This window comes from Mesorhizobium sp. P2_D1, from assembly GCF_056404455.1.
In genome coordinates this window covers 57,672-114,499 of the sequence record NZ_JBFUDZ010000016.1, presented here as the reverse complement: position 1 = coordinate 114,499, position 56,828 = coordinate 57,672, and the positions used below count along the sequence as shown (strand labels likewise).

Sequence of the window (56,828 nt, the reverse complement as noted above, 5' to 3'; positions counted from 1 at the left end):
GAAGGGATTGTCGTTGCGGCGCGCCTCGCCGGGCGTCTCGGCATCCGCATCGTCATCGTCGGACAGGTCGTCGGCGGTGGCGTCGGAGGCTTCGGTCTCGGCGGATTGCTCGTCATCGGCGGACGCCTCGGCATCCTCGGACTGCGACTGTTCGGAGCCGAAATCCTCTTCGCCGCCCTCCTCGCTCTGTTCCTCGCCTTGCGGCTGGTTGTCGTCATTGTCCTCGGAGTCTTCGGTCTCTTGGTCGTCGCCGAGTTCCTCGGCCATTTCCATGGAGGCAAGCATCTCGCGCACGACGCGGGCGAATGCCTGCTGGTCGTCGAGCTTGGCCGAGAGACCGTCGAGATCGGCGCTGGCCTTTTCCTCGACCCAAGGCCGCCACAGCTCGACCAGGCGCTCGCCGCTCTTCGGGATCGGACGGCCGGTCAGCTTCTCGCGCACCATCAGCGCCAGTGCTTCCTCGATCGGCGCGTCGACCTTGTCCTTGACGTCGACGAGGTTGGCCTTGGCGTATTTGTCCTCCAGCATCGAGCCGATATTGTCGGCGACGCCTTGCATGGCGCGGCTGCCGATCGCCTCGACGCGGGCCTGCTCGACCGCGTCGTAGACGGCGCGGGCCTGTTTGCCCTCTGGCGCTAGCTTGGTGTGGATGCGCACGTCATGGCAGGCGCGCTTCAGCGCCATGGAATCGCCGAGGCCTCGGGTGATGGCGATGTCGGCCTTGGACGCCTTCTTCGGCAGTTCGGGCAGCCGGGCGCGGCTGCCCGCAAGTGCCGGCCTATCCTTGGCAAAGCCGACTTCAAGCTCCTTGTCGCCGGCGATGGCGCGCATGCAGACGGTGACGGCACGCTTGAAGCTGTCGGCTTCAGACCCCGTCTTCGACTTGTTGCGCGTATTGTCGCCCGGACCCGCCATTATCTATTCTCTATTTCACCGCTGGCTGTTGGCCAAGCTGGGTGCGTAGGATGCCGACAATCTCTTCCACCGAGATTGTAAAGTAGCCGCCCTTTCCGCTGTCATATGCCTGTCGCCACAGCCTGTATCCGTGATCAAAGCCAGCAGGAATTGGACCAGTCCCCTCAAGTTCAACCACACTCTCTTTCAGGACGTTGGCGGCCATAGGGAGGTGAGGAACGGTTTGTAGCTGCTTTCCATCATTGGGTATCGGCGCATCAGTGACTGAAATCGAAACGATCAGCTGGCTTTCGCCCTCCAAATTATCGACCGCGCCTATGATCAAGCGCGATGATACCGGAGTCGCTCCATGGTAAGTCCAAATCTGCCCAGGTTTGAATGGTTCGTTCTGGGCCATGGCTGCCTGACAGATACCAATACTCAGGATTGAAAAACTCCACAGGAACGTCCGGCGGGCTGTTCCCATAAGGTGGTTTCACCCCAGCACCACATTGGCAGCTGATTCCGGCAAATCCTCGCCAAAGGCGCGCTGGTAGAACTCGGCAACCACCGAACGCTCCAACTCGTCGCACTTGTTGAGGAAGGTCAGCCGGAACGCCATGCCGATATTGCCGAATATCTCGGCATTCTCGGCCCAGGTGATGACCGTACGCGGGCTCATCACGGTCGACAGATCGCCATTGATGAAGGCCGACCGCGTCATGTCGGCGACGCGCACCATCTTGTTGACGATGTCCTTGCCCTTGCCGTCGCGATAGTGCTTGGCCTTGGCCAGCACGATGTTCACTTCATTGTCGTGCGGCAAATAGTTCAGCGTGGTGACGATCGACCAGCGGTCCATCTGCGCCTGGTTGATCTGCTGGGTGCCGTGATAGAGGCCGGTTGTATCGCCCAGGCCCACCGTGTTGGCGGTCGAGAACAGCCGGAAGGCTGGATGCGGACGGATGACCCGGCTCTGGTCGAGCAGCGTCAGCCGGCCCGACGATTCCAGCACGCGCTGGATGACGAACATCACATCCGGACGGCCGGCGTCATACTCGTCGAAGCAGAGCGCGACATTGTGCTGGTAGGCCCAGGGCAGGATGCCGTCGCGGAATTCGGTGATCTGCAAGCCGTCCTTGACGACGATCGCGTCCTTGCCGACGAGATCGATACGGCTGACATGGCTGTCGAGGTTGACGCGCACGCATGGCCAGTTGAGGCGGGCGGCGACCTGTTCGATATGGGTCGACTTGCCGGTGCCGTGATAGCCCGACACCATGACGCGGCGGTTGTAGGCAAAGCCTGCAAGGATCGCCATCGTCGTGTTCTTGTCGAACAGATAGTCCGGATCGATGTCGGGTACATGCTCGCTGGTCACCGAATAGGCCGGCACCACCATCTTGGACTCGAACCCGAATTTCTCCTTCACCGACACCGTCGTGTCGGGCAGGTTGGCGATGTCGCGATCGACCTTGTTCATATCTCTCAACGTCTCCACGGGCGAAAATCCTGATTTCGCCGGCAATCGATTTTGTCCGGGGGCGGTCTTAGAGCCTTTTCCAACCTTATGAAAGTTGGAAAACGACACGAACCGTATGGTCGCTCAGCACAGGCCCGCCTGTTTGAGCACGCGATAAGCCTGCAGCACATCGCGGAACCGGTCTTCCGAACCTCGGTCGCCACCATTCGCATCCGGATGATGACGCTTCACCAGTTCCTTATAGCGCGCCTTGATCTCCTTGCCAGTCGCCTTTGTATCAAGGCCAAGCGTTTCCAGCGCCTTGGCCTCAAGCGGCTTGGCCTTGCGCTCGCGCGCCTCGCGCGGATCCTTTGGCCCCTTGAACAGGTCGAATGGGTCGCGCATGCGATTATAGTAGCCGGCGCGGCCCGAGCGCATCTGGGCTACATCCGGCGACGAACGCGTCGAGGCGCCGTTGACGCCCATCTTCCAGGTCGGCCGGTGGCCGGTCATGGCTTCCTTCTGGAAGCGCGCGACCTCGGTGTCCGGCACACCGGAGAAATAGTTGAAGCCCTTGTTGTACTCGCGCACATGGTCGAAGCAGAAGCGGAAATACTCGCCCTCCTTCATGCGCCCGACYGGCGCACGATGGGTGCCCGCTTCCTTGCAGCCGTCCCACTGGCAGATCGGCGAGTGCGACTTCAGCTCCGCATCCTTCTCAGGGCGGATGCGAATCTTCTCGAAATATTTGGGATACGGCTTCATCTCACCCATTTATGGGGCGTTCGCAAATGCGAAACAAGAATTGACATTTTCGCGATGATCGCCCTAACCGCTGAATCGCGGCATAAAGCAGGCGAATGGCGGATTTTGTTGCGCGGCAGCGGCCTTTGCGAGCCCGATTTTGGTTTTGCCGGCTGCTGCGCCAGCCATATGTGGTGAAGGGAGACGGCGATGTCCATACAGACAACCATGGAAGACAAGCTCAACAAGGCCTTTTCGCCGGACCGGCTGGTCATCATCAACGAAAGCCATCTCCATGCCGGTCATCACCATCATGGCTCCGACCATCACGGCGCCTATGACGGCACCGGCGAGACGCATTTTCGCGTCCGCGTTGTCTCTTCGGCCTTTGCTGGCATGAGCCGCATCGACCGCCACCGCGCCGTCAACGAACTGCTTGCCGACGAACTGAAGGCCGGCGTGCATGCGCTGGCGATCGAACCGGCGGCTCCCGGCGAAAAGACCCGCTGGTAGGTCGGTTCGGCCTTCGCTGTGCTCAGAGCACCGCTTCGATGAGGAACGGTCCGCGCCGCGACAAGGCGCTCTCCAGCAGCGTGTCGAACCGTTCGCAGGTATCGGCGCGAGCCGCCTCCACGCCCATGCCTTTGGCCAGGCAAACCCAGTCCAGCGACGGCTGGTCGAGGTCGAGCATGCGCCTGGCGTTCTCGCCGATCGCGCCGACGCCGACATTGCGCATCTCGCCATGCAGGATCGCATAGGTCCGGTTGGAAAAGACGATCGTCACCACGTCGAGATTTTCCCTGGCCTGCGTCCACAGCCCCTGCACCGTGTACATTCCGCTGCCGTCAGCCTCCAGATTGATCACCTTGCGGTCGGGACAGGCGATCGCCGCCCCGGTTGCAAGCGGAATGCCTCCACCGATCGATCCGCCTGTGGTCATCATGTAATCGTGCGGAGCGGCAAAGGCCGACAGCGCGAAGAAACGCCGTGCCGAGGTCACCGCCTCGTCGCAGACGATCGCATCGGCCGGCAGCTTGCGCGCCACCGACAGCGCGATCGCATCCTCCGTGAGTTGGCCGCTCGGCGTCGCCTCGTCGGGAAAGGCGGTTGCGAACACCGTCTGTTGCGACGGCTTGACGCCGAGTTCGTCGCGGAGCGCTTCCAGAGCCGCATTGAGATCCTCGCCATGCGCGGCCAGCGTCAGCACCTGGCAGCCTTCCCGCACAAGCCGCCCCGGCTTTCCCGGATAGGCGAAGAAGGCAACCGGCTCCCGCGCGCCGACCAGCACCAGAACATCGATATCCCTGAGCAGGGCAGTCGCCGCATCGATCGGATAGGGGATGCGCGTCGGCGCCACACGCCCGCGCCCGCGCTGCATCCGGGCGATCAGCACGTCGCTGAACACACGGACATCGCTGCCCGTCGAGATCTGCCCGGCGACAGCAAGCGCATCGGCTCTTGCCGCCTGTCCGCGAACGATGATGCCCGCCCGACCCGGAGCGGCACGGATGGCTGCGGCGACCGTGCGCACGGCGTCCATGTCGACGGCGGGCGGCGGCGCCAGCGTCGCCTTGCCGACTGAGGCCGCGCCAACTTCGCCCCAGGCGGCATCCGCGGGCAGGATCAGGGTGGTCACGCCGGGAGGCGTCAGCGAGGCGCGGAAGGCGGCCTCGGTCGCCGGCGCGACATCGTCTGGGCCGGCGATGCGGCGCACCCAGTTCGACATCGGCTTGGCAAGGCTCTCGATATCGCTGGTCAGCGGAGCATCGAGCGGCAGATGGTAGGCTGCATGGTCGCCGACAATGTTGATCATCGGGCTGAGCGCGCGCCGCGCATTGTGCATGTTGGCCAGGCCGTTGGCCAAACCCGGACCGGTATGCAGCAGCGTCGCGGCCGGCCGATCGGTCATCCGCGCATAGCCGTCGGCAGCACCGGTCACCACGCCCTCGAACAGGCCGAGCACGCAACGCATCTGAGGTTTCCGGTCGAGCGCTGCGACGAAATGCATTTCGGATGTGCCGGGGTTGGCGAAGCAGACCGTCACATCATTGGCCAGAAGCACATCACACAGGACATCGGCGCCGTTCATGGAATTCTCTCCCGCTTGACGATCGAAGAGAGCAGTTGCACCGGCAAACGCCCGCGCAGCAATATCCCGTCGGCACTTTTGATCTGATCCAGTCCCTCTGATGCCTGTGCCTCGTCGGGGTCGGGGTCGGGGTCGGGGGTCAGCTGACGGTCGATTTCAGGAATGCCAGCGCGGCGGCGGTCAGCGCGTCGCCATCCTCGCCGAAATCGCGATTGATCGACATGTGCGTATAGGCACCGCCGTCGAACACAGTGACCTTGGCGCCGGTCGCCCGCAGGCGCGCGGCGAAGGCCTTCGAGACCACGCCACGGCCCGCGGCGTTTGAATAGGCGATGAAGGTCGGCGGATGCTTGTGGCCGTCGACATAGCTGGCGGGCGACAGCGCGGCCCATTGCGTGGGGTCGGAAAAGACGCGGGCATAGGCCCGGACCATGCCGCCATTGCTGGAAAGCGCTGCAAGATCATAGGCCCTGGTATCGTCGAGGATGAGTGCCGCGACGCCAGGCAGGCCACCGCGCATACCGGTCAGCGCAATCAGATGGCAGCCGGCCGAGTGGCCCATGCCGACAATGCGATCGGGATCGCCGCCATGCTGCGCGATGTTGGCGCGCACATAGGCATAGGCCTTTTCGACGTCGCCGGCCTGGGTGGCGACGTCGGCCTCGGGCAACATGCGATAGTCGATGGAGACGAAGCAGAACCCATTGGCGAGCAGGAAGGCCGGCTTGGCGTTGACCTGGCTGCGTTTGCCGAACTGCCAGGTGCCGCCATGGACGAAAAAGACGACCGGCAGGCCGGTTGCACCGTCAGGCGCATAGATATCGAGCTTGGCCGGCCCGTAGTCGAAGGTTTTTGGCGCGGGTTGGCGCGGGCGCCGCGCGGCCGATGCTCCCAATGGCAGCATCGCCGCCACGGAGGCCAGAATGAGGCTTCGTCGATCGATCATCATGGTCTCCCGACCGTGTAGGCCAACAGTGCCCGCAGGCGCAGCGAGCGTCCAGTTAAGGATTGTTAATACCCGAGTGGTCTGGGTCGGCGCGCTATCATCGATCCGAATCTCGAACGGCACTCAAGTTTTTGGGGGGTCATCCGCTGTAGAGGGGCCTGATCCACCGGCTTTGCCGAACTCGCATCGGGTCGCAAATGTCGCAGCATCAGGCCGTATCAAATGCACTGTCTTGCAGTTCAGTTCACGAAATCAATATCTGCCCCTTGACGGTCTCATCTGGCCATCACCACCTAAGTATTTGGCAAGCATTTTTGCCACATGGGTGGTGTCCCGGGTTTCAATGCCAGATGCACGCGCTCTCCTTCGTGTGAAGGGAACCACAATGCATTCCGGCAGTTGAATACATGATGAGCCGGCAGGCAGCCAAAACGGCTCTGAGGGCAGAGTATCATGCGCGAGAATCAATCCGACGTCTTCGACCTGTTTTCGGAGATTTATGCGAACGCGGCTCAGGAAGAAATCAGCCTCCAGCAATATCTCCTTGCCTGCCGAGAGGACAGATCGATGTATGCCTCGGCGCCTGAACGGATGGTCGAGGCTATCGGCGAGCCGAACCTGGTCGACACCAGCAAGGACGAACGACTCGGTCGCATTTTCTCGAACCGCACCGTTAAGATCTATCCCTCCTTCTCCGATTTCTACGGAATGGAGGACACGATCGAACGCATTGCCGGCTATTTTCGCTACGCTTCCCAGGGGCTCGAGGAGCGCAAGCAGATCCTTTATCTCCTGGGCCCGGTTGGCGGCGGCAAATCCTCGCTTGCCGAACGGCTGAAGAAATTGATGGAGCAGCGCCCGATCTACACGCTGAAGGTCGGCAACCAGGTCAGCCCGGTTTTCGAATCGCCGCTTGGCCTCTTCCATCCCGATCGCATGGGCGACCTGCTGCAGGATAAATACGGCATAGCCCGACGCCGGCTGAACGGGCTCATCTCGCCATGGGCGGCCAAGCGCCTAGACGAACTCTCCGGCGACATTTCCAAGTTCAGCGTCGTCAAGCTGATGCCTTCGCGATTGCGCCAGATCGGCATCGCCAAGACCGAGCCCGGCGATGAGAACAATCAGGACGTCTCGGCCCTGGTCGGCAAGGTCGACATCCGGCTATTGGAAAATTTCAGCCAGTCCGATCCGGACGCCTATTCCTATAGCGGCGGGCTGAACCGGACCACCCAGGGCCTGCTTGAATTCGTGGAAATGTTCAAGGCGCCCATCAAGGTCCTGCATCCGCTGCTGACCGCCACCCAGGAGGGCAGCTACAACGGCACCGAAAATTTCGGCGCCTTTCCCTACCAGGGGATCATCGTGGCCCATTCCAACGAGTCGGAGTGGCAGCAATTCAAGAACAACAAGAACAATGAGGCCTTTCTCGACCGCATCCTCGTGGTCAAGGTGCCTTATTGTCTGCGGATCACCGAAGAGAGGCAGATCTACGAAAAGCTGCTGCGAGAGAGCGAATTGGCCGCCAGCCCGTGCGCGCCCGAGGTGCTGGACATTCTCAGCCGGTTCACCGTCTCGACCCGCCTGGCCGAGCATGACAATTCGCCACTCTACACCAAGATGCGTGCCTATGACGGCGAGAACCTGAAGGACGTCGACCCCAAGGCGAAGTCGGTCCAGGAATATCGCGATGCCGCCGGGGTCGATGAGGGCATGAGGGGCGTCAGCACGCGCTTCGCCTTCAAGATCCTGTCGCAGACCTTCAACTACGACACCAAGGAAGTGGCTGCCGATCCTGTGCACCTGATGTACATTCTGGAGGAGGCGATCAAGCGCGAGCAGTTTCCCAAGGAATCGGAAGCAGCCTATCTCGATTTCATCAAGTCGGAGATCGCCACGCGGTATGCCGAGTTCATCGGCCACGAGATCCAGAAAGCCTATCTCGAATCCTATAGCGAATATGGCCAGAACCTTTTCGACCGTTACATCGCCTATGCCGATGCCTGGATCGAGGATCAGGACTACAAGGACCCCGACACCGGTCAGATCTTGAAACGCGAGGTTTTGGAAAACGAATTGTCGCAGGTCGAAAAGCCGGCCGGCATCGCCAATCCCAAGGACTTCCGCAACGAGGTGGTGAAGTTCACGCTGCGCGCGCGCGCAAGGAACCACGACCGTAACCCGTCATGGACGAGTTATGAAAAGCTCCGCGAGGTCATCGAGAAGCGGATGTTCGGTCAGGTCGAGGACCTCTTGCCGGTCATCAGCTTCGGCTCCAAGCAGGACAGCGTTACGGAAAAACGGCACAACGAATTCGTTCAACGCATGGTCGAGCGCGGCTACACCCAGCGGCAGGTGCGTCGCCTAGTGGACTGGTACATGCGGGTGAACAAGGCGGGCTGAGGGAGCCCGATGGGTCCATGCCGATCTTCATCGACCGTCGCCTGAATCCGAAGGACAAGAGCCTCGGCAATCGCCAGCGCTTCCTCAAGCGTGCCCGCGAGGAACTGAAGCGGAGCATACGCGATCAGATCCGCGCTGGCAGGATCGCCGACGCGGACGCCGAGCACACCGTGCCTATGCCCGAAAGAGGCACAGGCGAGCCGAGCTTCAACAACGCCCGCAACAGCGGCAGGCGCCAGCACATCCTGCCGGGCAACAAGCATTTCTCCCCTGGAGACCTGATCCCCAAGCCCGGCCAGGGCGGCGGCGGGGGAGCGTCGTCCCCGGGAAACACGGCGTCTGAAGACGACTTTCGTTTCGTGCTGTCACGCGAAGAGGTGCTCGATCTTTTTTTCGAGGATCTCGAACTTCCGGACATGGTCAAGCTCAACCTCAAGGAGATCCTTGCCTTCAAACCGCGCCGGGCTGGTTTCGCCGCTACCGGTTCACCGACTAACATCAATGTTGGGCGCACGATGCGCAACAGCCATGGCCGCCGCATTGCGCTGAGGCGTCCCAAGCAGGCGGAGTTGGACGCGGTCCTCCGGGAAATCGCTACGCTTGAGTTGGTGCCATCCGGCGCAGCGGCAAGCCAGCGCATTGCGGCATTGCGCGAGGATCTCGACCGGCTGGAACGCCGCCGCCGGCGAATTGCCTATGTCGATCCGGTCGACATCCGCTTCAACCGCTTCGATCCCCAGCCCGTGCCGAACGCCAACGCCGTCATGTTCTGCCTGATGGATGTGTCCGGCTCGATGGGCGAGCGCGAAAAGGATCTGGCCAAGCGCTTCTTCGTGCTGCTGCACCTGTTCTTGAAACGGCGCTACGACCGCATCGAGATCGTCTTCATCCGCCACACGCACCTGGCCCAGGAGGTCGATGAGGAAACATTCTTCTACAACACCCAAAGCGGCGGCACTGTCGTTTCCACCGCCCTGGAGGAAATCCATCGCATTATTGACGAACGTTACCCGGCCCGCGAATGGAACATCTATGCCGCCCAGGCCTCGGACGGCGACAATTTCGCCGGCGATTCCGAGCGATGCAAAGCCTTGCTCAACGGCAAGCTCATGCGGCTGTGCCAGTATTTTGCCTATGTGGAGATCATCGACGAGCGTGAGGCCCATATCTTCCGCACAACCGAAAACGGGACATCGCTATGGCGTGCCTACAGCGAAATCGACGTGAGATGGCCGAACTTCCAGATGAGCCGCATCGCCACGCCCGCCGATATCTACCCGGTCTTTCGCCAGCTCTTCGGCAGACAGCTGGCTCCCCTTAAGAGAGCGTGAAGGGTACGATGGCCAGACAAGCCAGTAAATCCAGCCTGCTTTTTTCAGGGTCCGACTGGGATTTCAAGACATTGTCGCGGGCCTATGACGCGATCGAGGCAATCGCGGTCGAAGAGCTTCATCTCGATACCTACCCCGTGCAGATGGAGATCATCTCCTCCCAACAGATGCTCGACGCCTATTCGTCGGTCGGCATGCCGCTGATGTACCATCACTGGTCTTTCGGCAAACATTTCCTCTACCAGGATCTGCTCTATCGCAAAGGCGCGCGAGGGCTTGCCTATGAACTGGTCATTAATTCCAATCCCTGCATCGTCTATCTGATGGAGGAAAACACCATGGCCCTGCAGGCCTTGGTGACGGCCCATGCTGCGCTCGGGCACAACCATTTCTTCAAGAACAATCAGTTGTTCAAGCAGTGGACGGACGCCGGGGCGATCCTCGGCTACCTGGACTTCGCCAAAGGCTACATTGCCCGTTGCGAGGAGCGGCACGGCCTCACCGCCGTCGAGGCTGTTCTTGATTCCGCCCACGCGCTGATGGCGCAGGGCGTGTTCCGCTATCACCGGCCGCCGAAGCTGTCGTCGGAGCGGCAGCGCGAAGGGCTTCGCGAGCGCCTCGAATACGAGGAGCGCTCCTACAACGATCTGTGGCGCACGTTGCCGCCTTCTCAGCAAAGGGTCAGCGATAAGGAGCAAGAGCCGGAGCGGAAGAAATCGCTCAACCTGCCCGAGGAAAACCTGCTTTATTTCCTGGAAAAGAACAGCCTGGTCCTGGAGCCTTGGCAGCGGGAGATCGTCCGGATCGTTCGTGTCATAGCACAGTATTTTTATCCGCAGGGGCAGACACAGGTGATGAACGAGGGCTGCGCCACTTTCGTGCACTATACGCTGATGAACATGCTGTTCGATCGCGGCCTGATCAGCGAAGGCGCCATGCTCGAAATCCTGCGCAATCATTCCAACGTGGTCTTCCAGCCGGCGTTCGACGATCCGCGCTTTTCCGGTATCAACCCCTACGCTCTCGGCCTCGACATGATGCAGGACATCCAGCGCATATCGACAGAGCCGACGGCCGAGGACCGCGACTGGTTTCCCGACATTGCCGGCCGCGGCAACTGGCGCGAGATCCTGCTCGACGCCTGGGCGGATCACCGCGACGAATCCTTTATCCGCCAGTACCTCAGTCCGACCTTGATCCGAAAATGGCGGTTCTTTGTGCTCGGCGACGTTGCCGACCAACCGCATTGCCAGGTCGCCTCGATTCACAACGAGCGCGGCTATGCCAAGATACGCTCCGCGCTCGCTCACAGCTACGACGTTGGCGCGAAGCGACCGGACATCCAGGTGGTGGATGTCGATCTGCTCGGCGACCGGCATTTGCGACTGCAGCACAAGGTCAATGACGGCGTCCTTCTCGAGGATGCCAGCCGGGACGCCACGCTTCGTCACATCCGCAGGCTTTGGGGTTATGAGGTCAGCTTGGCCGCCGTCGACGCTGAAACGGGGGCAACGATCCACGAACGCTCGACGAGCCAGATCACAGAATGAAGCTGCGCAGTTGCGCTGGTTCTCATGGCGTCAAAAAGTGCGCGCCGGTCTTGGGCGACATGCATCAAAATAGGGGCTTGAAGCACGTCGCCTGAATTCGTTCAACGCGACACGCCCTAGAGCAATTCCAGGAAAAGTGTGAAACGGTTTTCCCGGGAGAAGCGCGTCGCGCTTTCCCTCAGGGAATTGCGTCGAAACAAAGAGTTAGAGCCGTTCGCCGTTTCCGTGAAACGATGAATTGCTCTAAGCGTCGCCGGCTGGCCGTATTCTCAGCCGGGCGATGCGGTTCTTGTCGCGCTTCATCACGACGAAGCGTTTGCCATGGAACGTGAAAGCCTGTTTTTCCTCGGGGATCGACTGCGTCTCGTGGATGACGAGACCGGCAATGGTGGTGGCCTCCTCATCCGGCAGGTTCCAGTCGAGCGCCCGGTTCAGGTCGCGGATCGGCACCGTGCCATCGACGACGACGGAACCGTCGGCCTCCTGCTTGACGCCTTGGATGTCGACATCGTGCTCGTCGGCGATCTCGCCGACGATCTCCTCGATGATGTCCTCCAGCGTCACCAGCCCTTCGACCTCGCCATATTCGTCGACGACGACGGCGAAATGCGCCTTGCGGCGCAGGAAGGCATTGAGCTGTTCCTGCAAGGTCGTGGTGTCGGGCACGAACCAGGGTTTCGAGGCGATCTTCATCACGTCGATCTTAGAAAAGTCGTTGCCGACGTCGTTGAGCGCCCGCAGCAGGTCCTTGGCGTGCAGCACGCCGACAATGTTGTCGAGCGAGCCCTTCCACAACGGCATGCGGGTGTGCGGGCTCTGCAGGATCTCGCGCACCACCGCCTCCGGCGCATTGTCGGCATTGACCGAGCGCATGTTGGTACGGTGGACCATGATGTCGGACACTTCGAGCTCGGCGAGATCGAACAGGCCGCCGACGCGATCGCGATCCTCGCGCACCACCTGGCCGTCGCGGCGGAAATCGTCGACCGCGCCGCGCAACTCGGCCTCACTCGAGCGCTGCGGCCCGATGCGCGACAGTTCGTAGCCGAAAGCGGCAAGCAGGCGCGTACGCAAGGCAACGGCCAGCAGGACGAGGACGGCAAGGACAGCGACGACGATCCAGCCGGTCTCGTTGGTCATCTCGGCCGGCTCTTCTGCTGGCTCGGCCGCATCTTCTGCTGGCTCGGCCGGCTTTCCTGCTCGCCCGGATGGCTCTCCTTCAGGAACAACAGCACTTCCGAAGCCGGCACATCCTTGGCGACGAAGGCCTGGCCGATGCCGCGCGTCAGGATGAAGGTCAGAGCGCCGCGCGACACCTTCTTGTCCTGGGCAATGAAGGAAAGCAGCGCCTCGGCATCGGGCAAATCACCAGGAATATCGGCCATCCGCCACGGCAGCCCGACGGCGCGCAGATGCGCCTCGACGCGTGCCGCATCGTCGGGGCCGGCGAGGTTGAGCCGCGATGAGAACCGATGCGCCAGCGCCATGCCGATGGCGACACCCTCGCCATGGACGAGCCGGGTTCCGTCATACTGGGTGGCGGCTTCCAGCGCGTGGCCGAAAGTGTGGCCGAGATTGAGCAACGCACGATCGCCGGTCTCGAACTCGTCGCGTGCGACCACATCGGCCTTGGCGCGGCAGGCCTCGGCAATGGCATGCGCCCTCTCCGGCCCGCCGGCGAACACTTGGGACCAGTTCTCTTCCAGCCAGGCGAAAAACCCCGGCCGGTCGATGAGCCCATATTTGGCAAGCTCGGCATAGCCGGCGCGGAATTCGCGGATCGGCAGCGTATCGAGCACCTCGGTATCGGCCAGCACCAGCTTCGGCTGATGGAAAACACCGACCAGGTTCTTGCCGCGCGCACTGTTGATGCCTGTCTTGCCGCCGACCGAGGAATCGACCTGAGCCAGCAGCGAGGTCGGGATCTGCACGAAATTCATGCCGCGGCGCACGATACCGGCGGCAAAGCCGGCAAGGTCGCCGATGACGCCGCCGCCAAAGGCGATAACGATGTCGCCGCGTTCCAGTCGGGCGGCCAGCACGCCGTCGACCACCTCTTCGAGATGGGCGAAGCTCTTGGTCTTCTCGCCGGGCGGCAGCGTGATGATAGCGGGCTGGATGTCGTTCCTTTCGAGACCCTTCTTCAGTGCATCGAGATGCGCTGCCGCGACATTGGCATCGGTGATGACCGCGGCGCGTGTACCAGGCAGGCGGCGCGAAATCTCGGCACCGGCGCGCGACAGCAGACCGGAGCCGATCAGGATGTCGTAGGCCCGGTCGCCAAGGCCGACTTCGACGGTGACCGGCTGACTTGCGCTCACGATCGCACCTCGTCTGTAGGGACAGTCTCATCAATGCCGAAATGCCGACAAAGCGCATCCACCACCTCGGCCGCGATGACCTCCTTGCGGTCGTCGCGGGTCGGCACGGTGACGTCCGATGTCGCGTAGACGGGATAACGCTCCTGCATGAGCTGCTCCAGCACGGCGCGGGGGTCGGCGCTTTTCAGGAGCGGCCGGTTCTGCTTCTTGGAGACGCGCTCCATCAAAAGGTCGAGCTCGGCCTTCAGCCACACCGACACGCCATGGCCGGCGATGGCCTCGCGCGTGTGGGCGTTCATGAAGGCGCCGCCGCCGGTCGACAGCACCTGCGGGCCGTTCTCCAGCACGCGCAGGATGACGCGTTGCTCCAGGGCCCTGAACTCGGTCTCGCCATAGCGCTCGAACAGCTCCGGAACGGTCATGCGCGAGACGCTTTCGATCTCCTGGTCGCTGTCGATGAAGGGCAGCGCCAGCATCGCCGCCACCTTGCGGCCGATCGCCGTCTTGCCGGCGCCCATCAACCCGACAAACACGACGGAACGGCTGCCCAGCCGGCCAAGCAGCGCGGCGTGGTTCTCCTCTGGAGGATTTGATGGCAGCGCGTTCATCTGATGCTTCGAGTGCCCCCTTTGCCGGCGTATCGACATGAAAAGCCCGTTTTCGTCAAGCGTGGCGAGCAGCCCTGAGCCTGATATGGGCTGGCCGTGCATCATCAGAAGTTGCTAACAAACCTCAGCTTCTTCCTTGAATTGGGCGGATTGGCGTCCCATAAGGGCACGGGGTTTGGAAACGCAAAACAAGAAGACGGGCGAAAATTGATGCCGACACTGTTTCGCTTTGTCGTGATCCTCGCGATTCTGGCCGGCATTGCCTATGGTACGATGTTCGCGCTGGTGATGTTCGTCGAGCCCAGAAAGGCGGAAATGAGCGTGCGCATCCCTCCCGAAAAGCTCAATCCCAAGAAAAGCTGAATGAACAGCGCCGCCCGCATCGAAGCCTTCCTGGAAATGATGAGCGCCGAGCGCGGTGCCGCCGAAAATACGCTGTCCTCCTATCGCCGCGACCTCGAAGACGCTTCGGAAGCGATCGACGGCGGGCTTGCCGGTGCCGCCGCCGCCGATATCCGCGCCTATCTCGACGATATCGCCGCGCGTGGCTTCGCGCCGACGTCGCAGGCGCGCAAATTGTCGGCGATCCGTCAGTTCTTCAAGTTCCTCTACGCCGAGGGTCTACGCGCGGATGACCCGACCGGCACGCTGGACAGCCCGAAAAAGGGCCGTCCGCTGCCGAAGACGATGAGCGAGGCCGACACCGGCCGGCTGATCGACCGCGCAGCGCTTGAGGCCGGCGATCCCAGGCTCGGCAACGATGCGGCGCCTGGCGACAGCGATTGGCTGGCGGCACTGCGCCTGCATGCGCTGGTCGAGGTGCTCTATGCCACCGGCCTGCGCGTTTCCGAGCTGGTCGGCCTGCCGGTGACGGTGGCGCAGCGCGACGACCGTTTCTTCATGGTGCGCGGCAAGGGCGACAAGGAGCGCATGGTGCCGCTATCGGCCAAGGCGCGCACGGCGATGCGAAGCTGGCTCGCCGCCCGCGCCAAGGTGCCTGCCTTCGCCGACAGTCCGTTTCTGTTTCCGGCCGCCTCGGACAGCGGCTATCTCTCGCGCCAGGTCTTTGCCCGCGACCTGAAAGGGCTGGCGGCAAGGGCCGGCATCGCCTCCGCGAAGATCTCGCCGCATGTGCTGCGCCATGCTTTCGCCAGCCATCTCCTGCAGAACGGCGCCGATCTCAGGGCCGTGCAGCAGTTGCTCGGCCATGCCGACATATCGACGACACAGATTTACACCCATGTGCTGGAAGAGCGGCTGGTACGGCTGGTCAACGATCATCATCCGCTTGCCGACTAGGCCTCATATCGCTATGTGAGGACGACGTTCCACCGCCCGGAGCCTTGGATTTCAGGGTTCYGCCAGTCCTCGCCTTCCGACGTATCGGTCCGCTCACGCATGTACAATTACCTCGATTTCGAAAAGCCGGTGCAGGACCTCGAGGGAAAGATCCTCGAGCTGAAGAAGCTTGCCGAGAGTGGCGAGGCGGTCGATGTCGGCGACGAGATCAGCCGTCTCGAGAAGCGCTCCCGCGATGCGCTGCGCGACGCCTACAAGGCGCTGACGCCGTGGCAGAAGGTGCAGGTGGCGCGCCATCCCGACCGGCCGCACTGCGTCGACTACATCAAGGGCCTGTTCAACGATTTCACGCCGCTGGCCGGTGACCGCAATTTCGGCGAGGACCAGGCGATCGTCGGCGGTTTTGCCCGCTTCCGCGGCGAGCCCGTGGCTATCATCGGCCAGGAAAAGGGCTCCGACACGACCAGCCGGCTGAAGCATAATTTCGGCTCGGTGCGGCCGGAAGGCTACCGCAAGGCGGTGCGGCTGATGGAACTCGCCGACCGCTTCAACATCCCGCTGCTGACGCTGGTCGACACCGCTGGCGCCTATCCCGGCGTCGGCGCGGAGGAGCGCGGTCAGGCGGAAGCAATTGCCCGCTCTACCTCGGCCTGCCTTGGCCTGAAAGTGCCGTCGATCTCGGTGGTCATCGGCGAAGGTGGCTCGGGCGGCGCCATCGCGATCGCCACCGCCAACCGCGTCTACATGCTCGAACACGCCATCTATTCGGTGATCTCGCCGGAAGGCGCCGCCTCGATCCTGTGGCGCGACACGACACGATCGAAGGACGCGGCGACCAACATGAAGATCACCGCGCAGGATCTTCTGGAGCTCAAGATCATCGACGCCATCATCCCCGAGCCGCTCGGCGGCGCGCATCGTGGCGCCGAAACCGTGATTGCCGCGACCGGCGACCTCATCGCCAAGACGATGAAGGATTTTTCCGGCGCCAACACCGACTTCCGCGAGCAGCGCCGCGAGAAATATCTGGCAATGGGCCGCAGTCTCTAAACCAAGGCCCTGCCCCGCCCGCCGCAATGTGGCGGCACGGAGCATTTTTGCCACAAAAATGCCGCTGCATTCGGCTCAATGAGACTGCCGCAGGGGGACGCGTCGACACTTGCGGTAAGGAATTTTCAAGGTTAACGGGCTTAGTGTCCGTACACGTTCAGTGCAGTAGCCTTGGCATGAATTGCCTTGGCGCCAGAGAAAAGACGATATCCGCAGCCATGTTCGCCAAGCTTGCCCGCACTGGAATCCTGATCGCTGCCCTCGGCGTTGCCGGCTGCAACGATTCGTCGATGAAGGATTTTGCCCCGGAGGCCAACAAGCCGCTGCCCGACAAGATCCTCGCCGACATGAGGGCCAAGGGCATGGTGCGCACCTCGTCGGTGATGGCCCGCATCTTCAAGGAAGAGGGCAAGCTCGAAATCTGGAAGGCCAAGACCAACGGCCGCTACGACATGGTGGCGAGCTACAACATCTGCAAATGGTCGGGCAAACTCGGGCCGAAATACACCGAAGGCGACCGCCAGGCGCCGGAAGGCTTCTACACGGTGCGCCCGTCGCAGATGAACCCGCGCTCGAACTATCATCTGTCCTTCAACATCGGCTTTCCCAATGCCTATGACCGGGCCAATGGCCGCACCGGCGCCAATCTGATGGTGCACGGCGCCTGCTCGTCGTCGGGCTGCTATTCGATGACCGATGCGCAGATCGAGCAGATCTATGCCTTTGGCCGCGATGCCTTCCAGGGTGGCCAGACCGAATTCCAGATCCAGGCTTTTCCGTTCCGCATGACCGCCGCCAACATGGCGCGCTACCGCAACGACCCGAACTATGAGTTCTGGAAGATGCTGAAGGTTGGCTACGACAATTTCGAAGTCACCAAGGTGCCGCCGAAGGTCGACGTCTGCGAGAAGCGCTATGTCTTCAACCAGGTCGCCGCCGACGGCCAGACATTTGATCCGACCGGCACCTGCCCGGCGACCACACAACCGGATTCCTTGAAGAGCGCCTACAACGCCTATCAGAGCACCTATGACGCGGCGTTCAACGGCGCGCTCAAGGCCAACGCGCCGCCGCCGAAGCCGACCATCGCCGGCGTCAAGGAAGCCAGCATCGTCTCCGACTGGTCCAAGCGCCGGGCGCGCGGCGAGCGTGTGCCGATCGATCCGCCGTCGCTCAACACCGATGGCTCGGTGACCGAGACGGCGCGCATGGGCCGCATCGATTCGCCGGCCGGCCGCAAGATGGCGGCACTCGACGCCGAAAAAGCCGCCAAGCTGAAGGCCGAGGAGCAGAGGCTTGCCGCCATAGAGGCAGCCAGGCAGGCCAAGGAAGCCGCCAAGGCGCAGGCCCTGGCCGAGAAGGAAGCGGCCAAGGCCCAGAAAGAGGCGGCCAAGGCCGCAAGGGAAGCGCCTGTCGCCACCGCCACCATCGCAGCCCCCATGGAGGCCGCGCCTGAAGCTGAAACGCAGGCGGCGAGCGCCGACGAGAGCAGGGTCACCAGACTGAAGAACAAGCTGCTCGGCATGTTCGGCGGTTGAGGCTTTTCGCCAATGCATGTCACCCAAAGGTCCGTAGCGGTTTTGGGACAACGACATGCTTGAAAACAAGCTTGCCAAGCCTGCGAGCGTCTACGATCTCAAGGGGCTGAACTGCCCTTTACCTGTGCTGAAAGCAAAGAAACGGCTGGCCGGAATGCAGCCAGGCAGCCGGCTCTGGCTCGAAACCACCGACCCGCTGGCCGTCATCGACATCCCGGCATTCTGTTCCGACAGCGGCCACCGCCTCGTCGAAACGGCGGCGGTGTCAGGCGGTCATCGCTTTCTGGTCGAGCGCGGCGAGCAGCAATCGTAGAGTTTACCGCCCCGCGATCGCCAGCGGATTGTTTTCCAGCGCCGCGCGGTCGGGCGTGTCGATCGACGGCCGGTTGGTGAAGGCGGCGAACAGCCGACGCACATAGTCTTCCGGCATGTCGAGCGTGATCAGCACCAGCCGCGTGCCGCGCTGGCCGTCCGGCCAGGACGCCAATTGCACCGGCGGATGCAGGATTTTCTGCACGCCATGGATCACCAATGGCCGCGACGGGTCTTCACTGAGCTCGATGACGCCCTTCATCCGCAGCAGACGCTCGCCATGTGCCGAGCGCAACAGGTCGAGAAACATCTCGATCGCTGAAAACGGCACCGGGCCGTCGTGGACCAGCGAATAAGAACGCACGCGCTGATCGTGGCCGTGGCCGTGGTCATGCTCGTGATCATGGCCGTCATCATGATCATGATCATGCGCCTCGCCCAGCCAGCGCCGCACATCGGCGGATTTGGTCGCCGGATTGTAGAGACCGCAATCAAACAGCGCCGCCACGCCTGTCTTCTTGTCGGCAACGTCAAGCAAATCGGCGCCCGGATTGATCTGCCGCAGGCGGACCCGCAGCGTTTCCAATTCATGCGGGTCGGTGACCAGATCGGCCTTACTGAGCACGATGCGGTCGGCAACCGCCACCTGCTTGACCGCTTCGACATGCGCGTCGAGCGTGGCATTGCCATTGACCGCGTCGACCAGCGTGATGACGCCGTCGAGCCGGAAGGCCTGGACCAGCGCGGGATGCGCCATGATCGATTGCAGCACCGGCGCCGGATCGGCTAGCCCCGTGGTCTCGACGATGACGCGGGCCAGACGGGCGATGCGGCCGGTCTGCAGCCGATCGACCAGGTCGGCCAGCGTGTCGACCAGTTCACCGCGCACCGTGCAGCACAGGCAGCCATCCGACAGCTGGATGATGCCGTCGGACGCCTGCTCGACCAGCAGATGGTCGATCGCAACTTCGCCGAATTCGTTGACGATGACCGCCGTGTCGGCCAGCGCCGGATCTTTCAACAGCCGGTTGAGCAGTGTCGTCTTGCCGGCGCCGAGAAAACCGGTCAGCACCGAAACAGGGATCGGGAAGCCGCTCATCCGGCTAGTTCGCGACCTTGATCGGCTGGTCGCCTTGCGCGGCGGGACCGGCAAGGACCGGGCCTGTGCCGGCCGGCGCCGGCTGGTCGGGACGCCAGCTCGGGATCGGCACGTCGGCATATTCCTGGCCGCCCTGGTCGAGCATGGCCTTCGGCGCCGGACCGGTGGCGCCGCCAAGGCCGACGGCAACCAGCGTCGGAATATGGTCGAGCTTCTCATGGTAGGGTGATTTCGGCACATCCTTGGCGGCAGCGGCGGCGGGCGGTGCCTCGGACTGCTCCGCCGGTGCCTTCTTCTTGCAGATCTCGTCATGCATGTCGTTGGGCGAGATAGTGTCGCCATAGGGCGCCAGCGTGGCGATGGTGGTCGAGCCGGCGGCCGGCGTGTCGAAACCCTGGTCGAGCAGTTTCGCTGCGGCCTCGGCACGGGTGATTGCCGACTTCTCGCCAAGCACGACCGCCACCAGCGTGCGCCCATTGCGGGTCGCCGAGCCGATCATGTTGAAGCCGGAGGGGCAGACGAAGCCCGTCTTCATGCCGTCGGCGCCGGGATACCGGCCGATCAGCAGATTGTAGTTCGGGATCGCCTTCTTGCCGACCGCAAGCCCCTCGATCGAGAACCACGGCGCATATTGCGGAAACTCACGCCGGATGGCCATCACCAACACGGAGAGGTCGCGCGCCGTCGTATATTGGTCCGGCGAATAGAGCCCGTTCGGATTGACGAAATGCGTGCCGTTCATCCCGAGCCGGGTCGCCTCGGCGTTCATCCGTTCGGCGAAGGCTGCCTGCGAGCCGCCGATATTCTCGCCGACGGCCATGGCGATGTCATTGGCCGACTTGACCAGCATCATCTTCAGCGCGTTGTCGAGCCGCATCACCGAGCCCGGCTTGAAGCCCATCTTGCTTGGCGGCTGGGAGGCCGAGTGTTTCGTCACCTTGATCGGCGAATCGAGCTGGACCTCGCCGGCCGCGATCGCCCGGAAGGTCACATAAGCGGTCATCAACTTGCTCAGCGACGCCGGATACCAGCGCTTGAACGCATCCTGATGCTGCAGGATCTGGCCGTTGTTGAGATCGAACACAACGACCGGATTGGCCTGCGCCGACCCGGCCAGGACCGACAGCACGATTGCGCCAGCCGAGAATAGTTTGAGGAAATGCCTGTGCCGCATGATCAAATCCGAAATCGCCTCTTGCCGTAGTCGCCCCTGGCTCCGTAAGATTTCGTTACGCGATCGCCAGCACGATGCAGTCCGACCCTCAAAAACCGGACTGCATCGTTGCGGTGCTATTTACTCTATGTGACGCCAACATGGCAAAGCGCCTGACGATCACAATTGCAAGGCAGCGGACAACACCCGCCTGTCCCAACAGCGAGATGGAACCATCATGCCAATCCTGAACCGTGCCGCCGAAATGCAGGACGAAGTTGCCGGCTGGCGCCAGCATCTGCACCAGACGCCGGAACTGAACTTCGACGTCTTCAAGACCGCCGCCTTCGTCACCGAGAAGCTGAAGGCCTTCGGTTGCGACGACGTGGTCACCGGTCTCGGCAAGACCGGCGTGGTTGGCATCATCCGCGGCCGCCAGGGCGAAGGCCCCACCATCGGCCTGCGCGCGGACATGGATGCGCTGCCGCTCAACGAGATCTCCGGCAAGCCCTACGCCTCGACCATTCCCGGCAAGATGCACGCCTGCGGCCATGACGGCCATACGGCGATGCTTTTGGGTGCTGCGAAATACCTCGCCGAGACGCGCAACTTCACCGGCTCGGTGGCGGTGATCTTCCAGCCGGCCGAGGAAGGCGGCGGCGGCGGCAACGAGATGGTCAAGGACGGCATGATGGATCGTTTCGACATCTCCAAGGTGTTCGGCATGCACAACATGCCCGGACTGCCTGTCGGGCAGTTCGCCATCCGCCCGGGCCCGATCATGGCGGCGACGGCCGAGTTCACCATCACCGTGCGCGGCAAGGGCGGCCATGCAGCAATGCCGCACGGCACCATCGACCCGATCGTCATCACCAGCCAGCTGGTCGGCGCCTTGCAGACGATCGCCTCGCGCAGCACCGATCCGGTCGAGGCCGTGGTGGTGTCGGTGACCAAGTTCCACGCCGGCGATGCCTACAACATCATCCCCGAGACGGCCGAAATCGCCGGTACCGTGCGTACCTTGCGCAAGGAAATCGCCAAAAAGTCCGAAGAGCGCATCCGCGCCATCTGCGACGGGCTGGCGACCGCGTTTGGCGCCAGGATCGAGGTCGATTATCAGGCGAATTACCCCGTGACCTTCAATCATGCGGAAGAGACGGTGTTTGCCAGCGATATCGCGGCCGGTGTCGCCGGCGATGCCCACGTGCACCGCGGCATCCAGCCGGTGATGGGCGGCGAGGATTTCTCGTACATGCTGGAAGCCCGCCCCGGCGCCTTCATCTTCATCGGCAATGGCGACACCGCCGGTCTCCACCACCCGGCCTACGACTTCAACGACGAGGTCATCCCGCACGGCATGAGCTATTGGGTGAAACTGGCGGAGACGGCACTCGCCGCCTGATGCCTGTCACCCACGGGGCTGGCCGAATTGCCTTCGGCCGGCCTCTTGGCGAAACGATCCGAAGCGGCTATGTGTCTGGCCGCGTGGTCCCGTAGCTCAGTAGGATAGAGCGGCAGATTCCTAATCTGTAGGTCACAGGTTCGATTCCTGTCGGGATCACCACTCAGTCACAGCAAATATGGCGCTGTCGCTAGCTGATTAGTTTCAGCAGATCCTTGTAGCGCGGGTGGCTGCGGATGGGATCGAAATCCGAATCGTTCTTGAACCATGATTTCATGTGGTCCCCTACCAGCCGCAAATAGGGCTCCAGCAGGTCGATGGCACAGGAGCGCCGACAGCGTGCCGGCTTCGTCAAGTCCCATCAGCCTGGAATAGCCGACCACGTCGGCGGCCAATATTGCGGTCAGGCGTCGTTCCATTGCTATCTCGCAAGCTCTAGCACCGTCTGCCAGCGTGGAAGGCTGTGCAGCGGATCAAAATCCGAGTCTTGCAGAACCCAAGCTTTCATCTCGTGGTTGGCGCGCGGCATCACACTTTCGAGCATGTCGAACGTCCGGTCGAAATCACCGAGGAAGCAGTGGAAGCAGGCAAGGTTGTATTGGGTCAGGACATCGTCGGGGTCGATCGCGAAAGCGCGCGCGGCCCACTCCTTCGCCCGATCGAACTCGCCAAGTCCGGCGAGCGCGTTGGCGCCGAGGTAGGCAGGCCGGGGATTTTCCGGATTCCTTGCAAACTCGCGCTCGGCTCGCTCAACACCCCTGCGAGCAGTCTCCCTTTGTTCCTCATGCCGTCCCAACGTGCGATAGATCTGAATTAGCAAAAGCAGGGATTGGTAGTCGTTGGGGTCTATCTCGGCGGCGCGCTCCCAGTGGACGGCGGCCTTTTCGAGCTTTCCCCGCGCATAACAGCTGCGGGCGTAGAAATAATGGGTTTCGAACAGGTTGGGGTTGCCCGCGATCGCCTGCTCGAATTCTCGATCCGCTTCGTCGTACCGCTGGCCGATCGAGAGGGCCAGTCCGCGCGAGGCATGCGCTTCGGCCAGTCCGCTTTCGATCTCGAGCGCCTTGGCGGCGTTGGCCAGTATGCCGTCGAGCGACACCTCCTCGCTGTAGTCGAGGAACAGGAAGGAGTCGCAATCGGCGCTGCCGGCATAGGCGCGCGCATAGAGAGGGTCGAGCTCAATCGCCATCGTGAACATCCGTCTGGCGAGACGGTAGTTCAGCTTTGTGCCGCGGTGGAAAAACTCACGGCCTCTCAGATAGTAGGTGTAGGCCTCGACACTCTCGGTCGGCGACGCCTCGATCGCCTTCTTTTCTTCCGGTAGCAGCCTGACCTTGAGCTGGTCGACGATCGTTTTTGTGATCTCGTCCTGAATCGCGAAGATGTCCGTCAGGTCGCGGTCGTAACGATCGGCCCACAGATGCGTGCTGTCCTTGCCGTCGATCAGCTGCGCGGTGATGCGCACGCGCTGGCCGGCCTTGCGGACGCTGCCTTCAAGCACCGTTGCGACATTGAAGCGCCGGCTAACCTCCTGCACGTCGACGGACTTGCCCTTGTAGGTGAACACCGAATTGCGGGCATCACCGACAGGCCGGAGATCTTCGACAGGTCGGTGATGATGTCCTCGGTGATGCCGTCGGAGAAATATTCCTGCTCCGGGTCGCCGCTCATGTTGTTGAACGGCAGCACAGCGATCGACGGTTTTTCCTTCGCCGGCGCTGGCTTGGGCCACGCCGCGCCGGCGAAGAGGTCGACATTGTAGACTCGAACCGGCCGGTCGATGTTCTTCAGCGTCTGCTCGCCGGTGTCCTCGAAGGCGAGATCGAGCCGGTTGCCGACATTGTCACGGACCGAGCCGGACACCGCGACGCCGCCGGGCTTGGCGATGCTTTCGATGCGCGCCGCGATATTGACGCCGTCGCCATAGATGTCGTTGTCCTCGAAGATGATGTCACCGAGATGGACGCCGATACGGAACTCAATGCGGCGCTCCTCCGGCACGTCGACATTGCGCTCATGCATCCGGCGCTGGATGTCAGCGGCGCACGCCACTGCGTTCACCACGCTCGGGAACTCGACAAGCATGCCGTCGCCCGTGAGCTTGACGATGCGGCCCTGGTGTTCGGCGATCTTGCCGTCGGCTATCTCGCGCCGATGCGTCTTGAGCGCCGACAGCGTGCCGGCTTCATCAAGCCCCATCAGCCTGGAATAGCCGACCACGTCGGCAGCCAATATTGCGGCCAGGCGTCGTTCCATACTCGGTTGCCCCGCTTCTTTCGGAAGCATACCTTAGCAGTTTCCCCGCTTCGCAAGCAGCTTTTCGCCGACCAGAGGAAGAATACCGGCGTTCGCACAAGGGCAAACTGGCAGACCACTGCTCGAATGTCCGTTCATGCCGCGATCCGCGCCTGTCGCGATCAATGCCTTCGAAGCAAAGCCTTGTTGCGAGCGAATTCGCTGCTTTCCTGTTTTCATGGTATTCAGCCGGAGACTGGTTAGCGCGAGACTGCCGCCTTCACCACTCAGTCACGGCAAAACTGGACTATGCCAGGTAGCTCGAAATTCGCTCGACTTATCCGTAAGATAGGCTGGACGGTCTCTAATCAGTCGGGCTTGGTACCTGTTGCAATTGTCCGGATCGGGTCATCCTCGCCGGTTGCGGCCTGTCTGTTCACGTCCCGTCACGAAGCAATCCCGGACATCTGGGTTCACTGCTAGTGACGCACATCGCAGCGACAGCAAGGACCTTTGCGCTTGCCTTGAAGGCATCCTATCTTGGAGGAACAAGGCGCTCGTGGGCACAGAATGTCGGTACTGCGTTTCTTAAGAATATACGCGCCGCTCAACGCGGTTCTGGCTGCGCCCGGGCTTTTGGCGGTGGCTGCGCTCACGACTGCGAACATCTCCGGACGAAGCAGACTGGCTCTGGCTGCCGTGCTCGTAGTCATTTGGGGCGCCTATCTCCTGGAACTGGCCGCGACGCTGCTCAAACGCCGGGCGGGCGACGTTCGGGACAGGACGCCGGCAATCGCTATTGATGTGCTCGCGGTTTTGGTTCCACTCGCTGCATTTCTGCTTGTCGGCACCCCCGACTGGAGCCTCTACTGTGCTGTCTGGCTGTTGAAACCGCTGCGCGACTCGACTTTCTTCCCGGTGCTGGGCAGGGTCCTGGCCAACGAAGCGCGCAACCTGATCGGCGTCACCACGCTCTTCGGCGTCGTTCTGTTCGCTGTCGCGCTGGCCGCCTATGTCATCGAGCGCGACATCCAACCGGAAAAGTTCGGCAGCATCCCCCAGGCAATGTGGTGGGCTGTGGTCACGCTGTCCACCACCGGCTATGGCGACGAAATTCCGCAAAGCTTCGCCGGCCGCGTCCTTGCCGGGATGGTCATGATGAGTGGCATCGGCATCTTCGGGCTCTGGGCCGGCATTCTTGCCACCGGCTTCTATCAGGAAGTCCGTCGCGGGGATTTCGTCCGTAATTGGCAATTGGTCACCGCCGTGCCGTTGTTTCAGAAGCTCGGCCCGGCGGTGCTGGTCGACATCGTGCGCGCGTTGAGACCTCGCATGGTGCCGGCGGGCGCTGTGATCTGCCGCATTGGCGAGCCCGGTGATCGGATGTTCTTCGTCGTTGAGGGGCGCGTCAGCGTCGCGACGCCGAACCCGGTAGAGCTTGGCCCTGGCGCCTTCTTCGGCGAGATGGCGCTGATCAGCGGCGAACCGCGTTCGGCGACGGTCAGCGCTGCAACGGTGGTCTCACTCCTGTCGCTGCACGCGGTGGATTTCCAGATGCTGTGCAGCAGCAGCCCGGAGATCGCGGAAATCATCCGCAAGACTGCGCTCGAGCGGCGCGGCGCGGTACCCACGGCTTGACCGTACCTCTGGTGTGCAGTCCCGGACTGCGATCGTGTACCGTCGATCTGTGCGGCACCGACAGCGGCCACGGTTTCGTGAGTGGCGAGGGCGACCGCAGCGACATTCGGTAGTCGCCGCTGCCTCGGTGGCCTCGGTCCTAAGATAATATCTGGGAACTGTGCTAGGATGGCCACCGCGCGGCGCGACTTGTCATGCTTCAAAGCGGTCAGGAACGATTGTCATGCTCAATCCAATCTCCATCATGGCCGACCGGCTCGGCGACTATCTGTCAGACCTCTATCTCCAGTATTTCTCGCATCGCAATCCGGAATATGCGAGCTACATAGGTGGAGCGGCCCGCCTTGTCCTAGAGCGCATCGGCAATTCGAACGCCCTCTATCACAACATCGAGCACACGCTGATGGTTACGCTCGCTGGCCAGCAGATCATCCGCGGCCGGCTGCTTTCGGAATCCCTGACCCCCGATGACTGGCTGCATTATACCTGCGCGTTGCTTGTCCACGACATCGGCATGGTCCACGGCGTGTGCCAGGGCGACACCGAGGACAGCTTCGTCATTAACGAGGCCGGCGACTTCTTTACGCCACCGCGCGGCGCCTCCGACGCGGTGCTTGCGCCCTATCATATCGAGCGCGCCAAAATCTATGCGCGCCAACGTTTTGCTTCCTCGAAGTTCGTCAATGAGGAGCGCATCGTCGCGGCGATCGAGATGACGCGCTTTCCGGTGCCGAACGATCCGGCCTACCAGGTCACCAACACCGAGCCGGCGCTGGTCAGGGCGGCAGACCTGATCGGCCAGCTCGCTGATCCCTTCTACCACCGCAAGCTGCCGGCGCTGTTTGCCGAGTTCTCTGAGATCGGGATGGTGGAAAAGCTCGGCTGCAAGACCGCCGCCGATCTCGGCGCCATCTTCACCGATTTCTTCACGCTGCAGGTCGAGCCCTATATCGGCGACGCGATCCGCTATCTGGAGCTAACGACGGAAGGCAAGCAGTGGATCGCCAACCTCCACAGCAACCTCTTCCAGTCCGGGCATCGCGCCAGGATCGGCCCGTTCCCCGGCGTGTTGCAGCCGACCTCGGCGAGCCTTTCGGTGGTAACTTAAGAGCCTGGGATTGTTGTTTCCTCTTTTCCGCCGGTGCCGGGCCGGCTGCGAACCAGCGATGGGTTGACGCGGAGTGGGTCTCGCTGTCCCTGGCCGCAACTCGACAATCCCCTCCCGCACTTTTCGCGCGCGGGCCAAGTCCGCTTGGCGCTGCGAAATGCTGACATTCTGCATAGCCAAGCAAACGAACCTTTCGCCGCAGAACGGGCACAACTGATTTGCGTTTCGTTCCGCCAGCTAACGCGACCGATGCGCGTTTGCCCGCCATTGTGTTGATGTGCGTCAATGCGAGACGGCCCTACGGCCCTTACCATGGTCACGGTCAGTAATGATTTTGGAGACAGCAGTGGACGAGGAGAGCAGAAACAAGATCGAGACGTTGTTGGATCAGCATCGGATCATGACGGTTGCAACGCTGAGGCCGGACGGCTGGCCGCAGGCGACGACCGTCGGCTACGTGAACGAAGGCCTTACCCTTTACTTCCTCTGCGGTCTGGAAAGCCAGAAGGCTGCGAATCTGGCGCGAGACGATCGCGTGTCCTTGACCATCGATCATGACGCGCCACAGGTGATGGACATCACCGGACTTTCTATGGCGGCGCGTGCGCAGCCGGTGGTAGACCGGGCCGAAGCGGAAAAGGTCCTGCGGATGCTGCCGCTGAAGTATCCCGAGCAAGTTTCGCTGCCGGGCCCGATGCCGACGCCGGAGCAGGTGCGCATATTTCGCGTGATGCCTTCGGTCATCTCAGTGCTCGATTACTCCAAGGGCTTTGGCCACACCGAGCTCGTCACTTGCTGAGCGCGCCCTCCCCAAGATAACCTTTGGGCTAGGGCAAGGACGGCAAATCGCCTGCAAGTCTGTCCATTCAGACCTGGGGCTGGCGCCTCGTCGGATGACCGCCAGTAGCGCATCCCTGACAGTCGATCGTTCAAGCGATACCGGGGTTGATGATCCTACCCATACGGCGTTTTGAACGGTTTCTCGCTTTGTTGGTGATGGGCGATCATGCGAAACCGCCGTCCTTTAGACTAGCGCCCGGGATGATAAGTCGCCATCAAACGCTCGAGTTCGTCGATGGCGGAGGACTTCGAAAGCTTCTCGCCCTGGAGTTCCGGCCGCACCTTCCAGCCCGGATCGACGCCCTCCATATTCGGCAACTCATGCGCGATGCCCTTATGACAGTCGATGCATGTCGCCTCGCCGGAAAGCAGGTAGCGTGTATGGATTTCGGCGGCCCGCACGGTCTGCTTTGACAGGTCCATGGCGACCGACGAATGGCAGTTACGACATTCGAGGCTGTCATTGGCCTTCAGCCGCGCCCACTCATGTTCGGCAAGATAGAGGCGCATGTCGAGAAACTTGCGTCTCGTGTTGATGGTGCCGAAGATCTTGCCCCAGACTTCTTTCGAAGCTTGCATCTTGCGCGCTATCTTGTCGGTCCATTTGTGCGGCACATGGCAGTCCGGGCAAGAAGCGCGGACTCCAGAACGGTTGGAGAAGTGGACCGTCCGCGTCAGTTCCTGATAGACGTTGTCCTCCATCTCGTGGCACGAAATGCAGAATTGCTCGGTGTTGGTCAATTCAAGCGCAGTATTGAAAGCGCCCCAGAACATGACGCCGCCAACGAAACCGCCGAGCGTCAGGAATGCGAGACTGAGGGTTGCGGCTGGCGCGGTGAGGACGCGCCCTGCCCACAGCGCAATTTTTCTTATCCGCTGCATGCCTACTCGCTCCCGGCGGGTTTGACACCCAACTCGCTCATGTCCTTGAAGAGGTTTTGGACAAGAGGCTGAACGTTGGCCTGTGGCACATGGCAGGCCGTGCAGAAGTAGCGTCGCGGCGAGACATCGGCGATCATCTGACCTTCGCGCGTCATGTAGTGGGTAACGCTGATCATCGGTGCGCCAGAACCTTCGGTGAACTCGCGCTTGTGGCACGAGAGACAGCGGTTGGTGTTAACCGACAATTGATAACCCTCGATCGAATGCGGGATCACCGGGGGTTGGTCGGGATAGGCGCGCATCTTGCGAATATCGTCGACGATCCATTTCGGTAGAGGTTGAGCGGGAACTGACTCCATAGGCGGCGTCGCTCCTGTCAGTTTCGAGGCCATCTGGGCAATCGCCGCGGTCCCTGTGAAAAGGATGGCAACGGCGATGCCCATCGCCAGTTTGCGCCGCTTTATCAAGAGGCCGAAACGATCTTGACCGCGCATTTCTTGAAATCCGTCTGTTTGGAGATGGGATCGGTGGCGTCGAGCGTGACCTTGTTGATCAACTGGCTGGCGTCGAACCACGGTACGAAGATCACGCCCTTGGGCATCCGGTTGCGGCCGCGCGTTTCCAGCCGCGACCTGATTTCTCCCCGGCGCGAGATGATCCTGATCTCGGCGCCCTGGTTCAGGCCGCGCTTGCGCGCATCGTCGGCGTTCATGAAGCAGCACGCCCCGGGAAACGCCCTGTAAAGTTCCGGAACACGCATAGTCATCGACCCAGAATGCCAGTGTTCCAGAACACGTCCGGTGACCAGCCAGAGATCGTATTCCTTATCCGGCGATTCCGCCGGCGGCTCGTAGGGCACGGCCAGGATAACGGCCTTCCCGTCGGGCTTGCCATAGAATCGCACACCCTCGCCCGGCTTGACGTAAGGATCGTAGCCCTCGCGGTAACGCCATTTAGTCTCCTTGCCATCTACCACGGGCCAGCGCAGGCCCCTCTCTTCGTGGTAGCGGTCATAGGGCGCCAGATCGTGTCCGTGTCCGCGCCCAAATGTGGCGTACTCCTCGAACAACCCCTTCTGCAGATAGAACCCGAAATCCCTGGCTTCGTTGTTGTCGTAGTCCGGGTCGACCTCGCTGACCGGAAATTTGTCGACATTGCCGTTTCGGAAGAGCACGTCAAAAAGCGTCTTGCCCCGGTACTCTGGGCTACTGTCGAGGATTTCCGCGGGCCAAACATCGTCGGTCGTAAAGCGCTTGGAAAATTCGACCAACTGCCACAGATCGGAGCGCGCCTCGCCCTTGGCCTGCACCAATTGGTGCCAGACGTGCGTTCGGCGTTCGGCGTTGCCGTAGGCACCTTCCTTCTCGACCCACATGGCTGCCGGCAGGATCAAATCGGCGCTCATCGCCGTCACCGTCGGATAGGCATCGGACACGACAATGAAATTGTCGGGATTGCGGTAGCCAGGATAGGTCTCCTGACTGTCATTCGGCGCCGCCTGGACGTTGTTGTTGACCTGCACCCAATAGAAATTCAGCTTGCCGTCCTTCAGCATCCGGTCCTGCTCGACCGCGTGATAGCCTGGCTTTTCCGGCAGCAGGCCATGCGGCAATTTCCAGATTTCCTCCGCATGCGCGCGGTGCTCGGGGTTGGTCACCACCATGTCTGCCGGCAGGCGATGCGCGAATGTTCCGACCTCACGCGCTGTGCCGCAGGCCGAGGGTTGCCCGGTCAGCGAAAACGGGCTGTTGCCGGGCTCGGAGATTTTTCCAGTCAGCAGATGAATATTGTAGACCATCTGGTTGGCCCACACGCCACGGACATGCTGGTTGAATCCCATGGTCCAGAGCGACATGACCTTGCGACTGGGGTCTGCATAGAGTTCTGCAAGCTCCTCGAGGAATTCCCTCTCCACGCCGGTCAGTTCAACGGTCTTTTCGAGCGTGTAGTCCGACACGAACGCCTTGAATTCATCGAAGTCGATGGGCTCCATCTTGCCGGCGTTGGCCGCGCCGGTCGCGGCTACCTCCAGCGGATGTTCAGGCCTGAGACCATAGCCAATATCGGTTGCGCCCTTCATGAAGGTGGTGTGGTCGCGCACGAATGCCTCATTGACGCGACCCGTCGTGATGATGTGGTTCGCGATGTAGTTGAGGATGACAAGATCCGTACCCGGCTTGAATATGATCGGCACGTCGGCCAGATCCATGCTGCGATGCGTGAAGGTCGACAGCACCGCGACCTTCACATGCGGGTGGCCGAGCCGCCGGTCCGCCAGTCGCGTCCACAGGATCGGGTGCATTTCGGCCATGTTCGAACCCCACAGCACAAACGCATCGGCAGCCTCGAAATCGTCGTAGCAACCCATCGGCTCGTCCATGCCAAATGTCCGCATGAAAGCGTAGGCGGCGGACGCCATACAGTGACGGGCATTGGGATCGAGATTGTTGGAGCGGAAGCCGGCCCGCATCAACTTGGTCGCGGCATAACCTTCATGGATCGTCCACTGGCCGGAGCCGAACATGCCGATTGCCGTCGGCCCTTTGTCCTTCAGCACCTGCTTGCACTTTTGGGCCATCACGTCGAAAGCCTCGTCCCAGGAGACCGGCTCGAACTCGCCTTCCTTGTCGAACACGCCGTTGCGTTTGCGCAAAAGCGGCGTGGTCAGCCTATCGGCGCCATACATGATCTTGGACAGGAAATACCCTTTGACGCAGTTCAGGCCGCGGTTAACTTCGGCCTGCATATCGCCGTGGGTCGCGACGACCTGGCCCTCCTTGACGCCGACCATGACACCGCATCCGGTGCCGCAGAAACGGCAGGGGGCCTTGGACCATTTGATTTCAAGCGCGCTCACGCCGCCGGGAACAGGCTGGGCGGATGCTGGGAGCGCAATCCCTGCGGTCGCCGCGGCTATGCCCGCGGCATGGGCTTTCAGGATATCGCGCCGCGTCAATTCGAACGTCATTGCCCGGTGCCCTCCTCAGCCTCGATATGTTCGAACACCATGTTCGCAGCAATAACCCCGTCGAGCAGCGCGATTTGGGTGAGATAGTCGCCCATCGCCCCTGTGCTCGTGCCCTCGATGACAACGACGATCTTGCCGCCTTCATGTGCATAGACCTCGACATCGCGCATCGCTGACAGCTGCGCCGCGACATCATCCCCCCTCGTCGGCAGCACCGAGACGACGGCGCTCGATATGTGGTGGTAGCGCCGATCCTCAGGCATGGATGTCGTCCCTGGCGCGTTCACTCACACCGATCGCACTGGCGGGACAAACGCCGATGCACGCTCCGCATCCGCTGCAGGCGTCCTCGTTCAGTTCTGGAAGAAAGGGGCCGCCAATGCGTGGCCGGAAGTGTATCGCCTGCTCGGGACAAGCGTCGAGGCAGGACTGGCAGGCTATGCCGGACTTCGCAAAGCAGGACGCAGATATGGCGACTGCATGCTTGAATCTTCGCGGCGTGTCTGTGGTGAACACGGGCTCCGGGCAGGCTTTCGCGCATTCACCGCAAAAGGTGCATTCTCCGACGGTGAAATCGAGAGCCGGAAAGGCGTGAAGGAGAGAAATAATGCCTGGCGGGCAAGCTTCGACGCAGGCTGCGCAGCCCGTGCATGTATCAAGACCATGGTTCGACATGCCTGGAGGCCGGATGCCCAAGGCCGGAACGGTGCGGCCTTGCAGAAAATTGCGGCGGCTCAGATTGCGGGCGTGGTCCATCGCCGACCCTCAATGCAAGCCGTGGGGAGGTCCCGGCGGGCCGAAGACAATCTGCCACATCCAGATGAGGAAACCGTATCCGCCGACCGCGCCAACGGCTGCAATCGGCCAAATGCCAAAAGCTAGGACGAAGAAAGTCAGCAACTCGGATCGCCGTTTCTGGCGAAAATCGGTCGCACTTGTAGCTTCGAGAGAGTCTTTGTTCACGGAACCTATCCATCCATGAGTGCAAAACTCGTACCCTGCATACACGCCGATAAGATAGCCTGATACGAGCGCCGGACCAACACATTTCAGATCGCTGTGCGGGTCGACGAAGGCTCTCTAGCTCGGCCCTTCGAGCGTCGCCGAAGGCAGTGAGCTGTCGCCGCCCCATAAGGGGACGTAGAGCTCAACCACGGGATTCTCAGCTAATTTCTTCGCGCGCCCGCTCGGTTAAGGTGTGCAGCAATTCGACACGTCTTATCAGAAAACACGGCGGCGCTGCCTCAAGACGTCGCTCAGGCTCCAACGAGGGCTCTGCGTAGTGAGCTCAGTGGAGCGTCCGCTAGAATTGGCATTGTGGGGTTCAATGGTGGAGCTCTCTAAATTCCTGGACGCGTAGCCATGCCGGCCGTCGCAACCGTGGTCATTGAGTTTGTCTGCGGCGCTGCAAGCGGAATTGCGCTCGGCCGCCGGGTGCCAAGTTTCAGCCTTGGCAGGACAGCCGACGGCATAATCGGCGGCATTGGCGGTCTGCTTTTTGTATGGCCCTCCGCCCGGATTCCAGGTGTCGGGCCCCTCATCGGCCACCACGCCGATGGCCTGACGCCGACCATGTTGATCGGAGCTGCAATAGCAGGGCTGCTCGGAGGTCTCGTCCTGATTGTGCTGGCCGGATTCTTCAGGGCACTCCTGAAAGGCTGATGGCTGCGAATGAAGACGATTGCCCTAACGCACTAGGCTTTCCGCCCCATCCGGGTGCGCCACCGTTGAGGATTGCCAGTATCTACGAGGAGACCGTTATGAGGAAATTGGCTATTGCGCTTGCAGTCGCCTCAGGTTTGGCAGGCTGCACCAACGCGGAAAAAGGCGCCGTGATCGGGGGCGTTGGCGGCGCCGCGCTCGGAACAGCAGCTGGCGGTAACGACGTGCGAAATGCGGTCGTTGGCGGTGCAATCGGGGCCGTCGCGGGTACCTTGATCGGAGCGGCGGCCGACCGTCGCGGATATTGTCGATACCGGGATCGACACGGGCGAATCTTCGAGGCTCCATGCAGGTGATCGCGTTTCGTATCTTGCTCCGCCGCAATGCTCGCAGGGCGACGCATGACCTGTTTGGCCAAGAAGAACAGGTCAGGAAACCGACTTCCATCTTCTGATGTCACCCGGCGGTGCTCTGTTCCCTGTTCGAATTCCCAATGCGCTCTCCCCTTCGCGGAAGCCTGATCAGCCAATGCCGCTTCAGGCAGACCTCTGGATGACGGCTGCGAACCGTTGAGATGAAGGGACCGCCCGCGGCGATCCGGCGCCAGTCGAAGCCGTTCTGTCGTCTTGGGCTGCAATCAAAAAGGGACGGACCGCAAAGGCGTGGGATTCCCGGCTAATTTATTCGCTTTGGTAGAGACCTAAAATGGCATCCCGCAATCTTGTGAGCGCATCTCGATTCCATCGAATCTCGCAGTGGAGGCCCCATGTCCGACCTGGTCGTCATAGTCTACCCCTCCGAAGCCAAGGCTGAAGAGGTGCGCCAGCGCCTGTTTGCATTGCAGAAGGAATATCTCATCAACATCGGCGACGCCGTGATCGCGACCAAGACGGAAGCTGGCAACGTAAAGCTCAACCAGATCATGAACACCACCGTCACTGGTGCTGTGTCCGGTAGCTTCTGGGGGCTGCTCATCGGTGTCATTTTCCTCAATCCCGTCATCGGTGTGGCGATTGGCGCCGCTTCCGGCGCGCTTGGCGGCGCACTGACCGACGTCGGAATAAACGATGCTTTCATGAAAGATCTGTCGGCCACCTTGCAGCCGGGAAATGCTGCACTGTTCGTGCTCGTTCACGGAATGACCGCCGATAAGGTGCTGAGCGCAATCAAGGGATTTGGTGGCGTCGTACTCAAGACATCGCTGGACGAGACGAAGGAGCAGATCCTTCGTGAGGCGCTTAGTCAGGCGTCCAAAGCCGCATAAGGTTCAACGCCGCTCAGGAATCGCGTGAGCCGATCGCCTAGCAACGTGGACAGAACGATGGGCGCATTCGAGACTGCTGTCGTACTCGCAATAGAGGTCATCTGTGGTGCAGCGGCCGGCCTCGCTCTGGGGCGATGGACGGGTCTTCGTCTGGGCGCAAAAGTCGATGCCTTGACGGGCGCGATCGGCGGACTGGTTCTGACCTGGCTGGCCGGACAGCTGCCAGGCGTCGCCCGTATTGTCGGAAAGGTGGAAGGCGCGGTGGACGCCACGGCGCAAGGCGTTGGCGTCCTTACGCCGGCAATCCTTGTCGGGGTTGGCATTGCAGGGTTGTTAGGCGGCCTCGTCCTTACCGCGTGCATTGCCTTTGCCGTAGGCGGAGCCAGGCGTCGAGGGCGGTCCGAAGGAGAAATGAGGTGAAGCAGGTGCAATGCCTGTTTGCTCACCCGAGCACCTGCTTGCTGGTCGCTGCATTGTTGTCGGCATGCACTGTCGCCGTCGATCATCCTCGTCCTGTTCCCCCGCGACCCCAGGCCTGCACCTTCCAGCATGCACCTGTTTGCGGTCGACGAGGCGAAAGGCTGCAGACATTTGGCAACGCGTGCATGGCTCGCGCCCAAGGATTCCAGGTGGTGAGCAATGGCCAGTGTCGCATGTCGCGGCCGACCCAGCCGATAGCCTGTACTCGAGAGTTTGCTCCGGTTTGTGCGAGCCGGAGTGGGCGCCTGCGCACCTTCTCCAACGCTTGCCTGGCCCGTGCGGATGGTTTTCGGCCAGTTCATGCCGGCCGCTGCCGTTGAGGCTTCCGGCAGGAATTTGAGCTTGGCTTCTTCTCGGCTGTGAACACTTCCGTTCCGGAGATTGCGACCGTTGCGCTCGACAGACGACAAGCCAGAAATGACAGAAACGAGCGGTCGCGGGGCGGTTCATCCTGTTGCAACCGGCATCCTCGTCCTCGCATTGTTGTATTTCGCCAAATCAATCTTTATGCCAGTTGCATTCTCATTGTTCGTTCTCGCGCTGGTCTTGCCCGTTCAAATGGCTTTGCAAAGGCGGATTGCGAAGCTGGCGGCGATGCTGATCACACTGTTGCTCACGCTTGCAGTGATCGTAATCGTTGGATCCGCCGTCGTCTGGGGACTCGGCGAACTGTCGCAATGGCTGTTCTATAATACCGGCCGGCTTCAGGAGATATACACGCACTGGGCGGACTGGCTGGAGAGCCATGGCATCGCAATCGTTGGTCCGCTTGAAGAGCATTTCAATCTGACCTGGCTGATCAGCTTGACGCAAGGCCTTCTCAATCGGCTGAACAGCATGGTCGGCTTTGCCATATTGACCTTCATCTTTGTCATGCTTGGCCTGCTCGAAGCCGACGATTTCCAGCGTCGTCTTCGCCTGAGTTCGGCTCAACCTCAAGGCGAGATGCTCTTGCAAATCGGCCGCGAAATTGGCGCCAAGGTCCGCCGTTTCATGGTGGTCCGCAGTATCGCATGCGTGCTGACGGGCTTGGTCGTGTGGGGGTTTGCCTTGGCTGCCGGGCTCGAACTCGCAAGCGCTTGGGCGGCGATCGCCTTTGCGCTGAACTATATTCCGTTCGTCGGACCGCTGGTGGCTACAATCTTTCCGACCTTGTTCGCCGTCGCGCAGTCCGGGTCGTGGCAACTGGCCCTGATTGTGTTCCTCGGCCTGAACGCTATTCAGTTCGTTATCGGCAGTTATCTGGAGCCATCCCTGACCGGCGCATCGCTGGCGATCTCGCCCTTTGCCGTGATGTTTGCCATCTTCTTCTGGAGCTTTTTATGGGGTCTGCCCGGGGCTTTCATCGGCGTCCCAATTCTGATTGTTGTAGTCACATGTTGCATGCACCAACACTCGACACGCTGGATTGCTGCGCTGCTGTCCGGAGGTCCTGTCGAAATATCTGGTGCTTCTTAGCTGTATTAACTACGCTTCACGGCCAGGCGGGGGCGTCGAAATCCAACTACCTTGTACAACCGGAAAAATCGGCTTAAATTGGCGCTTGCGGGGAGATATTCTTGTCTTTGAAAGATATCTCTGATGAGAGTGCTCTTGCCGACAGTCGCGGGCTGCGCGAAAAGGGGTGCACATAACGCATCCCTAATGTATCTTTGCTTTCGGCGTGCCGACGTTGTGGATTGGTTGTTGAAGACCCTGAGCGGGAAATCTGGCCCGGTCAGGGCTTGCGCCCGTTAGGAGGTCCGATTGTGACCGCTAACGCAGCGAGGGCGCTTTCTGTCGACTTCGCCGAGCCGTTGCCTCAAGCAGCAGCGGTCGCTCCCAAGAATGACCCGCGTCCGGAACGCGTTCCGGTTCCCTGCTTTGAATTCTCGACTCGGGAGCTGCCTCCGAGGGACCAGTTTGCGGCATGGCGCCAGAACTTCGCGACTATGCTCGACTTTGTCGAGCCGAGCGATACTGCGGCGGGTTTCGCCGGCACACAACTTCTCTGGGACCTAGGCGATCTTGCCCTGGCTCAGATCAGCACCAATGGCTTGGATTTTACCAGCCTGGCGGGTCGCATTCGCCGGGACCCCATCGATCACTGGTTGGTGACCCTTATCCGGGACGGCAGATCGCAGACGACCACTCCATCCAGGTCTTTTGACGGAGAGGCCGGATCGGTGCAGGTGCATTCGCTTGGCCGGGTCTTCGAGGGAAGCGTTACAGACAGCGAAATGCTGTTGCTCTTCGTACCCCGCGACTTCTGCCGCGACATGGGGTGGGGTCTCGACATGGCCGAGTTCACCGTGCTTGATGGAGGCATGGGGACGCTGCTTGCCGACTATCTGGCCAGCCTCGCCCAGAGGCTTCCTACGATTAATGTTGGCGATCTTCCTGGCTTGCTCGGGGCGACCAGGGCGATGCTACAGGGTTGCATCGCGCCATGCTCTGACCATCTCGCCCAAGCCCATGATCCGATTTCCGCCACCTTGCTCGAGCGCGCCCGTCGATTCGTGCAACTTCATCTGTTTGAACCGGATCTCGGCACCGAGCGTCTGACACGCGGACTCGGGATATCGCGTTCACGTCTCTACCGACTGTTCGAGGCTTCCGGAGGGATCGTGCACTACATCCAGCATCGGCGGCTCCTGGCGGCCCATGCAGCGCTCGCTGATCCGAATGACCGGCGTCGAATTCTCGACATTGCTGACGAACACGGCTTCGGTGATGGCGCTGAATTCAGCCGGGCTTTTAGACGCGAGTTCGGATACTGCCCGAGCGAAGTGAGAGCTGGTGTCAAAAACGGACCATCGAACTGGCATATGAACGAGGTGCAGACCGCTGCCCCGTCCGAGCGCCTGAGCCGTTTGCTTCTTCGGCTCCAGGCGCAATGACCGGCGTCGTCGATCTCGCTTAAATCGGGTAACCCGATCCAACCCCATCGAACAATGCGAGCACCATCTGCATTGACGGACCGATCCGCGGCCCGCAACGCAGCACCGCCCAGCGATCAAATCCGCGAGCCCGGCCGCCGCGAGAATTCACGCTGTCTTGGCCGCAGATACCCAGCCGTTTGTCAGCCAGGCAATGCCATGCGAAATGAGGTCGATACCCAGCAAGAATCCAAGCACCCAAAGGCCGGTCGTGGGCCATCCAGTCAGGACAACAAGTCCAGCCAGAAATCCGAATGCTCCGGACAGAACCATCGCCCAGCCGACGTCGCTCCAGTGCCTGACGCCGACAAAGAGGCGCACGATGCCCGAGGCCACAAGCAATAGTCCGAGGACGTAGGTCAGGACAAGGGCGCCTGACACAGGCTGCCTCACCACCATGGCACCAAAAACAATATACAGGATGCCGAGGAGGAATTGCCATATGAAGCCGCCCCATCCCTTCATCCAGAAGGCGTGCATCATCTCGAACGCACCCACGACGATGGCCGTAACACCAATGACAATGGCGCTGATCACGGTAGCCAGCGCAACGTCACCCAAGACGAATATGCCCCCGACAATCAGCACGAGGCCAAGGAGAAGACGAACCGATGTGGGTGGCAAGGTCGATGCGGTTCCATTCTCATAGGCAGTCATGGCTCCCTCCCCGATTGCTGGACTCCCTCATTGGTGTCGATCCCTGCCTTCGGCCGGACAGTGGCCCACTCCGCAATATGCTGGATCGCCGCGAATAAGGCCGGGATGATGAAAAGGCCGATCGTCGTTGCGGCCAGCATGCCGCCAAAGATTGTGACACCCACCGCCTGGCGCGCGCCGGCTCCTGCGCCGGTGGACACCGCCAGTGGAATAATGCCCAGAATGAAAGACAGAGCCGTCATCATCACGGCACGGAACCGCTGCTCGGCGCCAAGTCTTGCCGCTTCGTCGATCGGTTGCCCCTCCTCGCGGCGTTCCTTGGCGAATTCGACGATCAGGATGGCGTTCTTCGACGCCAGCCCGATGAGCAGCACGATGGCGATCTGCACATAAAGACTGTTTTGCAGTCCGAAAAGCATGAGCGCCCCAGTGGCGCCGAACAAGGCGGCTCCAAGGGACAGAATTACGGCGATTGGAAGCATCCAGCTTTCGTACTGCGCTACCAAGAACAGATAGGCGAACAGGAAGGCCAGTCCGAAGATCATGGTCTCCTGTCCGGCGCTGCGCCGTTCCTGGAACGACAGGCCGGACCACTCGTAGCCATAGCCGGACGGCAGCGCCTGGGCCGCGACGCGTTCGATGGCATCCATCGCCGCCCCGGAACTGCCGCCTGGCGCGACTTGGCCGTTGATCTGTGCCGCTACCGAGAGGTTGTAGCGGGAGATGACGAAGGGCGCGAGCACCGTGCTGGTCGATACCACCGCCCTGAGCGGCACCATTGCACCCGTCCGGCTGCGAACATGGAGATTGAGGATATCTTCGGCGTCCCCGCGATGCTCGGCGTCAGCCTGCAGGTTGACCTGGAAGACTCGCCCCTGCAGCGTGAAATCGTTCACGTAGCGCGACCCGAAGCTGGCGCCGATCGTCGAATAGATGTCGGACACGCTCACTCCAAGCGCTTCGGCGCGGGTCCGGTCGACATCGACATAAATCTGCGGCACATCGGCGCTGAAGGTAGTCGCCACACCGCCGATTTCCGGCGCCTGGTTGATCTCCGAAACGAATGCACGGACCACCGCCGCGATCTCCTCCGGCGGCTGGCCCTGCAAAGCCTGGAGGCGCAGATCGAGGCCGCCGACCGCCCCGATGCCGGAAATAGCCGGTGGCGAAAAGACTGCAACGTTGGCGCCCGGAATGGTCGAGAACTGCGCCCGCAATCTCGCGAGGATGGCGTCCAGCCGCAGATCCGGCGTGTTGCGCTGATCCCAAGGATCCAGCGCCGCAACCACCATCGCTCCGTTGGGAGATTGTGTCCCCTGCACGATGCTGAAGCCTGCGACCGAAATGACGTTTTCGACGCCTTTCGTTGCCGACAGAGTCCGTTGAACCTCGCCGACAATCGCCCTCGTGCGATCGAGCGAGGCGGCATTCGGAAGCTGGATATCGACAAACAGGGCGCCCTGGTCCTCGTCCGGGAGGAAGGTAGCGGGAAGACTGCTGAACAGCAGGAAGGCACCCAGGAAGCAGGCGGCAAGCGCGGCGAGAGGTATGATCCACAGGCGCACCAGGAAACCGACCAGCCGACCATAGCCGACGCGCGTCGCGTTCATGAAGCGCGCAAACCAGCCAAGTGGACCGCGCCGGTATCCGCTCTGTCCGCGCCTCAGCAGGATCGCGCTGAGCGCCGGGCTGAGCGTGAGGCCGACTACGGACGAGATAACCAGCGCCGCCGACAAGGTGACCGCGAACTGACGGTAAAGCTGCCCGCTTATGCCGGATAGGAAAGCTGTCGGGATCACCACGGCGAGGAGGACGAGCGTGGTGGAAATGATCGGACCCGTGATCTGCCCCATCGCCTTGCGGGCGGCCGCCGCCGTTTCGATCGCGGGGTCGTCATCCATGACATGCTTGACGTTCTCGACGACAAGGATGGCGTCGTCGGCGACCAGTCCGATCGCCAGCACCAGGGCTAGCAGCGAGATCGAGTTTATCGAATATCCGAACGCTAGCAGGATGGCGATGGCGCCCAGCATTGCGACGGGCATGGCCAGCGCCGAGACCAGGGTGGCGCGCCAGTCCTGCAAGAACAGATAGGTGACGACGAGCACGATCAGGAAAGCCTCGCCGAGGATCCGCACGATGAGCGAGAGGCTCGTACGGACAAACCGTGTCGCGTCGTAGACGACCTGGTACTGGAGGCCGGGCGGAAACGTGGGTGCAAGACGCTTTAGCTCGGCGAGCACGGCGTTGGCGGTCTGGATCGCGTTGGCTCCCGGCGCCTGGTTTATCTGAAGCATCGCCGTGTCATGCCCGGCGAAGCTCGCGCTCGATGAATAATTGCGCGCGCCGAGTTCGATGCGGGCGATGTCGTGCAACCGTACGATCGCTCCGGCCTCGCCGGTGCGCACGACGATGGCCCCGAATTCATCCGTGCTCATGAGGCGTCCGCGGGCCACAAGCGTATATTGCAGCTCGGTGCCTTCCCGCGCCGGTGGGGCCCCGGCCTGGCCAAGCGAGGCCTGGATGTTCTGCCGCTGAATGGCTGTGGCCACGTCATCGGCCGTTATGCCGAGCGCATCCATGCGTGCCGGATCCATCCATATGCGCATCGAGTATTCGGACGCGCCGACGACGGAAGCCTCGCCGACACCGGTGACACGCGAGAGCGCATCGGCGATCGTTGTCGAGGTGAAATTGGTGATCTGCAGCACGTCGAGCTTGCCGTCCGGAGAATAGAAGGCGATGCCAAGCACGAAATCGGGCGATCTCGACCGCACCGACACGCCTTGCTGGGTGACCGCGGCCGGCAATTGAGAAATTGCCAGTTGCGCCCTGTTCTGCACATTGACCTGCGCAATGTCTGGATCCGTGCCGACTTCAAACGTCACGGACAGCGAATATTGCCCGGCATTCGAACTTGTCGACGACATGTACATCATGTTGGGGACGCCATTGATGGCCGTCTCCAGAGGCCCGCCGACGACATCGGCTATTACTTCCGCATTCGCGCCGGGATAGATCGCCGAGACGCTGACGGTGGGCGGCGTGATCTCTGGATATTGCTGCACCGGCAGCGAAAAAATGGCGATCGCGCCTGCAATCGAAATGACGATCGACAAGACGATCGCCAGCCGGGTCCGGGTGATGAACAGATCGGAGATCATTGGCCATCGCCAACGGGCTGGCCTTGGCTCGGCTGAACTGTCATGCCTTCGACAAGACGCTGGATTCCCTGGACGACGACCTGCTCGCCGCCGCTGAGGCCAATGGTGACCGCCCAGCCATTGTCGACACGTGCGCCCGTGTCGATGCGCCGTTGCGAGACGGTGTTGCTCTTGCCAAGCAGATAGACGAAGCGCCCCTCGCGATCCTGCAGCACCGCTGCCTGAGGTACTATCGGCAAGCTGGGCGCGTCTTTCTCGCGCACGTAGAGGGTGACGAACTGTCCCGGCAGAAGGATATGGCGAGGATTGGGGAAAACTGCGCGGGCCGCGACCGTCCCAGTCTGCGGGTCGATCTCGTTCTCGATAAATTCGATTCGACCGGGCGTGTCGTAGTCCGTCCCGTTCGCAAGACGCAACGAAAGTTTCAATGTGCTCGGATCGACGTTACTGCCGCTCGTCGCCTCCTGCTGCCGGATCGTCACAAGCAACCCTTCGGTCACAGCGAAAGCCACGCGGACGGTGTCCAGGCCGACTATGCGTGCCAGCGCACCGGAATCCGATCCGACCAGATTGCCGGTCGTGAACGTCGCGCGGCCGATGTTGCCGGAGATCGGGGCAGTGATACGAGCATAGGACAGGTTGAGTTCGGCGGTAGTCAGGGACGCCTGGGCAACCTGCACGTCCGCGGCAGCGACATCGAATGCCGCCTGGACCTCGTCTAGAGCGGCCTGTGAGATCGTTCTTCGGGCGAACAGATCCTGGTTGCGCGCCAGGCTCCGTTCGGCCGATATTCGTGTTGCCTCGGCACGCGCCACCTGCGCCCGTGCCGACGCAACCAGGGCATTGAGTTGATCCGGCTCGATCTCGAACAGAGTTTCCCCAGCCTTTACCGCTTGTCCACCCTTGAAATCGACGGAGTGCAGAAAGCCGGTGACACGCGCCCGGATGTCGACTGCCTCTATCGCTTCCACGCGACCGGTAAACTGCACGGGAGTGCTGACCCGCTGAACCTCGATCTTCTCGACGACGACAGCGGGCGGCGGCGCCTGCGTTCCGCCAGGTTGCTGGGCGAATGAAATCGAACTGATGAAAGGTGGTCCGGCGCCGCCCAGGCAAGCAGCCATCAAGCATGCCCAGGAAGCGCGACTGATCCATCGCCGCCTCGCGGCCGGACGATGTCGCTCGGACGTTTCGCACGGCGCCTTCATGACCGGGCTCTACGCATCGTCAGGGCAATGGCAATGTAGGCGCCGCCGGCGACAAGGAGGGAAATGCCAGCGATCGTACCTGGTGTGTAAATGCTGGTATAGGGCAACTTCAATGCGAGCGTCGCACTAGCGGCCAGGGCGACCAGGCCCGATACTCCGAACCACTGCCAACCGTCTTGATCGCGCACCCGAAGCGCGAGGGCGACTTGCAGGATGCCCTGCACCAGAAAAACCAAGGCGATCAGAAGAGTGATCGCGAGAGCGCCCTTGAAGGGATTGAAGTATATTAGGATGCCGCCGACCAACTCGACCGCGCCCGTGAGCTCTTGCCAGATGAATCCGCTCCACTCCTTGACTCGCAGGGATTGAACCATCTTCACAATGCCCGCGAGCGAAAGGACGATTCCAAGGACAACGCTTGCCGCGAATGTGGAAACCACGGGCAGCGCGACGGCCAGCACTCCAGCCGACGTCAGGCCGATGCCCAGCGCCAAAAACCAACCCCATTTGGAACGCAGGGAGTCCGCTTGATGCTGGTGATCGGTTCCGCTCGTGGATGCGCCGCTCATCGTCGCTTGCCTAACCAGAATTGCTGCAGGAGCGGCGCCCATCTCCGATCTCCGGGAACGCTCTCTTGTCAGTAATCCACCGGATCACGGATTATCGGACAGGTCATGCAGTGGCCGCCGCCACGACCGCGGCCTAGTTCCGCGCCGATGATTGTAATGACCTCTATGCCCTCCTTTCGCAGCAGCGTGTTTGTATAGGTGTTACGGTCATAGGCGTACACGACGCCCGGCGATGCACAGACCAGATTTGCGCCACTATCCCATTGGGTGCGCTCGCGGACGTAGGCATTGCCGCCGGTCTCAACAACACGCATCTTTTTGAGGCCGAGCGAGTCGCGCACCGTCTCGACGAAGGTGCCTTTGTCCTTGTGCAGTTCGACGCCGCCCTTGCCGTCCGGCCGGTAGGAGAACGCCTCGATGCCATTGACGATATCCGGGTAGAGCAGCACGCAGTCGCGGTCGGCAAAGGTGAACACCGTGTCGAGATGCATCGCCGCGCGCAGTTTCGGCATCGCCGCGACGATGACGCGCTCGGCCGCGCCCTTCTCGAACAGCGTCGCAGCGAGCTGGCTGATGGCCTGACGGGAGGTGCGCTCGCTCATGCCGATCAGAACATTCCCCTTGCCGATCGGCATGACGTCGCCGCCCTCGAGCGTGGCGAGGCCCCAATCCTTGGTCGGGTCGCCCCACCACACGTTGACCTTGCCGGCGAAGTCGGGATGGAACTTGTAGATCGAGGTGGTGAGGATGGTCTCCTCATGCCGCGCCGGCCAGTAGAGCGGGTTCTGCGTGACGCCACCATAGATCCAGCAGGTGGTGTCGCGGGTGTAGAGCGTGTTCGGCAGCGGCGGCAGTAGATACTCGTTTACCCCGGCCGCGTCACGGATCAGCTCGAGCTGTTCGCCGCCTATGGATTCGGGGAATTCATGGGTCGAGAGACCACCGATCAGCGTCTCCGCCAGATCGCGGTTGGAGAGCCCCTCCAAATAGGAGCGCACCTCGTCGACGAGGCCCAGGCCGATCTGGTTCGGCACCACCTGATTGTCGAGGATCCATTTCTTCGCCTCGGGGACGGCGACAGTTTCGGCGAGGAGGTTATGCATCTCCACCACCTCGACGCCGCGGTCGCGCATCTTGGTCATGAAGTCGAAATGATCGCGCTTGGCGTTGTCGACCCACAGCACATCATCGAACAGCAGTTCGTCGCAATTGGTGGGCGTCAGGCGCTGATGGGCGCGGCCGGGCGCGCAGACCATGACCTTGCGAAGCTGCCCGACTTCGGAATGCACGCCGAATTTCGTTTCCATCGCCATGACTTGTGCCTTTCTCGTCAAGGTGTAATTGCGCCAGTCAACAGGCCGACGAAACCGGCGAGTCCAGCGACCAGTGTGACGGCGAAGATGATGAGTTCGACCGATGTGAAGATCCGCGCGTTCTGTTCGCGCCGCGCCCAGAGGTACAGGACGGTTCCCGGCACGAAGAGCACCGCCACCAGCAGGACGTATTTCAAGCCGGCGGCCAGAAACATGACAAGCGTGTAGACAACGGCGATCCAGGCGAATAACTGGTCGCGCCCGCGCTGACCAGGCGAGGTCTCGTACCCCTCGCCGCGGCGGGCGATCAGCACGCCATAGCCCGCGACCAATAGGTAGGGCAGCAGCGCCGTCACGCTTGTCATGTCGAGCATGAAGTTGAAGGCGTCACGCGACCAATAGGTTGAGATGACGAATAGCGAGACGACGATATTGGTCAGCCAAAGCGCGTTGGCGGGAACCCGGTTGCCGTTCTGCGCCGCGAAAAGCTTGGGCATGTCCTGCGACTTCGCCGCGGCGAACAGTACCTCGGCGCAGATCAGCGACCAGGCGAGATAGGCGCCGAGCACTGACACCAGCACGCCGATGGAAATGAACACCGCGCCCCAATGTCCCACGACCAGTTCGAGCGCGCCGGCGAGCGAGGGCTGTTGGACTCCGGCGATGGCCGCACGCGTAGCCGTGGCGTAGGGCAGAAGGGTGATGGCCACCATCAGGCCCGTGACGCCGACAAAACCCAGAATGGTGGCGGTGCCGACATCCGAACGCTTCTCTGCGAAGCGCGAATACACGCTCGCTCCCTCAATGCCGAGGAAGACGAAAACGGTGATCAGCATGGTGTCGCGCACCTGCGCCACCAGGGTCTTTTCCGGCATGCCTACGCCGCCGAGAAAGTTCTCGGAGAATTGCGTGTAGTTGAACGCGAACGCCATGGCGAGGATCGCCACGATGATCGGTACGATCTTGGCGACCGTCACGACGCTATTGATGAAGGTGGCCTGCTCGACGCCGCGCAGGATCATGAAATGGAAGGCCCAGATGCCAACCAGCGAGACGATGATCGCGGTCGCGGTGCTGCCATCCCCGAAAATCTCCGGGAAAAAGCGCCCGAGCGTCGATCCGATCAGCACCCAGTAGAAGACGTTTCCGAGGCAGCTTCCGAGCCAATAGCCGAACGCCGAGAGGAAGCCCATATAGTCGCCGAATCCCGCCTTGGCATAGGCGAAGACGCCGGAATCGATATCGGGTTTCTTCTCGGCCAGCGCCTGGAACACCCGGGCCAGCATGTACATGCCGGTTCCGGCTATCGCCCAGGCGATGATGGCGCCGAACGGGCCCGTCGCGGTGGCGAACCTGCCGGGCAGATTGAAGATGCCGGCCCCGATCATCGACCCGACAACCATTGCGATCAAGGCGAACAAGGACAGCTTCTGCTCGGACTTACTTGCCACGTGCCTCTCCCGAGTGATCGGAAATCATCTGTCCGTGAGCCAACAAAGCGGGCTGGAATTTCAGTACAAACCAAACCCTATGCTTTTGGCGTGGTCGTGAAATTAGCTGAGAGTCTCATTCCTGTGCATCGCGTCTCTATTTCGGAGCCTCGACGCAATACACCGCCGCAGTGGAGTTTCATCGGCTGGACTTGTGACTTTCTCCGATGCAGCATCGGGTGAGCGACCTGGACCGGTTTAGCAATTCGGACGGATTTCGCTTGTGCAATTGACGACCGGCTCGAGACGCGGCCATGGCATCCCAGACCTCGCAGAAGCTTTCGCTCGCGGCGCTAACGGCGATGGTGGTCGGATCAATGATCGGCGCCGGCATATTTTCGCTGCCTCGTACCTTCGGCAATGCCACCGGACCGGTCGGCGCAATCATCGCCTGGAGTATCGCCGGGACCGGGATGTATACGTTGGCCCGCGTCTTTCAGGCACTCGCGGAGCGCAAGCCCGAACTCGATGCCGGCATCTTTGCCTACGCAAAAGCCGGCTTCGGTGACTACGCTGGTTTCCTTTCTGCGTTTGGCTATTGGTTGGTTGCCTGCATTGCCGACGTCTCATACTGGATTCTGATCAAGTCGACGCTCGGCGCGTTCTTCCCGGTTTTTGGCAACGGTGACACGGTCCCGGCAGTGGTGGTCTCGTCGATCGCACTCTGGTTGTTCCACTTCACGATCCTGCGCGGGATCAAGGAAGCTGCCGTCATCAACACCGTTGTTACGGTCGCAAAAGTCATTCCCATCCTTACCTTCATTTTGATTCTGGCCGGAACGTTCAAGGCGAACATCTTCGTCAGCAACCTTTGGGGCGGAGAGCTGGCATCGCAAAGCGGTCTCTTTGAGCAAGTCCGATCGACCATGCTGGTCACAATCTTTGTGTTCATTGGGATTGAGGGAGCAAGCGTCTATTCTCGCTATGCCAAGGAACGCTCCGATGTCGGCAGGGCGACGATCGTCGGTTTCGTCGCCGTTTTGTTCCTGCTGGTTCTGGTGACGCTTCTGCCGTATGCCGTACTCACACAGGCGGAAATCGCTGGAATGAGGCAGCCATCCATGGCTTCCGTTCTCGAGGCCGTCGTCGGTACCTGGGGCGCGGTTTTCGTCAGCGTAGGGCTGATTGTTTCTGTGCTAGGCGCTTATCTTGCCTGGTCGTTGATCTGTGTCGAGGTGCTGTTCGCGGCCGCAAAGAGCGGCGACATGCCAAGGATTTTTGCGCGTGAAAATGCCAACAAAGTCCCGGCCGCCGCGCTGTGGCTGACCAATATCGTCATTCAAGTCTTCGTCATAAGCACGCTTTTCTCGCAAGATGCGTTCGCGCTCATGGTGAAGCTGAGCAGTGCCATGGTGTTAATTCCTTACCTGCTCGTGGCTGGATACGGCTTCCTTCTGGCTTTACGCCGAGAGACTTATGGAATCCAACCGGCACAGCGATCCCGCGACTTGATCGTGGCTGGCATTGCCACATTGTATGTTGCGTTCATGATCTACGCAGGCGGCCTGAAATTTCTGTTGCTGTCATCTATTCTCTACGCACCCGGTACGCTGCTCTATGTTCAGGTCAGACGGGAACAGAACAAGCAAGTGTTGGTCGGCGTAGAATGGATAGTGTTGGCGGCTGCGGCAATTGGTTGCCTCGTTGGCATTTACGGAATTGCCAGCGGCGACATCATTATCTAGCTGACCGAGCGCTTCAGTTCCTTGGCCGACAAGACATACCAAGGAATGTCTGGCCTAAATCAAGTGCGTAATCCGGTTACCCTCCGTAGAATGTCGCCGCGAAGTGCTGTCGGCTATTCATCCCTGAAGTGACAATCAGCGTGCCAATCGGTCCTGGTTGGCAACGCATGGGAGACGTCATGGGTATCGCAGCGCGCTTTCTGGCCACGACGACAGTTGCGATCCCTTCAGCCAGACCGCAGTTGCCGCGCCTTGCGACTCTGAAATGCGGAACCAGCCTGCTCGGCGCAGAAGGATAGCGATCATGAACGACAGCCTCTCGCCGCGCGAAATCGTGCGGGCAATGGTGGATCTCGGCGCCGCTAAGGCCGCTCACAGCGTTCCTGATCTTTTGATCCGCGGCATGCTTTCCGGGGCGCTCCTTGCCTTCGCGACGAGCATGGCCCTGGAGGGTGCGCTTCAGACAAATGTCGCGCTCGTCGGCGCTCTCATCTTCCCGGTGGGATTTGCCATCATCATCATCCTTGGCCTCGAGCTCGTGACCGGGAATTTTGGCCTGGTACCCCTGGCCGTCCTCGCTCACCGTACGACGGTCGGCCGGATGTTGGCCAATTGGTTCTGGGTTTTCGTCGGCAACATGCTCGGTTCGCTCATCTTTGCCGGGCTGTTCTATGTCGTCCTGACCGATGTCGGCAATGTTGGGGCGAGTGCGCTCGGAGATCATCTGCGTGCGCTCGCCGAAGCCAAGACGATTGCCTATGAGCCGTATGGATACGATGGACTGGTGACCGCCTTCGTCAAGGCCATGCTCTGCAACTGGATGGTCTGCCTCGGCGTCGTCATGGGGATGAGTTCGAAGTCCACCCTCGGCAGGATCGTCGGATGCTGGTTGCCCATATTCGCCTTCTTCGCGCTCGGATTCGAGCACTGCGTCGTCAACATGTTCGTCATTCCCATGGGGATGATGCTCGGGGCCAAGATCAGCTTCGCAGACTGGTGGTACTGGAACCAGATACCCGTGACCTTGGGCAACATTGCTGGCGGTTTCCTCTTCACCGGACTTCCTCTCTATTGGACCTACCTGAAGGGCGGTGCAGAAGACGTGCCTGCCCCTGCGGCGAGGATGTCACTCGGCCCGGCCGAGTGATGGGCCGGCATTCCGGCGAACACATCTTCTTCCTCGGCATTGGGCCGCCCACATTGCTTCGCGAAAGAATGTAGTCGTTTCGAAAAGAAGGCCTCAGTCGGGTCCGCCATGGTGCCGCCGACAGCACCCAGCCGAACAACTTCGATTGGACACAGCTAGAGCCAGGAAAGGCGCCGGCACATGCCTGACAGACCAGATGTGCAGTCCCAAACCAGAGGATGGCTGTGGCTGTCAGGTTCGCGGCCGACCGGGTCCAGTCCGGATCACAAATTGCAATCGCCGCCATTGCGCATCGCCTGATGACCACGAACATGACGCAACTCGACCTTCCGCCTGATGTTTCGCCGCAGCCGAGTTTTCGCTCGGCTGACACTTCTTCTTCAGAAAGCGGCGCGGCGGCCGAGATCACTGACGAACGCAGGCGAGCGATCGTCGCGGAGATCCCACGGCTGCGTGGTTATGCGCGCGCGCTGTTGCGGGACCGCGATGCCGCCGACGACCTTGTGCAGGACAGCCTCGAACGGGCGCTGTCGAGGATGGCGAACTGGACGGCCGGCGATACGCCACGCCGCTGGCTGCTCACGATCATGCACAATCTGTTCGTCGACCAGTTGCGGCGCGCCAAACGCCATGCCCAGGCAGTGATCACGATCTCAGAAACGATAGATGCGATCGCGACGTCGCCACAGGCCGACAGGCTCGTATTCGTGGACGTATTCTCGGCGCTTCAGCAGATCAATCCCGAACGACGCGCAGCACTTGTGCTAGTCGCGGTCGAAGGCCTCTCCTATGCCGATGCCAGGAAGGCGCTGGGCATTCCCGTGGGGACACTAACGTCGCGGATCGCCAGGGGCAGAGAGGAGCTGCGATCGATCCTCGAAGGTGTCTCGCAGCCAGGCCAACCAGGGTGAGCAAAGAATGAACCGTCACCGTTTTCAATGATGAACCAAGGCCCCTGCCGTCCACACCGGCGCTGCGTCACGGGGTCATATCCGCCGAACGGCGGAGGGTCGAGAACCGCTGGAGCGACCGGGCGGAATCGATAGATTTTCGCGCGATACCGGATGACGACTTTGCCATAGCTATTGATTTGCCCTTCGAAGGCCCAACCGTTCTGCAATCCGTACCAGGTCGGGCAAGGTTCGCACCGCCATCTTCCGCATGAGATGCCCGCGATGGATCTTGACCGTAATTTCGCTAAGGCCCATCTCGCCCGCGATCTGCTTGTTCATCAGGCCCTTGGTCACGAAGAACATGACTTCCTTTTCACGAGAGGTCAAAGTTTCGTACAGGGCTGATATCGTCGCCGCTTCCTGGTCGGATTCCCACCTTATGCGGTCGTTTTCGAGCGCGCCGAAGACCGCATCAAGCATGTCCTGGTCCCGGAACGGTTTGGTCAGAAAATCGATCGCTCCGGCTTTCATCGCGCGCACCGACATCGGGACATCCCCGTGTCCAGTCATGAAGACGACGGGCATTTGAATGTTCGACTTTGCAAGGTGAGCCTGGAAATCGAGGCCGCTCACGCCGGGCAACCGGATATCGAGCACGAGGCAGCTTGGCGTTTCCGGCAGCTTGCCCTGCAGGAATTGGCTGGCGGAGGCGAACAGTTCGACATGCAGCCCCACGGATCTGAACAGCCCACTCAGGGCATCGCGCACAGCGTCGTCATCATCGATGACATAGACTGTCGGCGCAAAAGCGGTCGACGCGGTTTGGCCTGGATTGGAACCTGCTGTCACGATAGCAATCCGCTCTCACGATTCCTGCTCCGCATGGCCCAGGAATGGCACAACGCCATCTTAGCATATTAATTTGGCAACGAGCCCCGCCACTAGGCGAGACGTGGTCGCGACTGTCGGTAATGCCGAGGGAGCTGGGATGGCTTCCGCGCGCTACACCATCAATATCACCAATCCACCCATCGGCGCATGTGAGCTGATGTTTCTGCAGTCGCGCCCTCTTGTGCAGCGGGGCTAGGCAGGCGATCGCCGAAACCTGCCTGGAATTCAATCGCACAGGCTGGCGGCAATCTTCCCGGAACGAACGCAAAATTCCGATTTGGAACGCACGCGACTTCGGCTCCGAAAGCAATGGCGGTGGCAGGGCTCGGCTCACCACGAAGAGGTCATTTCGGCTTGATTTAGCGTGGCCAGTTCAGCGCATCTTCGATGCACCGGATCATGGCGGCGGCGTCAAAAGGCTTGTAGAAGAAGCCTGCCGCCCCTGCAGCGAGGGCGTTCTGCCTGGTCCGTTCGTCAGGATAGGCCGTGATAAGAATCACCGGAACGGTGTGGCCACGTGCCAGGAGCAACGTCTGCAGTTCCAACCCGTTCATTTCCGGCATCTGCACATCGGTAATGACACAGCAGGCGTCGGCGAGCCGTGGCGAACGCAAGAGTTCCTCGCCAGAGGCAAACAGGTTCGCGGCAAAGCCGCAGGAACGTATCAGATTCGCGGTGGACGTCCGGACCGCCTCGTCGTCGTCAACTATGGCAACCATCGGAATTTTCGACACATCGGTGTCCCCCGGAGACTGTGTCGCCCGGCGTCGCCCGGCGCGATCTCATCTCGCCGCCAGCATACGAACGTAGAGCCAAGACCGAAATCATACAGAGGTTTGACTAGCCTGAGGTTCGCAGGCAGCGATGCCGCGACCTGGCGACCGGTTGGAGAACCGTACGGCTACACAGCTGCGTCAACGTTCAACCGCACGGTGGGATCATTGTCGCACGGCACCGGCGACCTCCCTGCACAAGCTTGCCGACATCGCCAGACGCGCCCAAGGCGCCGCCGCCAACAGTAGATACCATCGTATACGCAGCATAGCTGATGATATGATTCATTCAGACGGCCATTCAATGGAGCAGATTTCCCACCCGTGTACCTTGACCAGCAAGCAGAAGAAAATTCTGAAGCTAGAGGAGCACGGGCCCAATGCAGTTCCACTCATTGTCTGCATCCGAATATTACGATCGGCAACCGGGAGAAGATCGGCCCGTCCTTCCTCGACGCGACGGCATGGTCCGAGCGATGCATGTCGCCGGCCCGGCCCGAAAGCCTGAAGTCGGCTCGTCATTGTTCGACCCATTCGACGCCGGCAACGGCGCCTACCCGGTGGCGCCAGACTGCCGCATGATTTCGATCCCCCTCACTCATATGAATGTGGTTCTCTCGGTGTCCGCTGCAGCGATGCCGCAACCCCGTCGCGGCGGTCTAACGATGCATGCAAATGCGGCCGCAGACCCTGATCCTACGGCGGCGCCCAGTGGGGCCATGGCGCAATTTGCCCAAGCAGGCCAAAGCGCGATCGACGGTCTGAATGTTTTCCACGCGCCTCGGGACCTAGGCCTTGCCGAACTGGTCCCGGAGCGGCACTCCTCTGATCCGGTCGTCCAGCGTCTTTCCAGGGCGCTCGAGGCGGCCGAAGACAGCCATGATGGATTTGGCAACCTCTATGCCGATGCAGTCCGCCTTGCCATCGTAACCCGCTTGCTCACGCTGCGCTCAGATCCGCAGCCAGACCCGGATGAGCCGGCGGCACGCTCTACGGCCGCCCTGTCCAAATGGCGATGGAAGCGCGTCGTCGAATACGTCGATTCACATCTCGATGAGACGATTACGCTCGCCGACATGGCAGCAGTGGCGGGGCTCAGCCGAATGTATTTCGCCGCACAGTTCCGGGCGGCCACCGGCATTCGCCCGCATGAATTCCTGCTGCGGCGACGGATCGACCGTGCCAAGCAGATGCTCATCGAGACCGAGATGACCCTGGTCGACGTGGCGCTGAGCGTGGGCTTTCAGAACCAGGCCCATTTCACCACCGTCTTCGGACGTTTCGTTGGCGAGACACCCTATCGCTGGCGTTGCGGCAATCGCAGGGATGTTGCAGATCGCCCTTTCGACAGCGATCCCGTCGGTTGGCGCCACCCGCCACGTGGGTCGGACACGCGGCCCATTCAGCTGGCAGCTCTGGGAGAGTTGCCGCCCCGCAGCGCTGCCGTTGCAACATAGCCGACAGCGCTGGCGGCAGCACTGCGATGGAAAGATGTTGCTTGCCGGAAGGCTTGTTGCCCACACAGGATTCTTCAGCTCTTCGTGGAGGCGTCTCCAATGGCCAATGACATTCGTCCTTACAATGCCCCGGCCGGCGGATGGGGAGCGCTCAAGTCGCTAGGCGAACACCTTGTCGAGCAGGGAATCCCGATCAAGGGGGCGGCCACTCTGGGGCGCATGAACCAGCCGGAGGGATTTGATTGCCCCGGCTGCGCCTGGCCGGACCCCAAGCACACTTCATCCTTCGAATTTTGCGAGAACGGGGGCAAGGCGGTTGCCTGGGAAGCCACGGCGAAACGCTGCACGCCGGAGTTTTTCGCCGCCCATACCGTTGCCGAGCTTTCAAGCTGGAGCGATTTCGATCTCGAGATGGTCGGACGCCTGACCCATCCGATGGCCTACGATGCCGCATCCGACCATTACGTGCGGGTCGGTTGGGACGAGGCCTTTGCAACCATTGCCCGCCACCTCAACGGATTGCCGGATCCCAACATGGCCGAGTTCTACACATCCGGCCGTACCTCGAACGAGGCAGCGTTCCTCTACCAGCTCTTCGTGCGAGAGTTCGGCACGAACAATTTCCCCGATTGCTCAAACATGTGCCACGAGGCTACCAGCGTCGGCCTGCCGCACTCGCTCGGTGTCGGCAAGGGTACCTGCCTGCTTTCCGATTTTGACAAGACGGACTGCATCTTCATCTTTGGACAAAATCCGGGCACGAACAGCCCTCGCATGATGACGAGCCTGCGCAACGCCTCACGGCGCGGCGCAACCATCATGTCCTTCAATCCGTTCCGCGAGCGCGCACTGGAGCGCTTCCAGTCGCCCCAGAGCCCGGTCGAAATGGCAACGCTTACGTCGACACCGATAAGCGCCAAGCTCTATCAGGTGCGTGTCGGCGGCGACGTCGCGGTCGTCAAGGGGCTCATGAAATTCCTCATGGAAGCAGACGATGCGGCGCGCGCGGGCGAATTGCCGGCGATCCTCGACTGGGATTTCATCAAGGGCCATACGACGGGTATCGAGGCTCTCGCCGCCGACCTGCGGGCGACGCGATGGGACGACATCGTCTCTCAGTCAGGGCTCGCTCGCGAGGACATCGAATACGCCGCTCGCGCCTATATGCAGGCCGAACGAGCGATCATTGTCTATGGCATGGGCATCACGCAGCACCGGCGGGGTGCACAAAACGTGCAGCAGCTGGCCAATCTCGCGCTGCTGCGCGGTCATATCGGCCGCGAGGGCGCCGGACTTTGCCCGGTACGCGGCCATTCCAACGTCCAGGGCGATCGCACGGTCGGCATCACCGAAACGCCGACAAAGGAATTTCTCGATCGGCTCGAGCACCGCTTCGGCTTCAAGCCGCCGTCCGAACATGGCCACAATGTCGTGACCGCGCTGGAGGCCATCAAAGACGGCAAAGTGAAAGTGTTCTTCGCCATCGGCGGCAACTTCGTGTCAGCCATCCCGGACTGGGAGGTGACCCGCGCTGCCGTGCGCAAGCTCGACCTGACGGTCCAAGTGTCAACCAAGCTCAATCGCAGCCATCTGGTACACGGGCGCGACGCGCTGATCCTGCCTTGCCTCGGGCGCACCGAAATCGACGTCCAGGCAACGGGGCCGCAGTCGATCACGGTCGAGGATTCGATGTCGATGGTGCACGCGTCGGCGGGCCGCAATGTTCCGGCGTCGGAGCACCTGATGAGCGAACCTGCAATCGTCGCCGGCATTGCACGGGCGACGCTGGGTGCAGGTTCCGTCGTCGACTGGGAAAGCTTCACCGCCGACTACGACCTTGTCCGCGACGCGATCGAAGACGTGTTCCCGATCTTCCAGGGTTACAATGCCCGCATTCGCATCCCGGGCGGCTTCCATCTGACATCGAACGCGCGCGAACGCATCTGGGCGACAGTTTCCGGCAAGGCGAATTTCCTCGTCTTCGACGGCCTCGGCGAGGATCCGCCCCTGGACAGTCTCGACGCTCTATGGCTGACGACGGTGCGCAGCCATGATCAGTACAACACCACGATATATTCGATGTCCGACCGCTATCGCGGCGTCTTCGGTCAGCGCGACGTGATCTTCCTCAACGAACAGGAGATGGAAAGGCGTGGCCTCCAGGCCGACGACCGCGTCGACTTGATCACTCTGTCCACCGACGGCGTTGAACGCCGCCTGTCCAATTTTCGGATCGTCCCGTATGCCTTCCCCAATGGCAGCTGTGCGGCCTACTATCCCGAGGCAAACCCCCTCGTGCCGCTCTATGCGCACGATCCGATCAGTTTCACGCCCTCCTTCAAAGCAATTCCGATTCGCATTTCGCGGTCGCGTACCGAGGCGGTTTGATCATGGGTGAGGTCGAACTCGCGCGCCTTCATGACCAATGCCGATCCTATCCCTGGCGGCTAGACCGCGGCGATCTTCGGGCGGCGTCGCGCTGGGTCGCAGGCAAGTGGTCGGACGGGTTCGGTCGCGGCACCGAAGGCGCGAGCGGCAGTGTCGAACTGGAGCAGTTTGGGGTTCTGGAACCCTATCTTGCCGAAGCAATCGTGCTTGAGCGGGGAGCAGACTTCATGTTTGCGAGATGGGGCGCGGCGCTGGACGCGCTTTGTGGCGGGGACCGTGGTGGTCACAGGCTGTCTGCGCTCCCCCAACCCAGCCGCGGGCAGCTGCGCCGGCTGTGTGTGCGGGCCGCTGCGGAGCAGCTGCCGCAGGCAAGACAAGCGACCTGGGCGCTCGATGGACGGATTTGGCAGTGTGCGATGCTGGCGCTGCCGACGGCCGGCGACGAGCTTTCCGCCACGCGACTTCTCGTGGCCCTGCTCTTTGCCCCTCACTCAATGTTTGCCGCCCAGCCTCTTCCACGTGGCGAAGCGTTGCGTTGGAGGCGAAGCTCCCACGCACTCCGCGCACGCGCCATTCTGCCGAACTCCTGAGGCGCCCGTCCCCTCCTCCCGCGGGCGCCTGAACTGGCGGTGGGTCGCATCAGCGATCCGCCGCCCCTTTTTTGGTGACCTTTCGGTCGTTGCCGACGGCGGGCGCGCCCATCACATCGCCATCGGACCTGCCCGTTCGTGCGCGACGAGAAAGGCAGGGGCGTTTCTGAAAGACGCCGAACCGCGAAATCGGGATTGTCGCAACGAACTGCCTCCGCAAACGCCTAGGCCACGGAGCCGGCCCGCAGGATTTGCTACCGCATCGCTGGCCCTCATCTCGGTCATCGGCGCATTCGATTGTTTGAAAAAGGGAAGGAAGAGACCCGTGCGCGAGATCGTCAATGCCATCGCAATTGCCCTCACTCTTGGCCTGTCGGGAGTCGCCGTGGCGGCTGACAATCCCACGC

At 61.4% G+C, this 56,828-nt stretch carries 51 protein-coding genes, 1 tRNA gene and 1 pseudogene (2 of these 53 cut by a window edge); 26 read left to right on the top strand and 27 right to left on the bottom strand.

Translation table 11 applies throughout. The features are described 5' to 3' along the window. From cobT to AC1D0I_RS14445, 4 genes are all read right to left on the bottom strand, one after another. Nucleotides 1-915 carry the start of a cobaltochelatase subunit CobT gene (gene cobT, locus AC1D0I_RS14460; RefSeq protein ID WP_477395844.1) on the bottom strand. The gene continues 984 nt to the left of window position 1, outside the view, so 915 of the gene's 1,899 nt are visible here — the first part of the coding sequence; the start codon lies at nt 913-915; its stop codon lies off the left edge, out of view. A 10-nt stretch (nt 916-925) separates the two neighbouring features. Next, entirely contained in the window at nt 926-1,381 is a 456-nt protein-coding gene (locus AC1D0I_RS14455; RefSeq protein WP_477395842.1) for a hypothetical protein, read from the bottom strand. A 9-nt stretch (nt 1,382-1,390) separates the two neighbouring features. Continuing rightward, complete coding sequence (gene cobS, locus AC1D0I_RS14450) at nt 1,391-2,377, bottom strand: cobaltochelatase subunit CobS (protein WP_095084912.1); 987 nt, start codon at nt 2,375-2,377, stop codon at nt 1,391-1,393. 123 nt (nt 2,378-2,500) lie between these two features. Continuing rightward, nucleotides 2,501-3,130: a J domain-containing protein gene (locus AC1D0I_RS14445; protein ID WP_184876143.1), complete on the bottom strand. Its 630-nt coding sequence runs from the start codon at nt 3,128-3,130 to the stop codon at nt 2,501-2,503. Nucleotides 3,131-3,310: 180 nt separating this feature from the next. On the opposite strand from AC1D0I_RS14445, the gene AC1D0I_RS14440 reads away from it, so the two are divergent. After that, nucleotides 3,311-3,613 (top strand): BolA family protein, encoded by a 303-nt coding sequence (locus AC1D0I_RS14440; RefSeq protein ID WP_023757265.1) that lies wholly within the window; start codon nt 3,311-3,313, stop codon nt 3,611-3,613. A 22-nt stretch (nt 3,614-3,635) separates the two neighbouring features. Here the strand turns inward: AC1D0I_RS14440 and AC1D0I_RS14435 are convergent, their stop codons facing one another. Together AC1D0I_RS14435 and AC1D0I_RS14430 are read right to left on the bottom strand one after the other, a co-directional pair. Beyond that, nucleotides 3,636-5,189 carry an acetolactate synthase large subunit gene (locus AC1D0I_RS14435; RefSeq protein WP_477395840.1) on the bottom strand — a complete coding sequence of 518 codons (1,554 nt, stop codon included), beginning with the start codon at nt 5,187-5,189 and terminating at the stop codon, nt 3,636-3,638. Nucleotides 5,190-5,328: 139 nt separating this feature from the next. Then, on the bottom strand, nt 5,329-6,135 hold the full coding sequence (locus tag AC1D0I_RS14430) for an alpha/beta hydrolase (RefSeq protein WP_477395838.1): 807 nt from the start codon (nt 6,133-6,135) through the stop codon (nt 5,329-5,331). A gap of 453 nt (nt 6,136-6,588) precedes the next feature. Between AC1D0I_RS14430 and AC1D0I_RS14425 the strand changes: the two genes are divergently transcribed. Genes AC1D0I_RS14425 through AC1D0I_RS14415 form a run of 3 tightly spaced genes read left to right on the top strand, consistent with a single transcriptional unit; the run spans nt 6,589 to nt 11,419 of the window. Next, entirely contained in the window at nt 6,589-8,538 is a 1,950-nt protein-coding gene (locus AC1D0I_RS14425; RefSeq protein ID WP_095084916.1) for a PrkA family serine protein kinase, read from the top strand. Between the two features lie 17 nt (nt 8,539-8,555). Further along, nucleotides 8,556-9,869: a YeaH/YhbH family protein gene (locus AC1D0I_RS14420; protein WP_477395836.1), complete on the top strand. Its 1,314-nt coding sequence runs from the start codon at nt 8,556-8,558 to the stop codon at nt 9,867-9,869. An 8-nt stretch (nt 9,870-9,877) separates the two neighbouring features. Then, nucleotides 9,878-11,419: a SpoVR family protein gene (locus AC1D0I_RS14415; RefSeq protein WP_477395834.1), complete on the top strand. Its 1,542-nt coding sequence runs from the start codon at nt 9,878-9,880 to the stop codon at nt 11,417-11,419. A 243-nt stretch (nt 11,420-11,662) separates the two neighbouring features. Here AC1D0I_RS14415 and AC1D0I_RS14410 read toward each other — a convergent pair whose 3' ends face one another. From AC1D0I_RS14410 to AC1D0I_RS14400, 3 genes are read right to left on the bottom strand one after another with little or no spacing between them, the layout of a single operon-like run. Continuing rightward, nucleotides 11,663-12,559: an HlyC/CorC family transporter gene (locus tag AC1D0I_RS14410; RefSeq protein ID WP_095084919.1), complete on the bottom strand. Its 897-nt coding sequence runs from the start codon at nt 12,557-12,559 to the stop codon at nt 11,663-11,665. After that, nucleotides 12,556-13,740, bottom strand: coding sequence for a 3-dehydroquinate synthase (gene aroB, locus AC1D0I_RS14405; protein WP_477395832.1), 1,185 nt, complete (start codon nt 13,738-13,740; stop codon nt 12,556-12,558). The genes AC1D0I_RS14410 and aroB overlap by 4 nt, the downstream gene beginning before the upstream one ends. After that, on the bottom strand, nt 13,737-14,348 hold the full coding sequence (locus AC1D0I_RS14400; protein ID WP_477395830.1) for a shikimate kinase: 612 nt from the start codon (nt 14,346-14,348) through the stop codon (nt 13,737-13,739). The genes aroB and AC1D0I_RS14400 overlap by 4 nt, the downstream gene beginning before the upstream one ends. Nucleotides 14,349-14,558: 210 nt before the next feature. On the opposite strand from AC1D0I_RS14400, the gene AC1D0I_RS14395 reads away from it, so the two are divergent. The 5 genes from AC1D0I_RS14395 (at nt 14,559) to AC1D0I_RS14375 (ending at nt 18,548) form a co-directional block, all read left to right on the top strand. Next, nucleotides 14,559-14,711 carry a histidine kinase gene (locus AC1D0I_RS14395; protein WP_095084921.1) on the top strand — a complete coding sequence of 51 codons (153 nt, stop codon included), beginning with the start codon at nt 14,559-14,561 and terminating at the stop codon, nt 14,709-14,711. Beyond that, nucleotides 14,712-15,647, top strand: coding sequence for a site-specific tyrosine recombinase XerD (locus AC1D0I_RS14390; RefSeq protein ID WP_477395828.1), 936 nt, complete (start codon nt 14,712-14,714; stop codon nt 15,645-15,647). It abuts the gene before it with no gap. Between the two features lie 99 nt (nt 15,648-15,746). Next, the gene (locus AC1D0I_RS14385) at nt 15,747-16,697 is read left to right on the top strand and encodes an acetyl-CoA carboxylase carboxyltransferase subunit alpha (RefSeq protein WP_457154042.1); all 951 of its coding nucleotides are present in this window, start codon (nt 15,747-15,749) and stop codon (nt 16,695-16,697) included. Nucleotides 16,698-16,915: 218 nt separating this feature from the next. Next, on the top strand, nt 16,916-18,235 hold the full coding sequence (locus AC1D0I_RS14380; protein WP_477395826.1) for a L,D-transpeptidase family protein: 1,320 nt from the start codon (nt 16,916-16,918) through the stop codon (nt 18,233-18,235). 55 nt (nt 18,236-18,290) lie between these two features. Continuing rightward, nucleotides 18,291-18,548 (top strand): sulfurtransferase TusA family protein, encoded by a 258-nt coding sequence (locus AC1D0I_RS14375; RefSeq protein WP_095084924.1) that lies wholly within the window; start codon nt 18,291-18,293, stop codon nt 18,546-18,548. Between the two features lie 3 nt (nt 18,549-18,551). On the opposite strand, the gene AC1D0I_RS14370 is transcribed toward AC1D0I_RS14375, so the two are convergent. Beyond that, nucleotides 18,552-19,646 (bottom strand): CobW family GTP-binding protein, encoded by a 1,095-nt coding sequence (locus tag AC1D0I_RS14370; RefSeq protein ID WP_477395824.1) that lies wholly within the window; start codon nt 19,644-19,646, stop codon nt 18,552-18,554. 4 nt (nt 19,647-19,650) lie between these two features. Further along, on the bottom strand, nt 19,651-20,820 hold the full coding sequence (locus tag AC1D0I_RS14365; protein ID WP_477395822.1) for a D-alanyl-D-alanine carboxypeptidase family protein: 1,170 nt from the start codon (nt 20,818-20,820) through the stop codon (nt 19,651-19,653). Between the two features lie 217 nt (nt 20,821-21,037). On the opposite strand from AC1D0I_RS14365, the gene AC1D0I_RS14360 reads away from it, so the two are divergent. Together AC1D0I_RS14360 and AC1D0I_RS14355 are read left to right on the top strand one after the other, a co-directional pair. Then, on the top strand, nt 21,038-22,201 hold the full coding sequence (locus AC1D0I_RS14360; protein ID WP_477228390.1) for a M20 aminoacylase family protein: 1,164 nt from the start codon (nt 21,038-21,040) through the stop codon (nt 22,199-22,201). An 85-nt stretch (nt 22,202-22,286) separates the two neighbouring features. Beyond that, nucleotides 22,287-22,363: transfer RNA gene (locus AC1D0I_RS14355), tRNA-Arg, on the top strand. Nucleotides 22,364-22,391: 28 nt separating this feature from the next. Here the strand turns inward: AC1D0I_RS14355 and AC1D0I_RS14350 are convergent. Both AC1D0I_RS14350 and AC1D0I_RS14345 read right to left on the bottom strand, forming a co-directional pair. Beyond that, entirely contained in the window at nt 22,392-22,478 is an 87-nt protein-coding gene (locus AC1D0I_RS14350; protein ID WP_477228456.1) for a TPR end-of-group domain-containing protein, read from the bottom strand. A gap of 144 nt (nt 22,479-22,622) precedes the next feature. Beyond that, nucleotides 22,623-24,457, bottom strand: a pseudogene (locus AC1D0I_RS14345) (TPR end-of-group domain-containing protein). Nucleotides 24,458-25,006: 549 nt separating this feature from the next. Here AC1D0I_RS14345 and AC1D0I_RS14340 point away from each other — a divergent pair. From AC1D0I_RS14340 to AC1D0I_RS14330, 3 genes are all read left to right on the top strand, one after another. After that, nucleotides 25,007-26,074 (top strand): cyclic nucleotide-gated potassium channel, encoded by a 1,068-nt coding sequence (locus tag AC1D0I_RS14340; RefSeq protein WP_477395865.1) that lies wholly within the window; start codon nt 25,007-25,009, stop codon nt 26,072-26,074. Between the two features lie 223 nt (nt 26,075-26,297). Beyond that, entirely contained in the window at nt 26,298-27,182 is an 885-nt protein-coding gene (locus tag AC1D0I_RS14335; RefSeq protein ID WP_477228387.1) for a metal-dependent phosphohydrolase, read from the top strand. Between the two features lie 346 nt (nt 27,183-27,528). Continuing rightward, nucleotides 27,529-27,981 (top strand): pyridoxamine 5'-phosphate oxidase family protein, encoded by a 453-nt coding sequence (locus AC1D0I_RS14330; protein WP_095089016.1) that lies wholly within the window; start codon nt 27,529-27,531, stop codon nt 27,979-27,981. Between the two features lie 230 nt (nt 27,982-28,211). Here the strand turns inward: AC1D0I_RS14330 and AC1D0I_RS14325 are convergent, their stop codons facing one another. From AC1D0I_RS14325 to napE, 6 genes are read right to left on the bottom strand one after another with little or no spacing between them, the layout of a single operon-like run. After that, nucleotides 28,212-28,904 carry a NapC/NirT family cytochrome c gene (locus tag AC1D0I_RS14325; RefSeq protein WP_477395820.1) on the bottom strand — a complete coding sequence of 231 codons (693 nt, stop codon included), beginning with the start codon at nt 28,902-28,904 and terminating at the stop codon, nt 28,212-28,214. Nucleotides 28,905-28,906: 2 nt separating this feature from the next. Further along, nucleotides 28,907-29,398, bottom strand: a complete 492-nt coding sequence (locus AC1D0I_RS14320) for a nitrate reductase cytochrome c-type subunit (RefSeq protein WP_477395818.1) — start codon at nt 29,396-29,398, stop codon at nt 28,907-28,909. Continuing rightward, nucleotides 29,368-31,872 carry a periplasmic nitrate reductase subunit alpha gene (gene napA / locus AC1D0I_RS14315; RefSeq protein ID WP_477395816.1) on the bottom strand — a complete coding sequence of 835 codons (2,505 nt, stop codon included), beginning with the start codon at nt 31,870-31,872 and terminating at the stop codon, nt 29,368-29,370. The genes AC1D0I_RS14320 and napA overlap by 31 nt, the downstream gene beginning before the upstream one ends. Continuing rightward, the gene (locus tag AC1D0I_RS14310) at nt 31,869-32,135 is read right to left on the bottom strand and encodes a chaperone NapD (protein ID WP_457154025.1); all 267 of its coding nucleotides are present in this window, start codon (nt 32,133-32,135) and stop codon (nt 31,869-31,871) included. The genes napA and AC1D0I_RS14310 overlap by 4 nt, the downstream gene beginning before the upstream one ends. Then, nucleotides 32,128-32,628, bottom strand: a complete 501-nt coding sequence (gene napF / locus AC1D0I_RS14305; protein WP_477395814.1) for a ferredoxin-type protein NapF — start codon at nt 32,626-32,628, stop codon at nt 32,128-32,130. The genes AC1D0I_RS14310 and napF overlap by 8 nt, the downstream gene beginning before the upstream one ends. A gap of 9 nt (nt 32,629-32,637) precedes the next feature. Further along, the gene (napE, locus tag AC1D0I_RS14300) at nt 32,638-32,835 is read right to left on the bottom strand and encodes a periplasmic nitrate reductase, NapE protein (protein WP_245331202.1); all 198 of its coding nucleotides are present in this window, start codon (nt 32,833-32,835) and stop codon (nt 32,638-32,640) included. Nucleotides 32,836-33,234: 399 nt separating this feature from the next. On the opposite strand from napE, the gene AC1D0I_RS14295 reads away from it, so the two are divergent. The 5 genes from AC1D0I_RS14295 (at nt 33,235) to AC1D0I_RS14275 (ending at nt 38,157) form a co-directional block, all read left to right on the top strand. Beyond that, nucleotides 33,235-33,534, top strand: coding sequence for a hypothetical protein (locus AC1D0I_RS14295; RefSeq protein ID WP_477395812.1), 300 nt, complete (start codon nt 33,235-33,237; stop codon nt 33,532-33,534). Beyond that, entirely contained in the window at nt 33,534-33,890 is a 357-nt protein-coding gene (locus AC1D0I_RS14290) for a glycine zipper domain-containing protein (protein ID WP_477395810.1), read from the top strand. Before AC1D0I_RS14295 ends, AC1D0I_RS14290 begins: the two co-directional genes overlap by 1 nt. A gap of 410 nt (nt 33,891-34,300) precedes the next feature. After that, entirely contained in the window at nt 34,301-34,798 is a 498-nt protein-coding gene (locus AC1D0I_RS14285) for a DUF1269 domain-containing protein (protein WP_095089034.1), read from the top strand. Between the two features lie 897 nt (nt 34,799-35,695). Continuing rightward, nucleotides 35,696-36,736 (top strand): AI-2E family transporter, encoded by a 1,041-nt coding sequence (locus tag AC1D0I_RS14280; protein WP_477395864.1) that lies wholly within the window; start codon nt 35,696-35,698, stop codon nt 36,734-36,736. Nucleotides 36,737-37,209: 473 nt separating this feature from the next. Next, nucleotides 37,210-38,157: a helix-turn-helix domain-containing protein gene (locus tag AC1D0I_RS14275; protein ID WP_477395808.1), complete on the top strand. Its 948-nt coding sequence runs from the start codon at nt 37,210-37,212 to the stop codon at nt 38,155-38,157. A 147-nt stretch (nt 38,158-38,304) separates the two neighbouring features. Here the strand turns inward: AC1D0I_RS14275 and AC1D0I_RS14270 are convergent, their stop codons facing one another. The 6 genes from AC1D0I_RS14270 to AC1D0I_RS14245 all read right to left on the bottom strand — a co-directional run bounded on the left by AC1D0I_RS14270 (nt 38,305) and on the right by AC1D0I_RS14245 (nt 46,558). Further along, the gene (locus AC1D0I_RS14270; protein ID WP_477299821.1) at nt 38,305-38,853 is read right to left on the bottom strand and encodes an HdeD family acid-resistance protein; all 549 of its coding nucleotides are present in this window, start codon (nt 38,851-38,853) and stop codon (nt 38,305-38,307) included. After that, nucleotides 38,850-42,017: an efflux RND transporter permease subunit gene (locus tag AC1D0I_RS14265; RefSeq protein ID WP_477395807.1), complete on the bottom strand. Its 3,168-nt coding sequence runs from the start codon at nt 42,015-42,017 to the stop codon at nt 38,850-38,852. The genes AC1D0I_RS14270 and AC1D0I_RS14265 overlap by 4 nt, the downstream gene beginning before the upstream one ends. Further along, nucleotides 42,014-43,225, bottom strand: coding sequence for an efflux RND transporter periplasmic adaptor subunit (locus tag AC1D0I_RS14260; protein WP_477395805.1), 1,212 nt, complete (start codon nt 43,223-43,225; stop codon nt 42,014-42,016). Before AC1D0I_RS14260 ends, AC1D0I_RS14265 begins: the two co-directional genes overlap by 4 nt. Continuing rightward, the gene (locus tag AC1D0I_RS14255) at nt 43,222-43,794 is read right to left on the bottom strand and encodes an HdeD family acid-resistance protein (RefSeq protein WP_477395804.1); all 573 of its coding nucleotides are present in this window, start codon (nt 43,792-43,794) and stop codon (nt 43,222-43,224) included. Before AC1D0I_RS14255 ends, AC1D0I_RS14260 begins: the two co-directional genes overlap by 4 nt. 68 nt (nt 43,795-43,862) lie before the next feature. Further along, entirely contained in the window at nt 43,863-45,101 is a 1,239-nt protein-coding gene (locus AC1D0I_RS14250; RefSeq protein ID WP_477395862.1) for an arginine deiminase, read from the bottom strand. A gap of 23 nt (nt 45,102-45,124) precedes the next feature. Continuing rightward, entirely contained in the window at nt 45,125-46,558 is a 1,434-nt protein-coding gene (locus AC1D0I_RS14245; RefSeq protein ID WP_095089050.1) for a basic amino acid/polyamine antiporter, read from the bottom strand. 293 nt (nt 46,559-46,851) lie between these two features. Here AC1D0I_RS14245 and AC1D0I_RS14240 point away from each other — a divergent pair, with 293 nt between their 5' ends. From AC1D0I_RS14240 to AC1D0I_RS14230, 3 genes are all read left to right on the top strand, one after another. Continuing rightward, complete coding sequence (locus AC1D0I_RS14240; protein WP_477395802.1) at nt 46,852-48,282, top strand: basic amino acid/polyamine antiporter; 1,431 nt, start codon at nt 46,852-46,854, stop codon at nt 48,280-48,282. Between the two features lie 265 nt (nt 48,283-48,547). Then, nucleotides 48,548-49,429 (top strand): formate/nitrite transporter family protein, encoded by an 882-nt coding sequence (locus AC1D0I_RS14235; protein ID WP_477395861.1) that lies wholly within the window; start codon nt 48,548-48,550, stop codon nt 49,427-49,429. Nucleotides 49,430-49,740: 311 nt separating this feature from the next. Next, nucleotides 49,741-50,340: a sigma-70 family RNA polymerase sigma factor gene (locus AC1D0I_RS14230; RefSeq protein WP_477395859.1), complete on the top strand. Its 600-nt coding sequence runs from the start codon at nt 49,741-49,743 to the stop codon at nt 50,338-50,340. Nucleotides 50,341-50,511: 171 nt separating this feature from the next. Here the strand turns inward: AC1D0I_RS14230 and AC1D0I_RS14225 are convergent, their stop codons facing one another. Beyond that, a complete protein-coding gene (locus AC1D0I_RS14225) occupies nt 50,512-51,171 on the bottom strand; it encodes a response regulator transcription factor (protein WP_477395800.1) in 660 nt (219 codons plus the stop codon). 401 nt (nt 51,172-51,572) lie between these two features. Continuing rightward, a complete protein-coding gene (locus tag AC1D0I_RS14220; protein WP_477395798.1) occupies nt 51,573-51,932 on the bottom strand; it encodes a response regulator transcription factor in 360 nt (119 codons plus the stop codon). Between the two features lie 434 nt (nt 51,933-52,366). Between AC1D0I_RS14220 and AC1D0I_RS14215 the strand changes: the two genes are divergently transcribed. From AC1D0I_RS14215 to AC1D0I_RS14200, 4 genes are all read left to right on the top strand, one after another. After that, the gene (locus tag AC1D0I_RS14215) at nt 52,367-53,443 is read left to right on the top strand and encodes a helix-turn-helix transcriptional regulator (protein ID WP_477395796.1); all 1,077 of its coding nucleotides are present in this window, start codon (nt 52,367-52,369) and stop codon (nt 53,441-53,443) included. A gap of 99 nt (nt 53,444-53,542) precedes the next feature. Continuing rightward, nucleotides 53,543-55,831 (top strand): FdhF/YdeP family oxidoreductase, encoded by a 2,289-nt coding sequence (locus AC1D0I_RS14210; RefSeq protein WP_477395795.1) that lies wholly within the window; start codon nt 53,543-53,545, stop codon nt 55,829-55,831. 2 nt (nt 55,832-55,833) lie between these two features. After that, on the top strand, nt 55,834-56,421 hold the full coding sequence (locus AC1D0I_RS14205) for a hypothetical protein (protein WP_477395793.1): 588 nt from the start codon (nt 55,834-55,836) through the stop codon (nt 56,419-56,421). 370 nt (nt 56,422-56,791) lie between these two features. Beyond that, nucleotides 56,792-56,828, top strand: partial view of an alpha/beta fold hydrolase gene (locus AC1D0I_RS14200; RefSeq protein ID WP_477300178.1) — the 5' end (the start) only. The gene runs 692 nt beyond the window's last position; 37 of the gene's 729 nt are visible here — the first part of the coding sequence; it begins with the start codon at nt 56,792-56,794; its stop codon lies off the right edge, out of view.

Coding starts and splice junctions, on each gene's coding strand:
- AC1D0I_RS14455 (WP_477395842.1), bottom strand. CDS start 1,381: ATGGGAACAGCCCGCCGGACGTTCCTGTGGAGTTTTTCAATCCTGAGT.
- cobS (WP_095084912.1), bottom strand. CDS start 2,377: ATGAACAAGGTCGATCGCGACATCGCCAACCTGCCCGACACGACGGTG.
- AC1D0I_RS14440 (WP_023757265.1), top strand. CDS start 3,311: ATGTCCATACAGACAACCATGGAAGACAAGCTCAACAAGGCCTTTTCG.
- AC1D0I_RS14435 (WP_477395840.1), bottom strand. CDS start 5,189: ATGAACGGCGCCGATGTCCTGTGTGATGTGCTTCTGGCCAATGATGTG.
- AC1D0I_RS14430 (WP_477395838.1), bottom strand. CDS start 6,135: ATGATCGATCGACGAAGCCTCATTCTGGCCTCCGTGGCGGCGATGCTG.
- AC1D0I_RS14425 (WP_095084916.1), top strand. CDS start 6,589: ATGCGCGAGAATCAATCCGACGTCTTCGACCTGTTTTCGGAGATTTAT.
- AC1D0I_RS14420 (WP_477395836.1), top strand. CDS start 8,556: ATGCCGATCTTCATCGACCGTCGCCTGAATCCGAAGGACAAGAGCCTC.
- AC1D0I_RS14415 (WP_477395834.1), top strand. CDS start 9,878: ATGGCCAGACAAGCCAGTAAATCCAGCCTGCTTTTTTCAGGGTCCGAC.
- AC1D0I_RS14410 (WP_095084919.1), bottom strand. CDS start 12,559: ATGACCAACGAGACCGGCTGGATCGTCGTCGCTGTCCTTGCCGTCCTC.
- AC1D0I_RS14400 (WP_477395830.1), bottom strand. CDS start 14,348: ATGAACGCGCTGCCATCAAATCCTCCAGAGGAGAACCACGCCGCGCTG.
- AC1D0I_RS14395 (WP_095084921.1), top strand. CDS start 14,559: ATGCCGACACTGTTTCGCTTTGTCGTGATCCTCGCGATTCTGGCCGGC.
- AC1D0I_RS14390 (WP_477395828.1), top strand. CDS start 14,712: ATGAACAGCGCCGCCCGCATCGAAGCCTTCCTGGAAATGATGAGCGCC.
- AC1D0I_RS14385 (WP_457154042.1), top strand. CDS start 15,747: ATGTACAATTACCTCGATTTCGAAAAGCCGGTGCAGGACCTCGAGGGA.
- AC1D0I_RS14380 (WP_477395826.1), top strand. CDS start 16,916: ATGTTCGCCAAGCTTGCCCGCACTGGAATCCTGATCGCTGCCCTCGGC.
- AC1D0I_RS14375 (WP_095084924.1), top strand. CDS start 18,291: ATGCTTGAAAACAAGCTTGCCAAGCCTGCGAGCGTCTACGATCTCAAG.
- AC1D0I_RS14370 (WP_477395824.1), bottom strand. CDS start 19,646: ATGAGCGGCTTCCCGATCCCTGTTTCGGTGCTGACCGGTTTTCTCGGC.
- AC1D0I_RS14365 (WP_477395822.1), bottom strand. CDS start 20,820: ATGCGGCACAGGCATTTCCTCAAACTATTCTCGGCTGGCGCAATCGTG.
- AC1D0I_RS14360 (WP_477228390.1), top strand. CDS start 21,038: ATGCCAATCCTGAACCGTGCCGCCGAAATGCAGGACGAAGTTGCCGGC.
- AC1D0I_RS14350 (WP_477228456.1), bottom strand. CDS start 22,478: ATGAAATCATGGTTCAAGAACGATTCGGATTTCGATCCCATCCGCAGC.
- AC1D0I_RS14340 (WP_477395865.1), top strand. CDS start 25,007: ATGTCGGTACTGCGTTTCTTAAGAATATACGCGCCGCTCAACGCGGTT.
- AC1D0I_RS14335 (WP_477228387.1), top strand. CDS start 26,298: ATGCTCAATCCAATCTCCATCATGGCCGACCGGCTCGGCGACTATCTG.
- AC1D0I_RS14325 (WP_477395820.1), bottom strand. CDS start 28,904: ATGCAGCGGATAAGAAAAATTGCGCTGTGGGCAGGGCGCGTCCTCACC.
- AC1D0I_RS14320 (WP_477395818.1), bottom strand. CDS start 29,398: ATGCGCGGTCAAGATCGTTTCGGCCTCTTGATAAAGCGGCGCAAACTG.
- napA (WP_477395816.1), bottom strand. CDS start 31,872: ATGACGTTCGAATTGACGCGGCGCGATATCCTGAAAGCCCATGCCGCG.
- AC1D0I_RS14310 (WP_457154025.1), bottom strand. CDS start 32,135: ATGCCTGAGGATCGGCGCTACCACCACATATCGAGCGCCGTCGTCTCG.
- napF (WP_477395814.1), bottom strand. CDS start 32,628: ATGGACCACGCCCGCAATCTGAGCCGCCGCAATTTTCTGCAAGGCCGC.
- AC1D0I_RS14295 (WP_477395812.1), top strand. CDS start 33,235: ATGCCGGCCGTCGCAACCGTGGTCATTGAGTTTGTCTGCGGCGCTGCA.
- AC1D0I_RS14290 (WP_477395810.1), top strand. CDS start 33,534: ATGGCTGCGAATGAAGACGATTGCCCTAACGCACTAGGCTTTCCGCCC.
- AC1D0I_RS14285 (WP_095089034.1), top strand. CDS start 34,301: ATGTCCGACCTGGTCGTCATAGTCTACCCCTCCGAAGCCAAGGCTGAA.
- AC1D0I_RS14280 (WP_477395864.1), top strand. CDS start 35,696: ATGACAGAAACGAGCGGTCGCGGGGCGGTTCATCCTGTTGCAACCGGC.
- AC1D0I_RS14275 (WP_477395808.1), top strand. CDS start 37,210: ATGCTCGACTTTGTCGAGCCGAGCGATACTGCGGCGGGTTTCGCCGGC.
- AC1D0I_RS14270 (WP_477299821.1), bottom strand. CDS start 38,853: ATGACTGCCTATGAGAATGGAACCGCATCGACCTTGCCACCCACATCG.
- AC1D0I_RS14265 (WP_477395807.1), bottom strand. CDS start 42,017: ATGATCTCCGATCTGTTCATCACCCGGACCCGGCTGGCGATCGTCTTG.
- AC1D0I_RS14260 (WP_477395805.1), bottom strand. CDS start 43,225: ATGAAGGCGCCGTGCGAAACGTCCGAGCGACATCGTCCGGCCGCGAGG.
- AC1D0I_RS14255 (WP_477395804.1), bottom strand. CDS start 43,794: ATGAGCGGCGCATCCACGAGCGGAACCGATCACCAGCATCAAGCGGAC.
- AC1D0I_RS14250 (WP_477395862.1), bottom strand. CDS start 45,101: ATGGAAACGAAATTCGGCGTGCATTCCGAAGTCGGGCAGCTTCGCAAG.
- AC1D0I_RS14240 (WP_477395802.1), top strand. CDS start 46,852: ATGGCATCCCAGACCTCGCAGAAGCTTTCGCTCGCGGCGCTAACGGCG.
- AC1D0I_RS14235 (WP_477395861.1), top strand. CDS start 48,548: ATGCGGAACCAGCCTGCTCGGCGCAGAAGGATAGCGATCATGAACGAC.
- AC1D0I_RS14230 (WP_477395859.1), top strand. CDS start 49,741: ATGACGCAACTCGACCTTCCGCCTGATGTTTCGCCGCAGCCGAGTTTT.
- AC1D0I_RS14220 (WP_477395798.1), bottom strand. CDS start 51,932: ATGGTTGCCATAGTTGACGACGACGAGGCGGTCCGGACGTCCACCGCG.
- AC1D0I_RS14215 (WP_477395796.1), top strand. CDS start 52,367: ATGCAGTTCCACTCATTGTCTGCATCCGAATATTACGATCGGCAACCG.
- AC1D0I_RS14210 (WP_477395795.1), top strand. CDS start 53,543: ATGGCCAATGACATTCGTCCTTACAATGCCCCGGCCGGCGGATGGGGA.
- AC1D0I_RS14205 (WP_477395793.1), top strand. CDS start 55,834: ATGGGTGAGGTCGAACTCGCGCGCCTTCATGACCAATGCCGATCCTAT.